General features: G+C 69.6%; 52 protein-coding genes (2 of these 52 cut by a window edge). 21 read left to right on the top strand and 31 right to left on the bottom strand.

The annotated features are described in order from the left end of the window. The 5 genes from ACSQ2F_RS20045 to recG form a co-directional block, all read right to left on the bottom strand. Positions 1–411: the 5' portion of a glutathione S-transferase family protein gene (locus ACSQ2F_RS20045; RefSeq protein WP_436026008.1), read on the bottom strand. The gene continues 234 nt to the left of window position 1, outside the view; only the first 411 of its 645 coding nucleotides appear in the window; it begins with the start codon at positions 409–411; its stop codon lies off the left edge, out of view. A gap of 158 nt (positions 412–569) precedes the next feature. After that, entirely contained in the window at positions 570–1187 is a 618-nt protein-coding gene (locus tag ACSQ2F_RS20040; protein ID WP_436026007.1) for a DJ-1/PfpI family protein, read from the bottom strand. 10 nt (positions 1188–1197) lie between these two features. After that, a complete protein-coding gene (locus tag ACSQ2F_RS20035; protein ID WP_436026878.1) occupies positions 1198–1695 on the bottom strand; it encodes a Dps family protein in 498 nt (165 codons plus the stop codon). Between the two features lie 149 nt (positions 1696–1844). After that, a complete protein-coding gene (locus ACSQ2F_RS20030) occupies positions 1845–2765 on the bottom strand; it encodes a LysR substrate-binding domain-containing protein (RefSeq protein WP_436026006.1) in 921 nt (306 codons plus the stop codon). Positions 2766–2798: 33 nt separating this feature from the next. Next, positions 2799–4856 (bottom strand): ATP-dependent DNA helicase RecG, encoded by a 2058-nt coding sequence (recG, locus tag ACSQ2F_RS20025; protein ID WP_436026005.1) that lies wholly within the window; start codon positions 4854–4856, stop codon positions 2799–2801. A 98-nt stretch (positions 4857–4954) separates the two neighbouring features. Here recG and ACSQ2F_RS20020 point away from each other — a divergent pair, with 98 nt between their 5' ends. The 6 genes from ACSQ2F_RS20020 (at position 4955) to ACSQ2F_RS19995 (ending at position 10736) form a co-directional block, all read left to right on the top strand. Further along, positions 4955–5455 carry a hypothetical protein gene (locus ACSQ2F_RS20020; protein ID WP_436026004.1) on the top strand — a complete coding sequence of 167 codons (501 nt, stop codon included), beginning with the start codon at positions 4955–4957 and terminating at the stop codon, positions 5453–5455. A 10-nt stretch (positions 5456–5465) separates the two neighbouring features. Beyond that, positions 5466–6533 (top strand): tRNA preQ1(34) S-adenosylmethionine ribosyltransferase-isomerase QueA, encoded by a 1068-nt coding sequence (queA, locus tag ACSQ2F_RS20015; protein WP_436026003.1) that lies wholly within the window; start codon positions 5466–5468, stop codon positions 6531–6533. Beyond that, the gene (locus ACSQ2F_RS20010; RefSeq protein ID WP_436026002.1) at positions 6530–7708 is read left to right on the top strand and encodes a PQQ-dependent sugar dehydrogenase; all 1179 of its coding nucleotides are present in this window, start codon (positions 6530–6532) and stop codon (positions 7706–7708) included. Before queA ends, ACSQ2F_RS20010 begins: the two co-directional genes overlap by 4 nt. A gap of 118 nt (positions 7709–7826) precedes the next feature. After that, a complete protein-coding gene (gene tgt, locus ACSQ2F_RS20005) occupies positions 7827–8954 on the top strand; it encodes a tRNA guanosine(34) transglycosylase Tgt (RefSeq protein ID WP_436026001.1) in 1128 nt (375 codons plus the stop codon). A gap of 259 nt (positions 8955–9213) precedes the next feature. Beyond that, positions 9214–9894 carry an FxDxF family PEP-CTERM protein gene (locus ACSQ2F_RS20000; RefSeq protein ID WP_436026000.1) on the top strand — a complete coding sequence of 227 codons (681 nt, stop codon included), beginning with the start codon at positions 9214–9216 and terminating at the stop codon, positions 9892–9894. Between the two features lie 152 nt (positions 9895–10046). After that, positions 10047–10736, top strand: coding sequence for a PEP-CTERM sorting domain-containing protein (locus ACSQ2F_RS19995; RefSeq protein WP_436025999.1), 690 nt, complete (start codon positions 10047–10049; stop codon positions 10734–10736). A gap of 110 nt (positions 10737–10846) precedes the next feature. Here the strand turns inward: ACSQ2F_RS19995 and ACSQ2F_RS19990 are convergent, their stop codons facing one another. Then, positions 10847–11761: an alpha/beta fold hydrolase gene (locus ACSQ2F_RS19990; protein WP_436025998.1), complete on the bottom strand. Its 915-nt coding sequence runs from the start codon at positions 11759–11761 to the stop codon at positions 10847–10849. Positions 11762–12188: 427 nt separating this feature from the next. On the opposite strand from ACSQ2F_RS19990, the gene rnk reads away from it, so the two are divergent. The 4 genes from rnk (at position 12189) to ACSQ2F_RS19970 (ending at position 16837) form a co-directional block, all read left to right on the top strand. Beyond that, positions 12189–12596 carry a nucleoside diphosphate kinase regulator gene (rnk, locus tag ACSQ2F_RS19985; RefSeq protein WP_436025997.1) on the top strand — a complete coding sequence of 136 codons (408 nt, stop codon included), beginning with the start codon at positions 12189–12191 and terminating at the stop codon, positions 12594–12596. Between the two features lie 81 nt (positions 12597–12677). Then, positions 12678–14294 (top strand): GMC family oxidoreductase, encoded by a 1617-nt coding sequence (locus ACSQ2F_RS19980; protein WP_436025996.1) that lies wholly within the window; start codon positions 12678–12680, stop codon positions 14292–14294. Positions 14295–14319: 25 nt separating this feature from the next. After that, a complete protein-coding gene (locus tag ACSQ2F_RS19975) occupies positions 14320–15054 on the top strand; it encodes a glutathione S-transferase (protein WP_436025995.1) in 735 nt (244 codons plus the stop codon). 214 nt (positions 15055–15268) lie between these two features. Continuing rightward, the gene (locus ACSQ2F_RS19970; protein ID WP_436025994.1) at positions 15269–16837 is read left to right on the top strand and encodes a capsule assembly Wzi family protein; all 1569 of its coding nucleotides are present in this window, start codon (positions 15269–15271) and stop codon (positions 16835–16837) included. Here ACSQ2F_RS19970 and ACSQ2F_RS19965 read toward each other — a convergent pair. From ACSQ2F_RS19965 to ACSQ2F_RS19955, 3 genes are all read right to left on the bottom strand, one after another. After that, positions 16829–17266, bottom strand: coding sequence for a response regulator (locus tag ACSQ2F_RS19965; protein ID WP_436025993.1), 438 nt, complete (start codon positions 17264–17266; stop codon positions 16829–16831). The genes ACSQ2F_RS19970 and ACSQ2F_RS19965 overlap by 9 nt on opposite strands. A gap of 146 nt (positions 17267–17412) precedes the next feature. Continuing rightward, on the bottom strand, positions 17413–18465 hold the full coding sequence (locus tag ACSQ2F_RS19960) for a hypothetical protein (RefSeq protein ID WP_436025992.1): 1053 nt from the start codon (positions 18463–18465) through the stop codon (positions 17413–17415). Between the two features lie 479 nt (positions 18466–18944). After that, the gene (locus ACSQ2F_RS19955; protein ID WP_436025991.1) at positions 18945–20900 is read right to left on the bottom strand and encodes a phosphatase PAP2 family protein; all 1956 of its coding nucleotides are present in this window, start codon (positions 20898–20900) and stop codon (positions 18945–18947) included. 306 nt (positions 20901–21206) lie between these two features. On the opposite strand from ACSQ2F_RS19955, the gene ACSQ2F_RS19950 reads away from it, so the two are divergent. Then, positions 21207–22652 carry an IS1182 family transposase gene (locus ACSQ2F_RS19950; protein WP_436021821.1) on the top strand — a complete coding sequence of 482 codons (1446 nt, stop codon included), beginning with the start codon at positions 21207–21209 and terminating at the stop codon, positions 22650–22652. Positions 22653–22834: 182 nt separating this feature from the next. Here the strand turns inward: ACSQ2F_RS19950 and ACSQ2F_RS19945 are convergent, their stop codons facing one another. The 4 genes from ACSQ2F_RS19945 to ACSQ2F_RS19930 all read right to left on the bottom strand — a co-directional run bounded on the left by ACSQ2F_RS19945 (position 22835) and on the right by ACSQ2F_RS19930 (position 26595). Beyond that, a complete protein-coding gene (locus tag ACSQ2F_RS19945; RefSeq protein WP_436025990.1) occupies positions 22835–22978 on the bottom strand; it encodes a hypothetical protein in 144 nt (47 codons plus the stop codon). 367 nt (positions 22979–23345) lie between these two features. Next, entirely contained in the window at positions 23346–23780 is a 435-nt protein-coding gene (locus tag ACSQ2F_RS19940; RefSeq protein ID WP_436025989.1) for a hypothetical protein, read from the bottom strand. 858 nt (positions 23781–24638) lie between these two features. Then, on the bottom strand, positions 24639–24950 hold the full coding sequence (locus ACSQ2F_RS19935; protein ID WP_436025988.1) for a hypothetical protein: 312 nt from the start codon (positions 24948–24950) through the stop codon (positions 24639–24641). A gap of 199 nt (positions 24951–25149) precedes the next feature. Then, positions 25150–26595: an IS1182 family transposase gene (locus ACSQ2F_RS19930; protein ID WP_436019861.1), complete on the bottom strand. Its 1446-nt coding sequence runs from the start codon at positions 26593–26595 to the stop codon at positions 25150–25152. Between the two features lie 304 nt (positions 26596–26899). On the opposite strand from ACSQ2F_RS19930, the gene ACSQ2F_RS19925 reads away from it, so the two are divergent. Both ACSQ2F_RS19925 and ACSQ2F_RS19920 read left to right on the top strand, forming a co-directional pair. Then, positions 26900–27460: a CinA family protein gene (locus ACSQ2F_RS19925; protein ID WP_436025987.1), complete on the top strand. Its 561-nt coding sequence runs from the start codon at positions 26900–26902 to the stop codon at positions 27458–27460. 197 nt (positions 27461–27657) lie between these two features. Then, on the top strand, positions 27658–28332 hold the full coding sequence (locus ACSQ2F_RS19920; protein ID WP_436025986.1) for a PEP-CTERM sorting domain-containing protein: 675 nt from the start codon (positions 27658–27660) through the stop codon (positions 28330–28332). A gap of 187 nt (positions 28333–28519) precedes the next feature. Here the strand turns inward: ACSQ2F_RS19920 and ACSQ2F_RS19915 are convergent, their stop codons facing one another. Further along, positions 28520–32836, bottom strand: a complete 4317-nt coding sequence (locus ACSQ2F_RS19915) for a DEAD/DEAH box helicase (protein ID WP_436025985.1) — start codon at positions 32834–32836, stop codon at positions 28520–28522. 181 nt (positions 32837–33017) lie between these two features. On the opposite strand from ACSQ2F_RS19915, the gene ACSQ2F_RS19910 reads away from it, so the two are divergent. Then, positions 33018–33692, top strand: coding sequence for a response regulator (locus tag ACSQ2F_RS19910; RefSeq protein ID WP_436025984.1), 675 nt, complete (start codon positions 33018–33020; stop codon positions 33690–33692). Then, positions 33689–35065 (top strand): histidine kinase dimerization/phospho-acceptor domain-containing protein, encoded by a 1377-nt coding sequence (locus ACSQ2F_RS19905; RefSeq protein WP_436025983.1) that lies wholly within the window; start codon positions 33689–33691, stop codon positions 35063–35065. The genes ACSQ2F_RS19910 and ACSQ2F_RS19905 overlap by 4 nt, the downstream gene beginning before the upstream one ends. Before the next feature lie 76 nt (positions 35066–35141). On the opposite strand, the gene ACSQ2F_RS19900 is transcribed toward ACSQ2F_RS19905, so the two are convergent. The 10 genes from ACSQ2F_RS19900 to ACSQ2F_RS19855 form a co-directional block, all read right to left on the bottom strand. Beyond that, positions 35142–35837, bottom strand: a complete 696-nt coding sequence (locus ACSQ2F_RS19900) for a hypothetical protein (RefSeq protein ID WP_436025982.1) — start codon at positions 35835–35837, stop codon at positions 35142–35144. A 21-nt stretch (positions 35838–35858) separates the two neighbouring features. Next, the gene (locus tag ACSQ2F_RS19895) at positions 35859–36668 is read right to left on the bottom strand and encodes an SDR family oxidoreductase (protein ID WP_436025981.1); all 810 of its coding nucleotides are present in this window, start codon (positions 36666–36668) and stop codon (positions 35859–35861) included. After that, positions 36665–37372 carry a TenA family transcriptional regulator gene (locus ACSQ2F_RS19890; RefSeq protein WP_436025980.1) on the bottom strand — a complete coding sequence of 236 codons (708 nt, stop codon included), beginning with the start codon at positions 37370–37372 and terminating at the stop codon, positions 36665–36667. The genes ACSQ2F_RS19895 and ACSQ2F_RS19890 overlap by 4 nt, the downstream gene beginning before the upstream one ends. Continuing rightward, a complete protein-coding gene (locus tag ACSQ2F_RS19885; protein ID WP_436025979.1) occupies positions 37369–38829 on the bottom strand; it encodes an AMP-binding protein in 1461 nt (486 codons plus the stop codon). Before ACSQ2F_RS19885 ends, ACSQ2F_RS19890 begins: the two co-directional genes overlap by 4 nt. Then, positions 38826–39461 (bottom strand): thermostable hemolysin, encoded by a 636-nt coding sequence (locus tag ACSQ2F_RS19880; protein ID WP_436025978.1) that lies wholly within the window; start codon positions 39459–39461, stop codon positions 38826–38828. Before ACSQ2F_RS19880 ends, ACSQ2F_RS19885 begins: the two co-directional genes overlap by 4 nt. A 92-nt stretch (positions 39462–39553) precedes the next feature. After that, a complete protein-coding gene (locus tag ACSQ2F_RS19875; protein ID WP_436025977.1) occupies positions 39554–40414 on the bottom strand; it encodes an SDR family NAD(P)-dependent oxidoreductase in 861 nt (286 codons plus the stop codon). Positions 40415–40443: 29 nt separating this feature from the next. After that, entirely contained in the window at positions 40444–42348 is a 1905-nt protein-coding gene (locus tag ACSQ2F_RS19870) for an MFS transporter (protein ID WP_436025976.1), read from the bottom strand. A 49-nt stretch (positions 42349–42397) separates the two neighbouring features. Then, positions 42398–43180 (bottom strand): DUF2145 domain-containing protein, encoded by a 783-nt coding sequence (locus ACSQ2F_RS19865; RefSeq protein ID WP_436025975.1) that lies wholly within the window; start codon positions 43178–43180, stop codon positions 42398–42400. Next, the gene (locus tag ACSQ2F_RS19860; protein ID WP_436025974.1) at positions 43177–43602 is read right to left on the bottom strand and encodes a hypothetical protein; all 426 of its coding nucleotides are present in this window, start codon (positions 43600–43602) and stop codon (positions 43177–43179) included. The genes ACSQ2F_RS19865 and ACSQ2F_RS19860 overlap by 4 nt, the downstream gene beginning before the upstream one ends. A 20-nt stretch (positions 43603–43622) precedes the next feature. Then, complete coding sequence (locus ACSQ2F_RS19855) at positions 43623–44087, bottom strand: YiaA/YiaB family inner membrane protein (protein ID WP_436025973.1); 465 nt, start codon at positions 44085–44087, stop codon at positions 43623–43625. Positions 44088–44202: 115 nt separating this feature from the next. On the opposite strand from ACSQ2F_RS19855, the gene ACSQ2F_RS19850 reads away from it, so the two are divergent. Continuing rightward, positions 44203–44943 carry a helix-turn-helix domain-containing protein gene (locus ACSQ2F_RS19850; RefSeq protein ID WP_436025972.1) on the top strand — a complete coding sequence of 247 codons (741 nt, stop codon included), beginning with the start codon at positions 44203–44205 and terminating at the stop codon, positions 44941–44943. A gap of 18 nt (positions 44944–44961) precedes the next feature. Here ACSQ2F_RS19850 and ACSQ2F_RS19845 read toward each other — a convergent pair whose 3' ends face one another. Genes ACSQ2F_RS19845 through ACSQ2F_RS19835 form a run of 3 tightly spaced genes read right to left on the bottom strand, consistent with a single transcriptional unit; the run spans position 44962 to position 48014 of the window. Next, positions 44962–46158 carry a CaiB/BaiF CoA transferase family protein gene (locus ACSQ2F_RS19845; protein WP_436025971.1) on the bottom strand — a complete coding sequence of 399 codons (1197 nt, stop codon included), beginning with the start codon at positions 46156–46158 and terminating at the stop codon, positions 44962–44964. A gap of 26 nt (positions 46159–46184) precedes the next feature. Continuing rightward, positions 46185–47027, bottom strand: a complete 843-nt coding sequence (locus ACSQ2F_RS19840) for a 23S rRNA (adenine(2030)-N(6))-methyltransferase RlmJ (protein ID WP_436025970.1) — start codon at positions 47025–47027, stop codon at positions 46185–46187. Positions 47028–47036: 9 nt separating this feature from the next. Next, a complete protein-coding gene (locus ACSQ2F_RS19835; RefSeq protein WP_436025969.1) occupies positions 47037–48014 on the bottom strand; it encodes a LysR family transcriptional regulator in 978 nt (325 codons plus the stop codon). A 93-nt stretch (positions 48015–48107) separates the two neighbouring features. Between ACSQ2F_RS19835 and ACSQ2F_RS19830 the strand changes: the two genes are divergently transcribed. Both ACSQ2F_RS19830 and ACSQ2F_RS19825 read left to right on the top strand, forming a co-directional pair. Further along, positions 48108–49115, top strand: coding sequence for a zinc-binding alcohol dehydrogenase family protein (locus tag ACSQ2F_RS19830; RefSeq protein ID WP_436025968.1), 1008 nt, complete (start codon positions 48108–48110; stop codon positions 49113–49115). A gap of 122 nt (positions 49116–49237) precedes the next feature. Further along, positions 49238–50326, top strand: a complete 1089-nt coding sequence (locus tag ACSQ2F_RS19825; protein WP_436025967.1) for an alkene reductase — start codon at positions 49238–49240, stop codon at positions 50324–50326. 57 nt (positions 50327–50383) lie between these two features. On the opposite strand, the gene ACSQ2F_RS19820 is transcribed toward ACSQ2F_RS19825, so the two are convergent. Both ACSQ2F_RS19820 and ACSQ2F_RS19815 read right to left on the bottom strand, forming a co-directional pair. Then, positions 50384–50965, bottom strand: coding sequence for an MOSC domain-containing protein (locus tag ACSQ2F_RS19820; RefSeq protein ID WP_436025966.1), 582 nt, complete (start codon positions 50963–50965; stop codon positions 50384–50386). After that, positions 50962–51762: a substrate-binding domain-containing protein gene (locus ACSQ2F_RS19815; protein ID WP_436025965.1), complete on the bottom strand. Its 801-nt coding sequence runs from the start codon at positions 51760–51762 to the stop codon at positions 50962–50964. Before ACSQ2F_RS19815 ends, ACSQ2F_RS19820 begins: the two co-directional genes overlap by 4 nt. Positions 51763–51872: 110 nt before the next feature. On the opposite strand from ACSQ2F_RS19815, the gene ACSQ2F_RS19810 reads away from it, so the two are divergent. After that, complete coding sequence (locus tag ACSQ2F_RS19810) at positions 51873–52091, top strand: hypothetical protein (RefSeq protein ID WP_436025964.1); 219 nt, start codon at positions 51873–51875, stop codon at positions 52089–52091. A gap of 3 nt (positions 52092–52094) precedes the next feature. Here ACSQ2F_RS19810 and ACSQ2F_RS19805 read toward each other — a convergent pair whose 3' ends face one another. Next, positions 52095–53039 (bottom strand): 2-hydroxyacid dehydrogenase, encoded by a 945-nt coding sequence (locus ACSQ2F_RS19805; RefSeq protein WP_436025963.1) that lies wholly within the window; start codon positions 53037–53039, stop codon positions 52095–52097. A gap of 6 nt (positions 53040–53045) precedes the next feature. Next, positions 53046–54029 carry a Bug family tripartite tricarboxylate transporter substrate binding protein gene (locus ACSQ2F_RS19800; protein WP_436025962.1) on the bottom strand — a complete coding sequence of 328 codons (984 nt, stop codon included), beginning with the start codon at positions 54027–54029 and terminating at the stop codon, positions 53046–53048. Between the two features lie 227 nt (positions 54030–54256). On the opposite strand from ACSQ2F_RS19800, the gene kdgD reads away from it, so the two are divergent. Together kdgD and ACSQ2F_RS19790 are read left to right on the top strand one after the other, a co-directional pair. Further along, positions 54257–55168 (top strand): 5-dehydro-4-deoxyglucarate dehydratase, encoded by a 912-nt coding sequence (gene kdgD, locus ACSQ2F_RS19795; protein WP_436025961.1) that lies wholly within the window; start codon positions 54257–54259, stop codon positions 55166–55168. Positions 55169–55186: 18 nt separating this feature from the next. Continuing rightward, positions 55187–55709, top strand: the beginning of a protein-coding gene (locus ACSQ2F_RS19790; protein ID WP_436025960.1) for an aldehyde dehydrogenase family protein. It continues 917 nt past the right edge of the window; 523 of the gene's 1440 nt are visible here — the first part of the coding sequence; it begins with the start codon at positions 55187–55189; the stop codon falls past the right edge of the window.

Raw genomic sequence — 55709 nt, 5'->3', positions numbered from 1 at the left:
CGCCTGGAACGTGGCAAGGCCGTCGGCAAGAGCGGCCTCGTCGAGGGGGCCCAGGCCGTAGCGCGGCTTGGTTCCACGCTCGAAATGCACGATGTCGCAGGCGCGCATGAAGTGGTCGCGTGACCAGCTGATCCAGCGAATCATGTCGGGTTCGTCGTCGCCTTGTCGCCAGAAGTCCGACCCTTGCATGCGGGAGAGGCGGCAGGCGATGGCGTCCGCTTCCCACAATGAACGCCCCGCTTCGCCCAGGATGGGCAGGCGCAGCGAGGGGTTCAGGTGCCGGTACTTCTCGGCCTCGCCCGGGGCCAGGGGCTCGGCGAACTGGAAGTCCACCGGTGCGTCCAGGTGACGGGCCACCGCCACGGCCAACCGAGGATTGGGGTTGCGCGAGAAATAGAGGGTGCAAGCCATGTCGTCTGCCGAGGCGCATGCCGCGGACTGCGGCGGGCACCGCCAGTATTGGCACGCACGGCGTTGCCGTCAACGCAACGCAAAGCAACGCGTCGGTCCGGCCGTCCTGTGCCTCGCGGCCACCGGGGCTGCGCGACGCGCTGACAGGTGGCCTGCCCTCAGCCCGTGAAGGGCCGCACCACCGCCAAGAGGCGATCGGTCCAGGCCTTCTCCTCGCCCACCGGGGCGGCGTGCTGCAAGGCTTGCGTGGTGAGGTCGACGCCGACCGCTCGCCACATCAGCCAGGTCGCCAGGTAGTGCGCCGCGAGTGCGCCACCGGCGGTGGCCACCGGGCCGCGGGCCTGGAACGGCAGGTCGTCGATCACCCGCACGCCGGCCTGCACCATCCACGGCTTGCTGGTGGCGTCCGTGCTGGCCGGCATGTCGGCCAGCAGGCCCAGCCGGGCGAGCATCAGCGTGCCCGAGCACTGGCCGCCGATCAACTGGCGCACGGGATCGAGCGCCAGCCGGTCGATCACCGCGGAGTTCTCGGCGATGGCGCGGGCGTAGAGCCCGCCCGGAAATACCACCGCGTCCGCCTCGTTCGCGAACTCCAGCGGCTGGGCGACGTCGACGGTGACGCCGCTCATGGAACTGACCCGTGCCGTCGGCGCCGCAAGCTCGGCCTTCCAGCCGGACGCATTCAGCCGGTTGAGCAGGCCGAAGGTGATGAAGGTGTCGAGTTCGCTGAAGCCATCGAACACGACCAGGGCCACCCGCCGCGTTTCCGCCGTCACGGTCAGGCCCTCATTCCTCGAGCAGGCTGCGCAGCATCCAGGCAGCCTGTTCGTGCACCGCGATGCGCTGGGTCAGCAGGTCGGCCGTCGGTTCGTCGCCCGCCTTGTCGGCGAGCGGGAACACGCTGCGGGCCGTGCGGGCCACCGCCTCGTGGCCGGTCACCAGCAGGCGCACCATCTCGAGCGCCTTCGGCGGCATCGCCGGCGCGTCAGGCACCGAGGCCAATGCACCGAACTGGGCATAGGAGCCCGGGGCCTTGTGGCCGAGGGACCGGATGCGCTCGGCGATCGGGTCCACCGCGTTCCAGAGCTCGGTGTACTGGGTCATGAACATCGCATGCAGCGTGTTGAACATCGGCCCGGTGACGTTCCAGTGAAAGTTGTGGGTCGTCAGGTAGAGCGTGTAGGTGTCGGCGAGCAGGCGGCTCAGCGCCGCGGCAATCGCCGCCCGATCCTTGTCACCGATGCCGATCTGGATGGCCATCGCGCTCGTGTCGGCGCTCGGCATCGGGGTGGATTCAGCGGTGATCTTGGATTTCTTGGCCATGGAGACTCCGGGGAGAAAGGGTTCCGGAACAGTCTAACGACTCCACCCGTGGTTGATAAGTCCGCAGGGGCGTGCCCTTGATCTCCGGCAGACTTCCCCCCGGCTGGCCCTCAGGACAGCCGTTGCACCCCGGGCAGCTCGCAGGCGTAGATGGCGTTGCGCAGTGCGGCGATGGCCTCGTAGCGGGTGAACGTGCGCCGCCAGGCAAGCACCACCCGGCGGGTGGGCACCGGGGCGCTGAAGGGGACGTAGCGAACGTGCGCCTGGGTCTCCTTGGGCACGCTCAGCTGCGGCACCACGGTCACCCCCATGCCGGAGGCCACCATGTACTTGATGGTCTCGAGCGACGACCCTTCGAAGCTCTTGCGGATGCCCTCGGCATCGCTCGAGAAGCGGGCATATTCGGGGCAGACCTCCAGCACGTGGTCGCGGAAGCAGTGGCCGGTGCCGAGCAGCAGCATGGTTTCCTGCTTGAGCTCCTCGGCGCTGATCTGCTTGCGTTTGGCGAGCGCATGCGTCTTGGGCACGGCCACCATGAACGGCTCGTCGTAGAGCGGCGCCACGGCGAGTCCGGTGTCCGGGAAGGGCTCCGCCATGATGGCGCAGTCGAGTTCGCCGGTGCGCAGCATGTCGAGCAGCCGGGCCGTGAAGTTCTCCTGCAGCATCAGCGGCATCTGCGGCACGCGCTCGATGGCGTTGCGCACCAGGTCAGGCAGCAGGTAGGGGCCGATCGTGTAGATGACGCCCAGGCGCAGCGGACCGGAGACCGGGTCCTTGCCACGCTTGGCGGTTTCCTTGATGCCGGCGGCCCCTTCGATCACGGTCTGGGCCTGACGCACGATCTCCTCGCCCAGCGGGGTGACGGTGATCTCGTTCGCGCCGCGCTCGAACAGCTTGACCTCGAGCTCGTCCTCGAGCTTCTTGATCGCCACGCTGAGCGTCGGCTGGGACACGAAGCAGGCTTCGGCAGCCCGGCCGAAGTGCTTCTCCCGGGCGACGGCGACGATGTAGCGCAGTTCTGTGAGCGTCATGGACGGAGATTATCCGACCGCGGCCCGTCGGCGTCAGGCCTTGAGGTAGTCGGAGCGGGCGCCGAGCCAACGCGCCACGTGCTGCTCGGCGGCCTCGGGGTGGCGGTCCAGCATCGCCTCGGCCGCGCCACGCGCCAGCTGAACCAGCGGCTCGTCGAGCGCCATGTCGGCGAAGCGCAGCAGCGGCGCGCCCGACTGCCGGGCGCCCATGAACTCGCCGGGGCCCCGGATCTCGAGATCGCGGCGAGCGATCTCGAAGCCGTCCTGCGTTTCCACCATCGCCCGCAGGCGTGACTTGCCGGTGTCCGACAGGGGTGGGCTGTAGAGCAGCACGCAGACACTCGCCACCGACCCTCGCCCCACCCGGCCGCGCAACTGGTGAAGCTGGCTGAGGCCGAAGCGTTCGGCATGCTCGATCACCATCAGCGAGGCGTTGGGCACGTCCACGCCCACCTCGATGACCGTCGTGCTGACCAGCACGTGGGTACGGCCTGCGGTGAACTCCGCCATCACGGCGGCCTTTTCCGCCGCCGGCATGCGGCCGTGAAGCAGTGCCACCTGCTGGTTGGGGAGCGCCGCGACGAGCTGCTGGTGCGTCTCGGTGGCGTTCTGCAGGTCGAGCGACTCCGATTCCTCGATCAGCGGGCACACCCAGTACACCTGGCGGCCGCGCTCGGCTTCGGTGGCGATGGTGTGGATCACGTCGTGGCGCCGCGCGTCGCTGAACACCTTGGTCACGATCGGCGTGCGGCCCGGGGGGAGCTCGTCGATGGTGCTGACGTCCAGGTCCGCGAAGAGCGTCATCGCGAGCGTGCGCGGAATGGGCGTGGCCGACATCATCAGCAGGTGCGGCTCCAGCCCCTCGGCCTCGTCCACCAGCTTCTCGCGCAAAGCCAAGCGCTGCGCCACACCGAAGCGGTGCTGTTCGTCGATGATGGCCAGGCCCAGGCGCTTGAAGGCCACGTCCTGCTGGATGACCGCGTGCGTGCCCACCACCAGCGCGGCCTCGCCGGAGGCCACGGCCTCCAGCATCTCGCGGCGCCCGCGGCCCTTGCGGCTGCCGGTCAGCCAGGCGATGCGGATGCCGAGCGGTTCCAGCCAGCCGATCAACTTGCGAAAGTGCTGCTCGGCGAGGATCTCGGTGGGCGCCATCAGGGCGCACTGCCAGCCTTCGTTCATCGCGACCGCCGCCGCCATGGCGGCCACCACCGTCTTGCCCGAGCCGACGTCGCCCTGCAGCAGCCGGTGCATCGGCACCTCCCGCTGCAGGTCGAGCGCGATCTCCTCGACCACCCGGCGCTGAGCGCTGGTGAGCGAGAACGGCAGCGCGCCCAGCAGGCGCTCCTGCAGGCCGCCGGCACGCACCGCGAAACGCGGCGCGCGCTGGTGCTCGCGTTCGCGCTTGGCCTGCAGCTGCGAGAGCTGCTGCGCCAGCAACTCCTCGAACTTGAGGCGCTGCCATGCGGGATGGCTGTGGTCTTCCAGCTCGGCGAGGCTCACGTCGGGCGCCGGTTCATGAAGGAAGCGCAAGGCCTCGCGCAGACCCCACATGCCACGCGGCACCAAGGCCTGCGGAATGATCTCGGACAGGTCGGCGCGGCGAAGCCCGGCAGCCACCGCCTTGCGCAGGTAGGCCTGCGGCAGCGCCGCGGTCGTCGGGTACACCGGCGTCAGCGCGGTGGCGAGCGGCGTGGCTTCGCCCACCGCCCGAAACGACGGGTGGACCATCTCGATGCCGAAGAAGCCCCCACGCGCCTCGCCGCGCACCCGCACCCGCTGGCCGGCCGCCAGCGTCTTCTGGTGGCTGGGATAGAAATGGATGAAGCGCATGACGAGCGTGCCGGTGCCGTCGTCGAGCCGGGCGACCAGCTGCCGCCGCGGCCGGAACTGGATCTCGCACTGCGTGACCTCGCCCTCGACCTGGGCGGTGTCGCCGTCGCGCAGGGCGCTCACCGGCGTGATGCGTGTCTCGTCCTCGTAGCGCAACGGCAGGTGCAGCGCGAGGTCGATGTCGCGGCGCAGGTTGAGCTTGTCCAGGGCCTTCTGCGGGCCGGACTTCTCCTTCTTCTGCGGGGGTGTGACCTCGGTCATGGGGGCGATTCTGCCCGTGACGGCGCTGATAGCATGGCGGCGCCCGCCGTCGTATCGCGCGCGGCCCGATCCACCGCCCGAGCCTCACTGGAATCTCCATGCCCCGACTTCCCTTTGCCGGCCTCGTGCCGCCTGCCGCCCTGGCCCTTGCCGCGCTGCTGGGCGGCTGCGCGCAAAGCCCCGCCCTGCCCTCGTCGCAGTCCACCACCGACAACTTCCAGAAGGCCCGGGCCGCCGGCATCCGTCCCGTGGCCGTGGGCGACTTCAGCGCCAGGGCCGACGACCGCGCCGTCGAGGCCCGCTACTTGCGCGACACCCTCGTCACCGAACTGCAGGGTGCCGGCGTCTTCGATGCCGCCTCCGGCGCGGTGGTGCAGGGGCAGCTGGTGGACGCCAGTTTCCAGCGACAGGCCGGCAGCGTCGCGGCGCGCTTCACGGTGACGGTGGCTGGCGGCCGCGTGGTGTATGACCGCGAACTCCGGGCCAACGCCACCTGGGATGCCGGCGCAGACGCCGCGCGCGAGCGCAGCGCCGTGTACAGCAAGCTGGTCGGCCTGCTCTTCACCGACCCTGGATTCCGCAACGCCGTCCCCCGCTGAAACGCCTTCCATGTCCCGTTCGTACTCGCTGAGCGACTTCGATTTCGACCTGCCGCCCGAGCTGATCGCCCAGCATCCCGCTGCCGAGCGCAGCGCCTCCCGGCTGCTTGACGGCACAGCCTCGCCGCCGGCCGACCGCATCTTCCGCGACCTGCCCTCGTTGCTCCAGCCGGGCGACCTGCTGGTGTTCAACGACACCCGGGTGATCAAGGCGCGCCTGCTCGGCGCCAAGACCACCGGGGGCGCGGTCGAGGCGCTGGTGGAACGGGTGCTGCCCGGCCATGAGGTGCTGATGCACCTGAGGGCCAGCAAGTCGCCCAAGGCCGGCGGCCGGGTGCGCTTCACGAGCGGCGATGGCACCAGCCACTTTGAGGCCGAGGTGCTGGGCCGTGCCGGCCCGGAGGACTCGCTCTTTCACCTGCGCTTTCCTTCCGAGCCGTTCGCGCTGCTGGAGCGCCACGGCCACGTGCCCCTGCCGCCCTACATCTCGCATGCGGACAGCGCGGAGGATGAACGCCGCTACCAGACGGTGTTTGCCGCGCGCCCCGGCGCGGCGGCTGCCCCCACCGCCGCCCTGCACTTCGACGAACCCTTGCTCGCCGCGCTGGCCGAGCGCGGTGTGCAGCGGGCCGCGGTCACCTTGCACGTGGGCGCCGGCACCTTCCAGCCGGTGCGCACCGAGAACATCGCCGAGCACCGCATGCACAGCGAGTGGTTCGAGGTGCCGCAGTCCACGGTCGACGCCATCGCTGCCACCCGTGCGGCCGGCGGGCGCATCGTGTCGGTCGGCACCACCACCTTGCGCGCACTGGAGTCGGCCGCCGTCTCCGGCACGCTGGAAGCCGGCAGCCGCGACACGGCGATCTTCATCACGCCGGGCTTTCGCTTCCAGGTGGTGGACCTGCTCGTCACCAACTTCCACCTGCCCAAGAGCACCCTGCTCATGCTGGTGAGTGCACTTGCCGAGCATGCCCACGTGATGGCCCTGTACCGCCATGCCATTGCGGAGCGCTACCGCTTCTTCAGCTATGGCGACGCCATGCTGCTGGCGCGCATTCCGCTCGAAGCCGCTGCATGAAGCGCCTGTTCGCCTGTGCGTTGGGTCTTTGCTGGATGGGCGTCGTGCAGGCCGCGCCCTATGCGCCTGACGGCACTTGCGGCGGTTTTCCGAGGCTGAAGATCGCCGCGCCCACCGGCCAGTGCGTGGCGCTGGTGGCCGACGCCACCCGGGGCCTCCGCTTCCCGCGCCGCATCGTCGAGGTGTCGGCCAACCGCTACTGGCTCATCGACATGGGCAGCTGGGAGCCGCGGCAGGGTCGCCTGCTCGAGATGACGCTCAACGAGGCGGCCAAGGACCCGGCCGAGCGCGTGCGCATCACCACGCTTGCCAACCGGCTCGACCGGCCGCTCGGCCTCGTCATCGGCCCGGACGGCAAGGCGTATGTCGGCGAAGCGGGACGCATCTGGCGCACCGCCACCACCGGTCCCGTCGTGCAGGAGGTGGTGGTGGACCAGCTGCCGGCCGACGGCGCTCACCCGCTGAAGGAAATCGCCTTCGGGCCGAAGGGCCAGCTCTTCATCAATGTCGGCTCGCACTCGGACGCGTGCCGGGATGCCTCCGGCCAGGTGCCGGCCCGCTGCCCCGAAGCCGAAGGCCCCCGGCCGCGCGGCGCCGTCTATGAGGCCGTCCTCGGGCGGGACGGGCAGGTGGCCCTTCGTCCCTATGCCACCGGCCTGCGCAATGCCGTGGCGCTCGCCTTCGTGGGCGACACCCTGCTGCAGGGCGAGAACTCCATCGACTATCCGGACGCGAACGAACCGCCCGAAGAGCTCAACCTGCTGCGCGAAGGCGGCCACTACGGATGGCCGCATTGCGTGGGCGCCCGCAAGCCGGCGCGTGCCTTGCGCGAGCCCGTGGACTGCCGCGCGACCGACGCCCCCGCTCAGGTGTGGCCGGCGCACGCAGCGCCGCTGCATTTCCTGGCGGTGCCAACCAGCAGTCCCAGCCCCTGGGCCGGCCAGTTGCTCGTCGCCTGGCACGGCCATCGCGCCACGGGGCAGCGCGTGATGAGCTTGAATCTCGACGCTCGCGGACGACCCGTTGGCCGACCGATGGAGGTGTTAGGGGGTTGGGACGCGGTGGCGGGCGTGCGGCCCAAGGGCGCACCGACCGGCCTGGCCGTCGACCGCGCCGGGCGGCTCTGGATGGTGGAAGACCGCAACAAGACCGTGCTGATGGTGCGAGCCGAGTGAGGCCGGCCGCAGCGGGTGCGAGCCTGGGTCGGCACTGAACGTGAATTCCGCCGATGGCCGCCCCGGATCCCGCCCACTGATCCCCGGCGGGCGCGGCCTTCGCTGCGACAATCGCGGAATGCTCCAGTTCGAACTGCTCCACACCGACGGCCTCGCCCGTCGCGGCCGCCTGACCCTGAACCACGGTGTCGTCGAGACACCTGTCTTCATGCCGGTCGGCACCTATGGCACCGTCAAGGGCGTGCTGCCCTCCTCGCTCGAGGCGATGGGCGCCCAGATCATCCTCGGCAACACCTTCCACCTGTGGTTGCGCCCGGGCGTCGACATCCTCAACCAGTTCGGCGGCCTGCACCGTTTCGAAAACTGGAAGCGGCCCATCCTGACCGACAGCGGCGGCTTCCAGGTCTGGAGCCTTGGCGAGATGCGCAAGATCAGCGAGGAGGGCGTGCGCTTCGCCTCGCCCGTCAACGGCGACAAGCTCTTCCTGACGCCCGAGATCAGCATGCAGATCCAGCGCGCGCTCAACAGCGACATCGTCATGCAGTTCGACGAGTGCACGCCGTACGAGACCAAGGGCCACCTCACCACCGAGCGCGAGGCGCGCTCGTCGATGGAGCTCAGCCTGCGTTGGGCGCGCCGGTGCCTCGCCGAGTTCAACCGCAACGAGAACCCGAACGCCTTGTTCGGCATCGTGCAGGGCGGGATGTTCGAGAACCTGCGCGAGGAGTCGCTGGCCTCGCTGGTCGAACTCGACCTGCCGGGCTATGCCATCGGCGGCGTGAGTGTGGGTGAGCCCAAGGCCGAGATGCAGCGCATCATGGCCCACACGCCGCATCGGCTGCCGGCGCACAAGCCGCGCTACCTCATGGGCGTGGGCACACCGGAAGACCTCGTCGAGGGCGTCGCGGCCGGCGTCGACATGTTCGACTGCGTCATGCCGACGCGCAATGCGCGCAACGCGCACCTCTTCACCCGCTTCGGCGACGTGCGGCTGCGCAACAGCCGGTTCCGCACCGACGAAGGCCCGATCGACCCGACGTGCAGCTGCCACACCTGCCAGAACTTCAGCCGCGCCTACCTGCACCACTTGGAGCGCTGCGGCGAGATGCTCGCCCCCATGCTGGCCAGCATCCACAACCTGCACTACTACGTGAACCTGATGCGCGAGATGCGTGAAGCGCTGGAGGCCGGCACCTTCCCCGCGTTCGTCGCGCAGTTCAAGGCGGACCGCGCCCGAGGCGCCTAGCGTCCGGTTCATCCCGAGCCAAATGGGCGTTGTGGTTGATGGGCTCCCGGCGGTGGGATGGGCTGTCCGTGGGGGACGCAGCCCCGAGCGTCACTCGACGAACTGAGTCGCGACGTGCGCTGGCAAGCCCGCAGCCTGGTCAGGCACCCAAGGGCGTGACCCCTTTGCGGGGTCCAGCGGCTGGTGCCTAGGGGAGTAAGGCTCGGTTCGGATGAGCACCCGTTCAAGGGGTGGTCGCGATGCCGGAACGGGCCTTCAATTGCTGGGCCGTTCGGGCCGCAGCCCGACCGCGTTCTCCAAGGAGAAGCCCATGTGCCGAAATGCCTTGATGACGGCGGCCTTGCTGGCCGCAGCGCAAGTGGTGTCTGCTGCCACGTGTGCAACGAGCCCCCTGTCGCTTGGCACCTTGGGGCATTCGCCATGGCCCGGGACTGGCGCCGACTTCGGCGCATGGTGCACCGCCTCGGCGCCTGCGGACCCGCCGACCGGCGATGAATGGACGTTCTCGCAGACGTTTCACTTCACGCTGGCCGGGCCGGCAACGCTTCTCATCGCTGACCTCGACCTCAACTTCACCCGTGACAGCGTGGCCAACGGTGGCCAAGCCCTTTACATGATCGGCATTGGTTCGATCTGGCTGATCCGTGACGGGGTCGTGGTCGACACTGGCGGGGAGCTTCCGGGCTTGTACGAGCGGGCGTTTCTCACCGCCCAGGATCTCGACGCAGGCGCTTATTCCCTGGTGGTCCTGGGGCGTGTCTTCAACACACCGACGCGCAGCGGCTGGTACGACGGCACCTTGAATGTCAGCTACGTGGATCCATCGGTGGCCGCACCCGTACCCGAGCCGGCGACCTGGGCCGCGCTGCTGACGGCGGTTCCGATCGTCGGGGCCATGACCGGGCAAGGGCGACGTCGGCGCGTCGCGCCGAAGCCCTGATGGGCCGAGAGCCCCGATGGCGACGGGCCTCTGCGGCGATGACGCGCAGCGGCAACTGCCTGCGACGCATAGCGGATGTGCACCTGATCGAGGGGTTGTCGATGCTTGACACGCGGGCTCCAATGCGCCTTCTGCCAAGTTCGGAGCACTCGATGATCCAGCCCAAAATCCTCTGCGCCGGCGCCCTGCTCGCCTGTGCCAACCTCGCGTTCGGCGCGGCCACCTGCATGACCAGCGGCCGCAACCTCGGTACCCTGCAGCCCGACGCGCCCGGGAGCACGGCCGGCGTCACCTTCGGCGGTGCATGCACGGCGTTCGGCAATCCCGACCCGAACGATCCGTCCGCTTGGTCGTTCACCAACTACTTCAAGTTCTCCCTGGCCAGCGCGGCCAGCGCCGTCTTCGGCGGGATCGACCTCAATTTCACGCGCACCGGCGAGCTGTTCCCCAACAGCCCCACGCGCGGTGATCCGTTTTTCATGATCACCACCGACTTCATTGCCTTCGATCGCAACGGCGAGCGCACCTACGTGGGCATGGAAGGTCCGGGCCACAACGAGTTCGCGCGCATCAACGGCTTCAACCTCGAGGCCGGCGACTACACCATGGTCATCCAGGGGCGCGTGTTCGACACCCCCACCAACAGCGGTTGGTACAACGGCTCGCTGCACGTGACCTATGCGGACGCATCGACCGCCGCCCTGACGAGTCTCTCCGCGGTCGCCGCGCCGGTGCCGGAGCCGGAATCCCTCGCCCTGTTGCTGATGGGCTTCCCGGCGGTGGCCTGGGCCGCGCGCCGCAGCAAGTCGACGAAGGCAGCGTCGCTCGCCACGGCGGGCTGAAGGGTCGCGGGCCGGCAGCCCGCGGGCCGCGGGAGCCGACGCGGCAAGCGGTCGCCTCCGGCGGGTCGGCCCCGCGAAGGCAGTTCGCGGGCCGTGGTACCGCGAGGCACTCAGGCCGTGGCCACGCCTTCGGTCGCGGTGGGCCGTTCGCCGGCACGCGCAGCCAGCCGCGACTGGTACGCGAGGTAGTCGTCCACGCAGCGCTGCGGTGCCTCGACCATGGGCAGGTGGCCCACCTCGGGCAGCACGATGCTCTCCATGAGCGGCAGCAGGCCCTGCAGCACGCCCACGGTTTCGACCGAGATCACGCGGTCCTCGCGACCCCATACGACGCAGGCCGGCACGGGCAGGCCGCGCACCCGCTCCTCCACGGAGTCGGCCGCGCATTGCGCGAAGATGCGGCGCTCGACCGCCAGGTTGGCCATGCGCTGTTCGGCCAGCACCCGCATCACCGCGCGCGGCACGCGCGGCGGTCGGTGCATCACGAAGGCGAAGAGCCGTTCGAATTCCTCGACTGAACTGGCGAGCAGCAGGTTCTCGCCCGTGGCGGCCGCGTGCCGGTGCATTTCCCCTTTCGGCGCCGACCACACGCCCGCCGTGTCGATCAGCCACAGGCTGCGTACGTCGTCGGGGTACAGCGAGGCGTAGGTCATCGCGATGTGGCCACCCATGGAACTGCCGCCCAGGTCGAGGCGACCGAGCCCGAGCGTTGCAGCGAAGGCCCGCAGCCGTCGGGCCTGCGCCGGGGGGCTGTAGTCGCCCTCCAGGGGACGGTCGGATTCTCCGAAGCCGAAGTGGTCGGGCACGATCACGCGCCACCGACGGGTGAGTGCCGCCGCCACGCCGTTGAAGTTGTCCTTGTTGGCGCCGAAGCCGTGAAGCAGCAGCAAGGGCGGGCCGTTCCCGCCCTCAAGGTAGACGTAGGTCTCGCCGCTGGGCAGCGTGCAGCGGCGCCGCGTCAGGCCGGCCCGCCGACGGGCGCGGCGAACGAAGAGACCCATCAGGGCCTTGTGGATGAATGTCATTTGCTTGTAGTGGCGTGCCGCGCGCCATGCCGTCGGCCGCTGTTGTTTTCCCCGGGACCGCCACGAAAGTGGACGACCGTGCACTATTTTGACCTGACATCCCCATCGCCGTCACCCCCTTTCGGCAGAACCGTGCCGTTCCGCCACGCATGGGTATGATGGGCCGATGCACCCGAGCCTCACGCTTCCCAGTGAACCGACCGCCCTTGCGGCCGTCGGTCGCGAGCGGGTGCCCGCCTCTCCGGCGGACCAGCCCTCCCGAGGGCTCCAGCCAGCCGCACATTCCTGAGCCCGGCGATCCTCCCTACCCGTTTCCTGTTGCGCATGCACTGATCGCCGGGCCTCAGCCTCAACCCCTTCGGTTGACCTGCCCGCGCTCATCCCTCACGGGGCCGTCCGCCCCGTGCCCGACCTGATCGGAACCGCCATGAACATCACCCTCGCGCCGGAGCGCACCCTCTCCGAACTCGACCATGTCCGCCTGAGCGCACTGGCCCGCCGCAGTGCCGGCGCGCATGCGCTCCTGGAGGCCGTGCTGGAGGCCGCCACCACCTTGCCGCCGCGCGAGGTGCCGCCCGACGTGGTCACCATGCATTCGCGCATCTGCCTGGCCGACGCGTCAGACGGCGCGCGTTCGGAGATCACCCTCGTCTATCCGCAGGAAGCCGATCCGGCCGCCGGCCGGGTGTCGGTGCTGTCGCCTGTCGGCGCTGCACTCATCGGCCAGCAGGTGGGCGCGGTTGCGCGCTGGTCGACCCCGGGCGGGCAGGACCATGCCGCCGAGATCCTGTCCCTGAGCTTTCAGCCCGAGGCGAGTGGCGACTACACCTCCTGACAGCAGGGCAAACGCCGTTGACAGGCTGCGGGCCGCCCGGGAGGATCGCGCCGCCGACATTCCCGACGGCCCGGAGCCCGCGTGCCTGATTCCATCCTCGAGACCCAGACCTTCGACTATGTCATTGCCGGCGGAGGCTCCGCCGGCTGCGTGCTGGCCAACCGGCTGAGTGCCGACCCGCAGGTGCGCGTGGCGCTGGTGGAAGCCGGTGGCGACGGCACGAGCCTGCTCCAGCGGGTGCCCATCGGCGCGGTGGCCATGGTGCCCACCGGCTGGAACAACTGGCAGTTCGAAAGCGTGCCGCAGCCCGGACTCAACGGCCGGTGTGCCTACCAGCCGCGAGGCAAGACGCTCGGCGGATCGTCCTCGATCAACGCCATGATCTACACCCGCGGGCACCGGGCCGACTACGACCACTGGGCCGCGCTGGGCAACCCCGGATGGTCGTATGACGAAGTGCTGCCCTACTTCCGGCGCGCCGAGCACAACGAGCGCCTGCACGACGGCTTCCACGGCCAGGGCGGCCCGCTCAACGTGGCCGACCTGCGCACCGACAACCCCTGGCAGCAGATCTTCCTGCAGGCGGCGCGCGAGACCGGCTTGCCCATCAACGACGACTTCAATGGCGCCGAGCAGGAAGGCGCAGGCCTGTACCAGGTGACGCAGAAGAACGGCGAGCGCTGGAGCGCCGCGCGGGCCTATGTGCACCCGGTGCTGACCGACCGGCCCAACCTTTGCGTCTTCACCCACACCCACGCCCTGAAGGTGCGGCTCGACGGCAAGCGCGCCACGGGGCTGGAGGTCTGGCACCGCGGTGAGGCCTTCGTGCTCGAGGCGCGGCGCGAGGTGATCCTGAGCTGCGGGGCGCTGCAGTCGCCGCAGCTGCTGCAGGTCTCGGGCATCGGCGACGGCGCGGCATTGGCTCGCGCGGGCATCCGGCTGCGCCACCACCTGCCCGGGGTTGGGCAGAACCTGCAGGACCACCTCGACTTCACCTTCGGCCACGAGGTGGCCGACGCCGCGCTCTTCGGGCTGTCGCCGCGCGGCTGGTGGCCGGCGCTCCAGGCGCTGGAGCGGTATCGGCGCGAACGGCGCGGCAAGCTCACCAGCAACTTCGCCGAGGCCGGCGCCTTCCTCAAGCTGACGCCGACGTCGCAGGTGCCGGAAGTGCAGCTGCACTTCGTCGTCGCGCTCGTGGAAAACCACGCCCGCACGTTGCACCTGCGTCACGGCCTGTCGTGCCACGTGTGCGTGTTGCGGCCCAAGAGCCGCGGCACGGTCGAGGCCGCGGGCCCGGACATGCGTGATCCGCCCCGAATCGACCCGCGCTACTTCGAGCATCCCGACGACCTGGAGGACATGGTCGGCGGCTACCACCTCACCCGGCGCCTGCTCCACGCCCCCGCCATTGCGTCGCGCCTCGGCCGCGATCTCTTCACCCCCGGCGTTCGGACGGACGCCGCGGTGCGCGAGGTGATCCACGCGCGCGCCGAGACGATCTACCACCCGGCCGGCACCTGCAAGATGGGGCACGATCCGCTGGCCGTGGTCGATGCCTCGCTGCGAGTGCACGGCATCGATGGCCTGCGCGTGGCCGACGTCTCCATCATGCCGACGCTGGTCGGCGGCAACACCAATGCACCGGCCATCATGATCGGGGAGAAGGCGGCCGACCTCATCCTTGCCGCTGCAGGCTGATCCCCGCGCGCGCTACAGTGGGTCCATGGCCGCCTACGAACTTCACTACTGGCCGACGATCCAGGGCCGCGGCGAGTTCGTCCGCCTCGCCCTGGAAGCCGCCGGTGCTCCCTACATCGACGTCTGCCGCGCCGGCGACGACCCTGCCGACGCGGAGGCCGCGTTGCTGCAGACGATGGCCGACCCGGGCCTCGCCCATCCACCCTTCGCCCCGCCCTTTCTCCGGGACGGCCCGGTACTGGTCGGGCAGACAGCGGCCATCCTCCACTACCTTGCGCCGACCTTGAAACTGGTCCCCCGCAGCGAGCCCCTGCGGGCCTGGACGCAGCAGATCCAGCTCACCATTGCCGATGCGGTGGCGGAGGCTCACGACACCCATCACCCGCTCGGCGTCGGCCTCTACTACGAAGACCAGAAACCCGAGGCCCTTCGGCGCGCCCGCGAGTTCTGCGCCAGCCGCATGCCGAAGTTCCTGCAGTGGTTCGAGCGCATCCTGGTGAGCAACCCGGCCGGGCTGCGCCACCTGGTCGGCGGCAAGCTGAGCTATGCCGACCTGTCCCTGTTCCAACTTGTCGAGGGATTGCGCTACGCCTTTCCGCAGGCAGCCGACAAGGTACTGGCCGACACGCCGCAGGTCGTCGCGCTGCACGCCCGCGTGGCCGCCATTCCGCGCGTCGCGGCCTACCTTGGCAGTGACCGCCGCATTCCGTTCAACGAGCAAGGCATCTTCCGCCGCTATCCCGAGCTGGACCTGCCCTAGGTCCGCGGGCCGCAGAGACAAGGGCGAACCGTGGCTGCGCCGCACGCCGGCGTTCCCTTGCCGCAAAGCGGAGTGCCTCAGGTCGCGCCCGGACGCTGCACCAACTCGCGTGGGTCCGGGCAACGCCGGCGGGTCACCCAGTCGATCCCCAGGGAATTGACCGCGCGCGTCGCACCAGGCCTACAGTCGGCGGCTCCACCTTCCTGAAGCCGCCATGCGCCTGTCCCGTGTCCGTCGGTCAGCGTTCTCACCCCTGACCCTGCTGCCATGCCTCGCGGCGTTGCTGCCAGCTGCCGCGCACCTGCAGGGCCGCGCGGCCACCGATCCCGATGCCGAGGCGCAGCAGCGGGCGCCGTGTCTGGTGCTGCTGGCGCCGGGTGATCGAGGCCTGCGGTCGGACCTGGCGTGGCTCGTCGATCGCCGCGTCCTCGACCTGCCGCTGTCCACCTGGCCGTTGCCTTCACCGCTGCTGCGAGCGGCGCTGTCGCGTGTGGACGCGTCGCGGCTCGCCGCGGTCGACTCAGATGCGCTCGCGCGCGTTCAGCGGGCGTTGGACCGGAGTGCTTCACCGGCTCGGCTGACCGGCCGGCTCAACACCGGGGCTCATCCGTCGCTCGATGGCAGCGACGCCGCCAAGGGATCGGCGGCGGCACGCCTGGGCGCCTACGCCGGGGGCCCGGATTGGGGCGGCCAGTTCACCGTGGCTGCCACGGCCGACCGGCTGTGGGCCGGGGACGGGGGCCCGGTGAACCTCGACGGCAGCTACCTGGCGCTCGGTACCCGCTGGGCGGTCGTGTCGGCCGGTGTCAGCGACCGCTGGTGGGGACCGGGGCAGTACGCCAGTCCCATCCTGTCGAATGCGGCGCGGCCGATCGCCAGCGTGATCGTGCGACGCGCCGAAGACACGGCGCCCAGCACGCCGCTCCTGTCCTGGGTGGGCGCGTGGGGCTATGAGCTGTCGGCCGGCCGCCTGTCCGGCTACGATCCCGCCGGCACGCGAACCATCGGCATGCGCTTCTACACGCGGCCCTGGCCCAACGTGGAACTGGGCTTTTCGCGGTCCATCCTGTGGGGTGGCCACGGCCGGCCGCGCGACACGGGGGCACTGTGGCGCGCCCTGCGCGGCGACAGCAACATCGACGACCCTGCGCGACGGGGCGAGGACCCGAGCGACGAGGTCGCCGGCTTCGACCTTCGGGTGTCCGGCCAATGGCCCGATGACAGCACCTGGGCCGCCTACCTGCACATCGTGGGTGAAGACGAGGCCGGCGGCCTGCCAGCCAAGCGCTTCGGCACCGTGGGGCTGCAGGCGCGCACCCTGGTCGGCAACCAGCGCGTCGAGGCGGTGGTGGAGGCTACCGACACCGTGACCTCACGCCTGTTCGGGCTGTCGTCCGGACCGTCCACCGGCCCCGCCGCCATCCATGGCACATACGTCGACGGGTACTACCAGGGCGGCTTGCCGATCGGCGCCCACATCGGCGGCGGCGGCGACCTGCTGAGCTTCGGCTTCGGCTGGATCCCCATCGACCATCCGGCGGCGCTGAGGATCAACACCACCGTCTTCCATGGCGACGTGAATGGGTCCGGCCCGCAGCCGATCAACGCCGCCTTCTCCGAGCCCGGATCGCTCAGCGGGTTCACGTTCATGGTGGAAGGCGAAGCCCTGCAACGGCGGAGCACCTGGCAGGTCGGCCTGTCGGCACAGCGGTACGCCGGCAGCAGCCGTCCGACCTTCGGCCTGCTGGCCGGCTTCAGCGTGCCGCTCTTTCAGTCACCTTGACGTCGTGCCGGCGTCCCGGTGCTCGTGTGCACCGCAGGCCGCCGTGACGATGGCGGTCAGGTGGGAAATGTTTCCCGGCTTCAGCAGGAAATGGTCGAACCCGGCCGCTCGCGCACGACGTTCCATGTCGACGCTGCCGGTCAGCGCGATGAGACAGACGTCGCGCCCCTCCGGCATGGACCGCAAGGCACGCGCCTCGTCGAGACCATCCATGTGGGGCATGTCCAGATCGGTGACCACCGCGGCGGGGCGGTGGCGGCGGACCAGCATCAGGCCGTCCGAGGCGCTGTAGGCGACGCGGACGTCAATGCCCCCGAGCTCGAGGACCATGGCAACGGTGTCGGCTGAATCCTTGTCATCATCGACAACGACCGCACAGGGGGTGAGGTACTGCATGAGGAAGGCATCGGTTTCCTCCTTGCGTGGCAAGGGCTGTACCTGCCGCCTCGCGCCGTCCCCCGGACGGCTGCCATCTCGGCGGCCCAAGGCTCCGGACCCCGGTCTGTCGGCGAGCACCGCCTCACCAGCGTCTCGGCGCCCGGGGCATGTCCCCGACGCCTCGGCGCCCGGTCAAATCAGATCTTCAACGCCGCCGCGATGCTGTCATGGGCCGCCTTGTTGAGCCGCACCTGGTAAGGCAGGAAGGTCAGCCGATCCAGGGCAGTCGCCCCGTCCGGATTGGAAACGCAGTAGCTGGAACTCAGCACCGCACCGTGGCGCGTGAGTGAACCGGTGTAGACATTGCCGCCTCGCTCGAAATAGATGCGGTACTGCGGGGTGAGGCTGAGCGTCGCCTCCACCGGACGCGCCTGGCTGGCGATCCACATCGACACCCCCGCCGCACTGACGAAGCTGCCGTCGGTCGGGCCGTACGTGCGGCCATCGCTGTTGGATCGGATGCCCGAAACCAGCGCCAGCTCCAGCGTGGTCCCCGAGGCGCAGGGCGACACGTTGGCGCTCGTGGTCACGGTGGTGCAGTCGAAGACGGCATAGCGATCACCGACGTTCGTCGCGGTGTACGTCACATAGGCCGCCCCCGGCAGGAACGACCGTGTGGCGTCCAGGATCAGCGTGTTCGACCAGAACGAGTTGTACCAGTGGGCCAGTTCCCCAGGCGCCGCACGCACGAGCCCGGCGAGGGCCACGGTCGAGAAGCCGCTGCGACGCTGGGTGTGCGCCACCGTGCGGCCATCGCTCGCCAGCGTGTCGACGAGCACGTCGGCGCCGACGTAGCGGGTGACGTGGGACAGTTCGGCGTCCGGCACGACCAGCACCACGCCGTCCTTCAGGAAGCGCGACGGTGCGGCGGGCGGCATGGCCAGCGTCCTCGCAAGGTTCACGCGCGGCGCCTGCGTGGTCTTCTGCGCGCCGCCTGCCGGCGAGGCGGGAAGCGAGGCGAAATCGGAAACCGCGTGATGGGTCCCTGACACCGGGGTGCCCGAATAGGGCAGGTTCCAGGACAGGCCGTAGCTGGCGCCGGGCGCGACGATCAGCGCCTCGAAGGCCTTCTGGTCCGCGCTCGGCTCCGCCGTTTCGTTCTCGCCGCTCCCACCGCACCCCGAGGCCAGCGCGGCGACCGTCAACGCCATCGCGGCGCGGATGACCGCCTTCTCGTTCTTCTTCGACATGACTCTCTCCCTGATGATCGTCCGGTGCAACGCCTCGCGCGTGCGGGCGTCGTCTGTGGCCGCGGATCATATGGAAACGGTACCCCTTGTCTATCGCAGGGTCCCGGTCGCCGACGGTGTTCGCGACATGAATCACGAACCCGAAGGCCAGTGACGTGTTTCGCCCTCGCGGGCCCGTTCAGCATGGCTTCCTCCGCCGGTGCCGATGTCGGCTTGGCCGGCATGGGCGACTACGAACGGGCCCGGCGATTGAGCGGACCTGCGCCGGTCGCATCAGCGCGAATCGTCGCGTCGACGGGCTGCGGTTCCGCCGACGACCGGGAACGGTCCCGGGGCCGCCGGCTTTGCCGCTCACCTCGTGAAGCCAGTGGAGGTCAATGACCTCCTGAGGTCGCCGGATCCGGCGCATCGGGGCGCCGCCCGATCCGCGTGCGCCCCACGGCCGCCGTTCCATGGCGGCGTGCCGGACCCGGCATCGCTCACCCGTCCATGCGCACCGACAGGCCGCTCGGCGAGTAGATGGGCGTGACCTTGCGGCCCTCCACGATGACGCTCGTGAACGTGCCGGCAAGGCGCGTGGCGCTCAACAGCGGGACCACCGCACCCACGGCCGGCACCTGTGCGGCAGGGAACCGCACGACGAGCGTGCCGCCCGCCAGCGTGGCCGTGCCGTTCACGGTCAGGCCGGGCGCTGTGGTGCTGCTGGCCGTCAGTTCCAGGGTAGATCCTGGCAACTGGGTGTAGGCACCGGTCACCGTCACGCCGGTCGGGGCCTCGATCGCGAGCTTGCCGCCCGAGATGTGCACCGGGCCCTTGCCCAGGGCCGTCATGGAGGCGGCCTGGAGGGTGCCGGCCGACACCACCGTGCCGCCGCTGTAGTGGTTCGCACCCGCCAGTCGCAGTGCGCCGCTGCCCGCCTTGGTCAGCAGCCCGCCGCCGCCGATGTCGTTGCGCCAGGTGTCCTGGGCGTGGAAGGCACCGGCCGTCGCGTCCATCGTCACCGTCACGTCGCCATCGAAGCGACCGTAGCCGTCTGCTGCATCGAAGAGGTTCAGGCGCCCCCATCCCTCGGCGTCGTCCATGACGGGGTAGCCGGACGGCAGTGCGGTCGTCTTCAGCACCACGCGGCGTTGGTCGTCGCTCAGATAGGGCAGCCGCGTTTCCAGCAGCACTTCCGCGCCCTTGGGCACCGTGGCCGGCCGGGTGGTCGAACCGATCGGCTGGAAGCCGATCGTCATCAGGCGCCGGTGGGTCGCCTTGTTCGCCGCGTGGTCGGCGTAGGCGTCGTTGGCCGTCGTGCCGGACAGGGCGAACGCGCGGAAGGCGGCGTCGTCGGTGGCGCCTACGGCGGCCATCAGGGTGGTGCGGGCCTGTTCACGGGCGGCGGCGCGCCGGTCCTTGTTCGCGCCGGTCGACAGGCTGGCGGCTGCGACAGCCAGGCCCTGGATGCGCCCGCCGATCACGTCCAGCGGCGAGTGCATGCCCGAGAGGATGCGGTTCTCGCCCATCACGAGGGAACGCGTCATCATCTCCTGGTAGCGCTCCGGCACCAGGTAGGCGATGGCGATCGACTTGCGGATGCCCTCGGCGGTATGTCCGCTGATGAACCCGCCGTCGGTGGCGGGCGTGGCGCTCTTGGCCGGAACGAGGGCCGGAACCACCTGCACGTCGCTGCTCCAGCGCCATGGGCGCGCGTACTTGTAGAAGCGCTTGGCCGGTTCGGTGGAACCGTTCTCCCCGATGTTGGCGATCAGGTCCACCACGGTGCCGAAGTTGTGGGTGTTGACGCCCGTGCCCGTGCCGTTCTCGTTGCCCTTCTCGTCGTAGCGGACGGTCGTGGCATCGGCGGGAATGCCGGTGATCGTGGTGGTCTGCTCGCTCGCCGTTCGCCACGCGGACGTGAGCGGGCCCAGCCCGTCGGCGATGCTATAGGTCTTGCCGCGCCGGTCGTCCAGGTAGGCGGCCAAGGCCTGCGCCTCGGTGCGGGCGCGCGTCGCCTCGACGACATAGCCGATGTTGGCGGCATGGACCTGCGCGTTCACCACCCGCCCGTCCGTGGCATCGCCAGGTACGCCGCTCCACGTGGAAGCCGGCACGGCCGGATAGCCGTCCAACGCCGGCGCGCTCACCCCGGCGTCGACCCGCAGGGAACTCGGCTGCCAGATGTCGAGGAAGCCGGACACCACCCGCACGCCGGCGTTGGTCTCGAGCGTGGCGTAGCGGGCGTCGCCGCGCTGGTTGCTGGCCACGTGATCGACGAACGCAGGGACTTGCGCTGCAGAAGGTGCGGGTGCGGTGTCGACGAAGCCGACGCCCTGCGGGGCGCTCGGAATGGCAACGGCCGGGCTGTCATCGCTGCCGCCGCAGGCGGCGAGCGCGAGGGTGGTGGCAAGCGCGAGCGTCAAGGGTCGGCGGGCGAGAAGGGATGGGGACATCGGAATCCGGAAGAAGAGGCGAGCGGCCAAGGAGAAGGAAGACGACGCCACCGGCTTGAGCGTGGCGAAGCCGCGCACTCTAGAGTCGTCACATGTCAGCGGCGTGAACGATGCAGGGCGGTCACGGCGCCCGTCGTGCCGCGCGACGGGAGGTGTTGTCGTCCAAAGTTGCTGAGCCTTGTCCGAAGTTGTCGGTTCGGACCAGTCCGCGAGAGGCTGCTTCAGGCTGAGGCTGTGTGAAAACCCGCTCACGGCCCAAGCGGCAGGGTACTAGAGTCGGGACCCAGGTCAAGCCTGGGAGGCGACATGCCGCGATTCGTGGAAGGTCTGGATCGACATCAAGTCACGTTGCTGCCTGAATGCCTCGATGACTTTGTGGCCGAGGACAATCCGGTCCGGGTGATCGAGGCCTTCATCGATGAACTGGACTTGGCCGCACTCGGCTTCGACGGAACGCGGGCTGCCGCGACGGGGCGACCCGGCTATCACCCGTCGGTTCTGATGAAGATCTATCTCTACGGCTACATCAACCGCATTCAAAGCAGTCGCCGGTTGGAACGCGAGACCCAGCGGAACATCGAACTGATGTGGCTGACCGGCCGCCTGGCGCCGGACTTCAAGACCCTCGCGGACTTCCGACGCGACAACGGGCCCGGCATCCGCAACACCTGCCGCCGGTTCATCGAACTCTGCCGGCAGCTCAAGCTGTTTACGCAGGCGGTTGTCGCTGTCGACGGCAGCAAGTTCAAGGCGGTCAACTCGCGGGACCAGAACTTCACGGTCACGAAGATCCAAAGGCGGCGGGAGCAGCTTGAACAGCACATCGAGCGTTACCTCAGTGCGCTCGACACCGCCGATCGCGTGCAGGAGCCGGAGCTGGTGGCCAAGACGAAGCGCCTGAACGAAAAGATCGCGTACTTGCGCCAGCAGATGCGTGAGCTCGACGCCATGGAGGTGCAAGTGAAGGCCCAGCCGGATGGGCAGATTTCAAAGACGGATCCCGATGCTCGGGCGATGAGCACCCACAGCAAGGTGACAGGCGTTGTTGGCTACAACGTGCAGGCCGCGGTCGATGCCGAGCACCACCTGATCGTCGCGCATGAGGTAACTAACGTCGGCAACGATCGAACACAACTGCATCCCATGGCAATGGCGGCCAAGCAGGCAATGGGGCTGCAAACAGTCGAGGCCCTCGGCGATCGTGGCTACTTCAACAGCGTGCAGATCAAGGCGTGCGACGACGATGGAATCGCCGCCACGGTGCCGAAGCCGATGACGTCAAACGCGAAGGCCGAGGGACGATTCCACAAGGGGGACTTCATCTACATCGCGAGTGACGACGAATACGTGTGCCCCGCTGGACAACGGGCAACATATCGCTTCACGCGGGACGAAGATGGCCTGAACATCCGCCGCTACTGGAGCGGCGCTTGCGCGGGTTGCCCCATCAAGCCGCAGTGCACGCCCAGCCCATACCGACGAATCAGTCGATGGGAACATGAGCACGTGGTCGAGGCGGTACAGCGCCGGATCGATCAGAACCCGATGGCGATGCGGGTTCGCAGGCAGACGGTAGAACACGTCTTCGGCACGCTCAAGCACTGGATGGGCTCGACCCACTTCCTGACGCGAACGCTGCGCAACGTGGGGACCGAGATGAGCCTGCACGTGCTGGCCTACAACTTCAAACGCGTGCTCAGCATCCTCGGTATGACGAAGATGATGGCAGGGCTGCGCGCGGCCTCAGCATGAGGCTATAGACAGGTCTCCACGCTTTACCAAAGCTCAACGAGCCTGCGATTCCTTCGGAGCCGTCAGTCCGCGGAAGCGACGTCCAGGACCTCGGCACAGCGCGACCACTCCCCATACGCCACGGCCGAAGGGATACGCAGCGTTTTCACACGGCCTCGGCTGAGAGCGGCCGTTCAAGCAATCTACTTCGGGTTGACGAAGCTGTGCTGCACTTCGCCGTCGTGTCCGACATGGATGTAAACCTGCCCACCGAGCTGCGCCTGACAAGCCCCGACGATCCAATGCGTCGGCGTGCATTCGAGGTTGAACGACGGCTTCCAAGACATGCCATGCTCCACTGCATAGTCCCTCGCCCGCACGAGCGCCGTCATTGGTTCAAGGGCGGTCCCGTGTGATGCTGGCTCCACGGAGGCTTCGCCAGACTCCACGTCGACACGCACGGAAAGTTCGGCCTCCGATTACACCTCCCAGTGTCCTTTTTCAAGGTAAATCACGAAGGGCGGATGCCATTGCCACTCGCGTTCAACGGCGGTCGCCGATGCAATTCGGAAGGCGTCGAGTTCGTCGGTCGGCATGTCGGCTTCTCAAGGGCGTTTCCGCGTGGAGTTGTTCGAATCTGCCATGCCGCGGACACCACCAGCGCTCGGCACTGTCATCGCCCGCATCAGGCTGAAAGCGGTCTCTCAATGGGCCTCAGGTAGACCCGTTCAACCACGGCGCGAGTTGAGCGTTGGAGAGCTGAAGGTCTCGAAGTATTTCGACGGCCCGCTCGGATACGACAAGCCTGCCGTCCGCGGCAGTGCCGAAATCATCAACGCCGGCCGCTCCAGTCGGCTGGAGCCAGGCGAAGCTCGGTAGCTCAACGACGGGTTGGAAGTCCATGAACTCGGGCGACTTCGAAATCTGCACTTCGCCGAACCTCGCTCCGGTCGCGCCCATCCTTGTAAGCCGGCCTTGTGCACTTGCGGTGACAACGAAACAGGGAAAGCTCTCGATGAGGACGTCGCCTAGCCAGCCTTCGAATTCGTAGTGCAGTCGACTGACCACTGGCGGGTGGACCGACGTGTCCATCACCGTCTCACCTCCAAGGCCCCCTGCGACCTCAGGCTCCACAACAAAGTAGTTCATCGTTGCACCGGTTAAGCGTGGCACGACTGCCGACTGCAGTCTCTGGGCTCAGGTCCGCTTCTGCTGTGCCGCGGGGCTGGCTGCTTAAGGCTGGAAGCGGTCCTTCAAGCGTCCGTCTTGGGATCTATCCACCCGGGTCGAAGCCCTCGCGCAAACTCGTCGCGGACCTGGGCCAAAGACTCAGCGTGTCCACCGTCGGCCTCTGCTTCACCGACGCAACCCCAGCAGTCACCGCCGCAATCGGCCGACAACGGGTCACTGGGTTCATCTAAGAGGCGTCGGCAGATCCCGCATTTTCTTAAGCGCGCGAGATCGTCGGCCGACTGCGCTGCATTCGGGCCGATCCCCGCCGTCGACAGTTTTCCGGCTGCATTCATGGCGTGCATTATCGACGCCGACCGTGGCCGCTTCCGCTGCCCTGCGGCCGGCCGCTTCAGGCACAAAGCGGGCGTCGAGAAGAACCAGTACTGTCACGCTCCAGCCTCGTCCGCAAGATCTGTCTCCTGGACCCACAAGGAGCGGGCTACGGGGTTGTGGCAGTGCAAACCTAACGCGGCCGGATCGACGTCGAATTGGACGAGGACACGAGGCCCGCTGGCCAGGCGTCCGACAGGCGAATCATCGGAATCGACCACAGTACCGGAGTAGCCAATCAGCTGCCAATAGTCTTCTCCGAGGCGCTGCTCTTTAGGCGCGCACTTGGCGCCTTGGAACGAGCGCAATGTGACGCGGCGGAGTTCGTTGTTCGACATTGGCGTATATGGTGGGGAGTTGAAGCGACGGCTATCAAAGGTAACTGCCGCTCGAAACGAGGGGCAGCATCAGGCTGAAAGTAGGCGACGGGCCGGGCCTGCCCGTTCAGGTTGAACGGCTATTCTCAAGGCGCCGCAGCATGATTTCACCCATCATCGACCGGCCCCTCGCGAGAGAGGACCTTAGCGCAGCCTCATAGTCGAACGGCAACGCTTCGATCCCATGAACGATGCCCCAGAGAACCCCGGCGCCGTCGTCTTCCGGAAACCTCTCGAACAAGTCGAACAGCAGCGGTAGTTGCTCCTCCCGAACGCCGGCCTCCCACAGCTTGGACAGGAGGGCATCAAGGGGTCGCCAGTCCTCGTCCACTGGGGAGAAAGAACGCAGTTCTTGAAGGATGGGGTCGAGCGGTCTCATGACGTCGATTCTGCCCTCTTGCGATGTCCGCTTCCGCTGGAGGCCGTGTGAAAACTCCGCGGATCCCCTCGGCAATGGCTTGCGGACTGTCGGAGCGCCGTTTCGATGGCCGGTGATGTCGCTCCCGCGGATTGAAGGTCTCGTGTGAACGCTGAGGACCAGTGAGCTCTGGTGGAGGCGCAGAGAGCCTCTAAAAACCTCATGCAGAGGCTTCGCGCAGCCCCTGCATCAGCTTCGAGATTCCGAGGATGCTGAGCACTCGCTTGAAGTTGTAGGCCAGCACGTGCAGGTTCATCTCGGTGCCGACGTTGCGCAGCGTGCGCGTCAGGAAGTGCGTGGAGCCCATCCAGTGCTTGAGCGTGCCGAAGACGTGCTCGACCGTCTGCCTTCGCACCCGCATCGCCATTGGGTTCCGGTCAATTCGGCGCTGCGCCGCTTCAACCACGTGTTCGTGTTCCCATCGACTGATTCGTCGGTATGGGCTGGGCGTGCACTGCGCCTTGATCGGGCAGCCCGCGCAGGCGCTGCTCCAGTAGCGGCGGATGTTCAGGCCATCTTCGTCCCGCGTGAAGCGATACGTTGCACGCTGTCCAGCGGGGCACACGTATTCGTCGTCACTGGCGATGTAGATGAAGTCCCCCTTGTGGAATCGCCCCTCGGCCTTCGCATTGGACGTCATCGGCTTGGGCACCGTGGCGGCGATTCCGTCGTCGTCGCACGCCTTGATCTGCACGCTGTTGAAGTAGCCGCGATCACCAAGGGCCTCGACGGCTTCGAGCCCCATCGCCTGCTTGGCCGCTTTGGCCATCGGATGCAGTTGCGTTCGATCGTTGCCAACGTTGGTCACCTCGTGCGCGACGATCAGGTGATGCTCGGCATCGACCGCGGCCTGCACGTTGTAGCCGACAACGCCAGTCACTTTGCTGTGGGTGCTCATCGCGCGAGCATCGGGATCCGTCTTTGAGATTTGCGCGTCCGGCTGGGCCTTCACTTGCACCTCCATGGCGTCGAGCTCACGCATCTGCTGGCGCAGGTACTTGATCTTGTCGTTCAGGCGCTTCGTCTTGGCCACCAGCTCCGGCTCCTGGACGCGATCGGCGGTGTCCAACGCACTGAGGTAACGCTCGATGTGCTGTTCAAGCTGCTCCCGCCGCCTTTGGATCTTCGTGACCGTGAAGTTCTGGTCCCGCGAGTTGACCGCCTTGAACTTGCTGCCGTCGACAGCGACAACCGCCTGCGTAAACAGCTTGAGCTGCCGGCAGAGTTCGATGAATCGGCGGCAGGTGTTGCGGATGCCGGGACCGTTGTCGCGTCGGAAGTCCGCGATGGTCTTGAAGTCCGGCGCCAGGCGGCCGGTCAGCCACATCAGTTCGATGTTCCGCTGGGCCTCGCGTTCCAACCGGCGACTGCTCTGAATGCGGTTGATGTAGCCGTAGAGGTAGATCTTCAGCAGAACCGACGGGTGATAGCCGGGTCGCCCCGTCGCGGCAGCCCGCGTTCCGTCGAAGCCGAGTGCGGCCAAGTCCAGTTCATCGATGAAGGCCTCGATCACCCGGACCGGATTGTCCTCGGCCACAAAGTCATCGAGGCATTCAGGCAGCAACGTGACTTGATGTCGATCCAGACCTTCCACGAATCGCGGCATGTCGCCTCCCAGGCTTGACCTGGGTCTCGACTCTAGTACCCTGCCGCTTGGGCCGTGAGCGGGTTTTCACACAGCCTCGCTGCATAGCCGCCCTTCAGATCAGCAAATGCGAACCGGCCTGGTCGTAAGTTCAAGAACCCCGAACGGCACGCCCAGACAGCCGTTCGCAGTTGCTGCGCAAACCGGTGCCTGCGCAATCATCTGGGCTCAAGAACTGTGGACGGCGACGGGAGGCGGTCGTCGACTCAGGCAAGATCGGCGCATCACGCCGCGCACACCCATCACGCCAATGCAGCCCTTGCCGATGCCCGAGACCGCCGCCACGGGTTTTTCCGCGCTGTTCGCCCTGGGCGTGCGCGTCGGCGATGCGCTTGCCGCTCGTGGCGAGACGGTGGCAGTGGCCGAATCCTCGGCCGGCGGCCTGGTGTCGGCAGCACTGCTTGCACGCCCGGGCGCCTCGGCCTACTACCTCGGTGGCGCCGTCGTCTACACCCGGCGCGCCGTGCGCCGCCTCACGGCGTTGACGCCGGCGGATTCCGTTGGCATCCGCTCCTCCAGCCTGCCCTGGGCGCGCCTGCTGGCACGCCACCAACGGCAGCGCTTCCGCGCCACCTGGGCCATCGCCGAGACGGGGGCGGCCGGCCCGGACGGCAATCCCTATGGCGACCCACCCGGCCACACCTGCCTCGCCGTGGCCGGGCCGGTCGAAGCGGACCGCCTGCTGCAAACCGGCGAATGCGGCCGCGCGGCCAACATGCTTGCCTTTGCCTGCGCTGCGCTTGCCCTGCTCGAAGAGGCGTTGACGGCCGCGCCGCCCGCGAATCCAGCGGAGGCCTCCGAAGGCCTTGCCGATCCACGGCGCTGACTTCCGCTCGCGGCCGGTGATGTCTGCGAGACCGAACCCGCTCGCGGAGTGAGCCGATTCCATCGCCCGCCCCCCGGCCGCTTCGAAGCCACAAAGGGACAAATCGGAACCACGGCTTCCGTTCGACACGAGCCGCCATTGAAAAGCCCCCGCGGACGGCCTACTGTCGTGATTCCCCTTGCCCTCGGAGAACGCGCATGAACTCCTTCCGCACCACCGCCATCGCGGCCCTCGCTCTCGTCCTGCCGATGCTGCCCACTGCGGCCGCTGCGGAGGAGTGGGCGGAGCTCAGCTGGAACGCCTCCCGGTACGGGCCGGGATCGATCATCTACCGCCGGGACCTGCTGGGCGCCACGCCGAACGAAGACGGCGGCGTCACCCTGGCGAACAGCATTGCCTCGTTTGAAATCACCGCCTGGTACCAGCTTTCCGACCGCTACCAGTTCAACGGCACGGGCGGCTCGGTCACGACGCGGATGGGCCCCTGTGAATTGACGCCGTCGCCTGAGTGCTCCGCGGCCCATGTCACGTTCGAGCTCGGGCACCTGTCCAACGGGGACACGCGGCCGTGGCAGGTGGAGATCTCGCTGCCTTGGCACGTGGACCTGCAGCCGGACGGTCGCCTGCCGCTCGAGACGATCCTGCCGGAGTTCCCTGAAGGCGGATGGAGCGAGGCGATGGGCCGCGTGGTCAACCCGCAGGACGGCACCAGCTACCTGACCCTGGACATCCGCAACACCGTCTTCCACCGTGCAGTCGCCGCCCCGGTGCCCGAGCCGGAGACGGCCCTGTTGGCGGCACTGGGAGTCGTCGCAGTGGCGGTTCGAACGGCACGGCGGCGCGCTGCCGCGTCTCCGGCACACACCGCCTGAGAGCGCGCTGCGGTGCGCGCGCGGCGACCGCGGGCCGGGCTGCATGACTCATCCGCGACCGATCCCGGCAGGCCTTGGCACGGCCCGCCGCGACATCGACCCATCCCCGTTCCCGCTCGCCTTGGCCGGGACGTGGCTGGCCATCGCGTTCATCCTGCGGGCTGGTCGCGCCTGACGCTGCCGCGGTTCACCCGGTGAGCTGCGCCGCCCCATAGCGAAGTCCGGGGTCGAGGCGGAGCACGCGGGCTGCAGCTTCTCGCTCGGGCGGTGGAAGCGGCACCAGGTCCGTCATGGCGCCCCCGAGGCTCGTGGCGATCGGCACGCCGTCGCGGTACACCACCCGGGCCCCCGCGACGCGTGGCAACCGCGGCCCGGGCACCAGGGTGCCGAGGAGGTTGGCGGGGTCGCTGGCAGCGAGGCACACGAGCGCGCCATCGGCGGGACGCCGGCGCACGTCGCGCATCAGGGCCACGGCCTCGGGCAGCGCGAACTGCTCGCCGGTCAGGCCCGCGATGAAGCGCCCGCCGCGCAGCTCGCCCCGTGCCTCCAGGCGGCGGCAGGTGCGCACCAGCTCCCGCCATGGCGGGAGCCAGGGCGCCTCACGCTCCAGCAGGCGCCACGCAATGATCCCGTGGCGGCGCAGCACGGTGCGCACCACCTGCTCCACGGCATCGGCATCCGGCGCGGCCGCCTCGGCGGTTGGGCGGCGGATGGGCGACCACCGCCCGGCGTCGGCCACGCTGCCGAGGCCGGGTCCCCGGCGATGGCGCGAGCGGGCCGGCGCTCGGCGCGAGGCCGGCACCATCAGCGCCCTGAGGCCGGCAAAGCTGTCGCTGTGGGCGCGTCCCCGCACCACCAGTTCGGCCAGCGCCTCCTCCACCTCGGTCGGCAGGAGGCGGGTGGCATGCTGGATGTCGTCGAAGAACGAGGCGCCCTGCGATTCGAGGTGTTCGGCCACCCGCTGTGCGCGGTGGCCCAGGGGCTGCTCATCCGGCGCCGCAGGCGCCAACCCGGACCACAGCACGGCATGGCGCCGCGGCAGCAGCACGACCGGTGTCGCGCGCAGCGAACCGCTCACACCGCCCGTGCCGGCTGCCACGTGGGGGCGCAGGCGCGTCCACAGTGTGCGGCCCGCGGTGCACAGCTCGTCGAGCCAGGTGCCGGCGTAGTCCTTGATGCGCGCAGGCAGGATCTCGCTTTCCCACGCCGCGGCGGGTGCCTCGAAGGCTTCCAGCTGCGACAGCACCGCGGCCAGGGCCTCGGGCCCTTCCAGCCGGCTCGACGGGGCGACGTGCTGCCACTCGAAGAGGAAGCGCATGAAGTCGCGCGGCTCGACCGGTTCGATCTCCTGGCGAAGGCGCTTCAGGGTATAGCGGTGAATGCGGGCCAGCAGGTGGCGCTCGCACCACTCGAGCGACGGTGCATGCGGCGTGAAGCGCCCCTGCAGGACCACACCTTCGGTCTGCAGCGCCAGCAGGGCGCGGTCGACCTCCTCCGGCACCAGTCGAAGCGGCGTCGCCAGGCCGGCGACAGACACGGGACCCAGAGCCCCGAGACGCGAGCGCAGCAGGTCGAGCAAGGCCGTCTCGCGGCTCTCGGGCGCCAGTGCATGGTCGGCCGGAGGCTGGATGGACGGCACCCCGACGCTGCCCGGGTAGACGGCCTGCACGGGCACCAGCCGCTCGGCGGCCACCCAGAAGCCGGCGTCGAGACGGGTGGCTCGCCCGTCGCGGGCCAGGCTGTCGAGCCATCCGGACCAGTTCGGTGTCGATGCCTCCGCATCGGTCACGACGCCGAGCGTGACCAGGGTCTCGTGCATCTCCTCGATGCTGCGCGGTGCGGGCCAGGCCTCGGCCCGCACGGCGGCGATGGCGTCGGCGTCCAGCTGGCCGAGGTCGTCGGCGTGATCCGGGTCGGCATAGCGACGGTTCAGCACGGCCTGCGTGCGCCGCTCCTCGATCGGCGCGTCGTCCAGGAAGGCGTAGGGTCGTGCGCCGAGTGCTTCGGCCGCGAGCGGCGAAGGGGCCGGCAGGTCGCGGCCCAGCACGCGAACCGCTCCGGACTCGATCCGGCGCAGCAGCGCCAGCCATCCATCGGCGTCCATGGCCTCGTGCAGGCAGTCGTCCAGCGTCTGGGCGACCAGCGGATGGTCCGGGATCTCGCGGGCGCCCGCGATGTTCTCCAGGCAGGCCACCTGATCGGGAAACACCGCGGCCAGCAGGTCTTCCGAGCGCATGCGCTGCAACTGCGGTGGCACCTTGCGGCCGCCGCGCATGCGCGGCAGCGCGAGCGCCGTGGTGGCATTCCAGCGCCAACGAACGCCGAACAGCGGCGCGTCGAGGAGCGCCTGCACCAGCACGTCGAGCGCGGTGTTGGAGTGCAGGTAGTGCGCCACATCGTCCAGCGGGAAGCTGTGGCTCGTCGACAGCGAGAGCACGATCGCATCCTCGGTGGCGGCCGCCTGCAGCTCGAAGTTGAACTGCCGGCAGAAGCGCTTGCGCAGGGCCAGGCCCCAGGCGCGATTCAGCCGGCTGCCGAAGGGTGCATGGATGACGAGCTGCATGCCGCCGGACTCATCGAAGAAGCGCTCGACGACGATGCAGGTCTGCGTGGGCAGGGTGCCAAGTGCCGCGGCACTGCGCGCCAGGTAGTCCACCAGCTGCTGCGCCGCCGCCACGTCGAGCCGGTAGTGGGCTTGTGCCCATGACGTCGTGGCAGCCGCGTCATGGTGTTCGAGCCGGCCCGCAACCTCGCCGCGCAGGCGCGACACGGCTGCCGACAGCTCCGCGGTGCGGCCCGGCGCCTCGCCCAGCCAGAAGGGAATGCTCGGCGGCGCGCCGTGGGCGTCCTCCACTCGCACCGTTCCCGGTTCGATCCGGAGGATGCGGTAGCTCGTGTTGCCGAGCTGGAAGATGTCGCCGGCGATGCTCTCCACCGCGAAGTCCTCATTGACCGTGCCGACCTTGTCGGCCTGCGGCTCCAGGGTCACGGTGTAGTCCCCGGTGTCCGGAATGGTGCCGCCCGAGGTCAGCGCCGTGAGGCGCGCGCCACGGCGCTCGCGCAAGCGGCCATGCACGGCGTCCCGGTGCAGATAGGCCCCGCGCTGACCTTGTCGCGTGCTGAAACCCTGCGACAGCATGCGCACCACCGCGGCGAACTGCTCGCGCGACAGGCCGGCATAGGGCCAGGCGCCGCGCACCAGGTCGAACAGGGCGTCCTCGTCCCACTCCCGGCAGCCGACCTCGGCCACGATGTGCTGGGCCAGCACGTCCAGCGGCGCACCCGGCAGGCGCAGGGCATCGAGCTCGCCGCGTTGCACGCTGTCGAGGAGCGCGACGCACTCCACCAGTTCGTCGCGCGATTGCGGAAAGAGCCGCGCCTTCGGTGTGCCGCCCACGGCGTGGCCGGAGCGGCCGGCGCGTTGGAGGAAGGTGGCGATGGAGCGCGGCGAGCCGATCTGGCAGACCAGGTCCACATCGCCGATGTCCAGGCCGAGTTCGAGCGAGGCCGTGGCCACCAGCACGCGCAAGGCACCGCCCTTGAGCCGCTGCTCAGCCAGCAGGCGAGCCTCCTTCGACAGGCTGCCGTGGTGGGCCGCCACCGCCTCGCGGCCGAGCCGCTCCGCCAGGTGGCGAGCCGCGCGCTCGGCCATGCGGCGGGTGTTGACGAACACCAGCGTCGTGCGGTGCATCAGCACCAGTTCGGCCACCCGCCCGTACACCTGCTCCCACTGGTCGTTCGACATGACCGCGGCGAGCGGCGTGGGTGGCAGCTCCAGCGCCAGGTCCCGGGCGCGCGTGTAGCCGATGTCGACGATGGCGCAGTCCGCCACGCCGTCGTGCACCTGGGCCGTGCCCACCAGGAAGCGCGCCACTTCCTCGATCGGCTTCTGCGTGGCCGACAGGCCGATGCGCAGCGGAGGCCGGCTGCACAGCGCCTGCAGGCGTTCCAGGGTGAGCGCCAGGTGGCTGCCCCGCTTGCTCGCCGCCACCGCATGGATCTCGTCCACGATGACGGTGCGCACGGTCGACAGCATGCGCCGGCCCGAGGCCGAACTGGTCAGCACGTAGAGGGATTCGGGGGTCGTCACCAGCACGTGGGGCGGCTTCTTCAGCGCCTGCTGGCGCTCGCGTGCCGGGGTGTCGCCGGTGCGCACGGCAGTGCGGATCTCTACGTCGGGCAGCCCCATCCCTTGCAGCTCGGCCCGGATGCCGGCCAGCGGCGCCTCGAGGTTGAGCCGGATGTCGTTCGACAGGGCCTTGAGGGGCGAGACGTAGACGACCACCGTTTCGTCGGCAAGTCCGCCGGCCACGCCTTCGCACACCAGCGCGTCGAGGGCGGCGAGGAAGGCGGTGAGCGTCTTGCCGGACCCGGTCGGCGCGGCCACCAGCACATGTCGACCGGCGCGAATGGCCGGCCAGGCCGCCGCCTGGGCAGCGGTCGGCTCCGGAAAGGCTCGGCTGAACCAGGCCTGGACGGCGGGGTGGAAGGAATGCAGCGGCAAGGGGGCTCCTGCGCGTGGGTCGTCGGATGTGATGGTGCGCGTTGCTGCGCCGCACCAGCTTGGCATGGACGGGTGCAGCACGGCAAGCGGTGCTCGTTGCGGCTGCTCTGGCGCAATGGCGGGGGCGTGCCGCGCCGGATAATCGGGCTTGCACGCCGCCTTGCAAGGCGTGGAGGCAGTCATGCGCATTCTCGTGGTCGAAGACGACCCCTTGCTCGGCGAGGCCTTGTCGGCGGGACTGCGCCAGCGCGGTCACGCGGTCGACTGGTTTCGCGACGGCCCCCAGGCCGATGCCGCCCTGGTCGCCGCCCCTTACGACGCCGCCGTGCTCGACCTGGGCTTGCCCGGGCGTGACGGCATGACCTGGCTGCGCCACTGGCGCGCCCGGGCCTTGAGCCTCCCGGTGCTGATCCTCACCGCGCGCGACGCGGTCGACCAGCGCATTGCCGGCCTCGATGCCGGAGCGGACGACTACCTGGTCAAGCCCATCACCCTTGACGAGATCGCAGCCCGGTTGCGGGCCATGGTCCGTCGCTCGGCCGGGCGCGCTGAGTCGGTCTGGCGCCATGGCGCGCTCGAATATGACCCGGCGGCCAAGCGGGTCGCCTGGCGCGGGCAACCGGTGGAGCTCACCGCGCGGGAGCTCGCGCTGCTGGAGGCGCTGCTCAAGCATCCCGAGCGGGTGCTGTCCAAGGCCCACCTGCAGGAACGGCTGTACGACTGGCACGGGGCCGAGCCCGAGAGCAACACGCTCGAAGTGCATGTGCACCACCTGCGGCGCAAGATCCATCCCGGGATCGTGCGCACCGTGCGGGGCGTGGGCTACGCGCTCGGCTCCGGTGAGGCCGCGGCATGAGCCTGCAACGCCGCCTGCTGCTGTACCTCCTCGTCTCGGCGCCGCTCGTCTGGGCGGCCGCGCTGTTCGTCTCCATCGACCGGGCGCGCGACGAGGTGAACGAACTCTTCGACTCCGAGATGATTCGCCTGGCGCGCCAGGTGCAGGCCACGCTGCCCGAGGCGCCGTCACCGGAGGCGCGGCCGCGACCGGCACCCCTCCCCGCGGGGCCCGCGGCCTCGGACCCCGCGCTCGGCGACGCCGACGTGCAGGACCTCGCCATTGCCGTGTGGGACCGGCACGGCGCGCTGCTCATGTCCGACCGCGAAGGCCAGCAGCTGCCGCGGCGGTTGCAGACCTCCGGCTTTGCCGATGAGTTGCTGGACGGTGAATCCTGGCGCATCTACTACCTTCAATCGCCCGAGGGTGACTGGCTGGTGGCGGCCGGCCAGAAAGCCTACGAGCGTGAGGAGCTCGTCTTCAGCCTGACGTCGAGCCAGGTGCTCCCCTGGCTGCTGGTGCTGCCGGTGCTGCTGGCCGCGATGGCCTGGGCCGTGCGGCGGGCCCTCGCGCCGGTGCGGCAACTCACCGTCGAGCTCGGCGCCCGCGACGCCGGCGACCTGCGCCCTGTGCCACCTGAACGCGCGCCAGAGGAACTCAAGCCGCTGCTGGGCGCGATGAACGGCCTCTTCCAGCGCATCGACGACACCCTCGCGCGCGAGCGCCGCTTCACCGCCGATGCGGCGCACGAACTGCGCACGCCGCTTGCGGCCCTGCGGGCTCAGTGGGATGTGTTGCAGCACGCGGACACCGGGGCCGAGCGCCGGCAGGCGGCCTCGCGCGTGGACGTCGGCCTCGATCGCATGGACCGGCTGGTCACGCAGATGCTCGCCCTGTCGCGGGTGGAGACGGCCGCGGCGCTGCCCCGGCCCGTGCCCGTGGACTGGCACGCCATCGTGGAGCAGGTGGTGAACGATTGCCTGGCACTCGCCCGCCGGCGGGACATCGAGCTTGCCTGCGAATGGCCGCCCTCCCCCGCCGACGCCTTTCCGTTGCTCGGCGACCCCGACCTGCTCACGGTGCTGCTGCGCAACCTGCTCGACAACGCCGTGCGCTATGCCCCGGTGGGCAGCGTCGTGAGCCTGCGCTTCGGTCGCGACCACCTCACCGTCGACAACGAGGGTGAGCCGCTGTCCGCGGCGCAGCTGGCCCACCTCGGCGAGCGCTTCCACCGGCCAGACGGCCAAGCCGAGATCGGCAGCGGTCTCGGGGTGTCCATCGCCCAGCGCATCGCCACCTTGCATGGCCTGGTGCTGAACCATGGGGCATGCGCGGACGGACGCGGCGTGCGGGCCACGCTCGGTTTCGCTGCGCCGGACAAGTCAGCTGGCTGACCGGCGTTGCGGTGCTTCGGCTGATCGTGGTGCCCTGACGCCGGGACGTCCGACCGCCCGAGGCAGGGACGAACGGTCAACGTCCCCGCGCTTTTTCCAGCAAGGCGCGAGCCTCCTCACGCCGCCCGCTGTCGGCGACCGCCCGCCCGGGACGCGCCGGCGCACGCAGTGCGCGCTCCAGGTACGGAATGGCCTCCTCCGCATGGCGCGACTCCACGAGGAACTCGCCGTAGAAGAAGTTCGGATCGATGCCGTCGGGATTGAGGGCCAGGGCCTTCTGCAGCAGCGTCTTGGCGCGCTCCTTGTCGCCGAAGCCGATGGGCCAGCCCGGCACCTTGTAGTACAGGACGCCGAGGCTGTTGTAGGCGGAGCCGTCGAGGGCGCGGCCGTCAAGGTCGATGGCCTGCTCGTACAGGGTGCGCGCCTGCTTGGCCAGGCCCAGCGCCCCGAGCCCGCCCCTCTCTGCGGCCAGCGAGCTCACGATGATGCCCTCCCAGACCAGCGGTTCGCTGCGCCCGGGAAAGCCCTGGCTCACCTTGTGAGCCCGCTCGGCAAGCGCCTCATAGCGCTTTTCGCGTTCGGCCGCGGGGGCCTGGTAGCGGGCCACTTCCCAACCGCGCTGCAGTTCGGTGACGGCGTCGTCGACCGGCGCGGCCACGGCGGTCCAGGTCACGGCCGAGGCCAGGCAGGCGACGAGGGCGGTGCGCAGCACGCTGCTCTTGAGCGGGATCGGGCGCGACGTTGGAATCGAGCAGGGTGAACGAGAGGACATGGTGGGTCTCCGGCGGTACGGTCAGGTGAGCGAAGGCGTGGCGGGGGGAAGGTGACGGCCTTGCGCCGACAGGCTGCGGTCCAGCCAGGTGGGCGTGAGACCGTTGAGGCGGACGGCCAGCTTCTCGGGGTAGCCGACGAAGCGCTCCGCCGCCTCGTCCTCGATGAAGCGGACCAGGGCCGCGGCCACGGTCTCGGGGGTGTCCATGGCGGAGCCGGTGGCGTCGGTGAAGGCTTGCGCGCGCGCGTCGTTGAAGCCGGTGCGGGTGCTGCGTGGGCCGAAGTACTGCACCCGCACCGGGCCGCCGGCGAGTTCGCGGCGCAGTGCCTCGGCGAAACCGCGCAGGCCGAACTTGCTGGCACTGTACGCCGCGTAGCCCGGCAGGCCGATGCGGCCGAGCGCGGAGCCCACGCACACCACCTGGGCATGGGGCAGACGCGACAGGTGCGGCAGCAGCGCCTGCGTGAGCAGCATGGGCGCGAGCAGGTTGGTGTCGAGCAGTCGGCGCAGGTCGGCCGGGGCCAGGTCGTCAAAGCGACCGAAGGCCGGCAGGCCCGCGTTGTGAATGACGACGTTGCAGCCCCAGTCCCTGGCCTGACGTGCCAGGGTGCCGGGCCCGTCCGCCGTGGCGAGGTCGGCGGCTCGCCAGTCCACCCGCTCGGGCGTCAGGCCGAAGCGGCGCTCCAGCGCGCGCGCCTGGGTGGCCAGCCGCGCGGGCGAGCGGCCGGTGAGCAGCACGGCCGCACCGGCCTGCAGCAAGGCCGTGGCCGCGGCTTGTCCGATGCCGCCCGCCGCACCCGTGAGCAGTACCCGGCATTCAGCGAGCTTCATGCCGGCACCCCCTGTCGTGCGGCAGCGTGCGAGTGGGGCAGCGGCAGGCCTCGGAACACATCGCCATAGAGACGGAAGAAGGCACGCGCCGCGTGGATGATCGCGTCCTGATCCACGGGGTCGTCGATGGCGTCCATCAGCAGCGCGAAGTGTGCGGTGTGCTCCTGGTCGAGCGTGCCGTGCGAGCGCAGGTAGCTGAAGGCCGCGTCGGGCAGGCCCAGGGGCGACTGGATGCTGTCGGCAGCGAGCAGCGCCAGCGAGACGCTCGTGCCTTCCAGCACGTGCACCATGCCGAAGAAGCCGAGCGGGTTGCCACGTGCGATGGTGTCGTAGGCATAGGCCACCATCACCTCGGTGGCGTGTGCGGGCCGGCCCCGGCGCACCGCCTCGGCATCCGCGCCGCAGGCACGCAGGTCGTCGAGGATCCATTCGTCATGGCCCTGCTCCTCCGCCACGTACTCGTCCATGGCCTCGTCCAGCCAGCGGTGCCGGTCCGGCAGCGCCGCCTTGCAGGCTCTCAGCAGCGGCACCGTGTGCCGGACATGGTGGAACGCCTCGGTGAGGAAGGCGATGTAGCTCTCAAGGGACACCTCGCCCTGCAGGCAGCCCTGGATGATGGGCGTGTGCAGCAGGTCGGCGCGCGAGGCCTCGGTGGCGGCCAGCAGGCGGGCGTGAAAGCCGGTGGACGGGGCGTGAACGGTCATTGCAACTCCGGGAACATGGGTTCGGAATGGGCCGCCAGCGCGGCGGCGTGGCGCTGCTGGATGGCGGCCCGCAGCGGGCGGCCGTTGGGTGTGGCGAGCCCGGCTTCCGGCGTGAAATCGCCCTGGGCTCGCACCCAGTGGCGCACCTGGGCGTAGTCCGGCAAGCTGGCATTCGCGGCCCGCACCGCAGCGTCCAGTGCATGTGCCGCCACGTCTTGCGCGGCGGGCCACAGCACCGCGCTCAACGCCGGTTGCCCATCGCCGAAGACGACGGCCTGGCCGATCGCGGGCTCGCTGCGCATGGCGGTCTCCACCCACTCGGGCGACACGTTGCGACCGAAGGCCGTGACGAGCACCTGCTTGCGCCTTCCGTGGATGTGCACGAACCCGTCGTCGTCGATGCGGCCGAGGTCCCCGGTCGGCCACCAGGCCGGGACTGCGGTCGGGTCCCCCAGGTAGCCGGCGAACAGGCTGCCCGCGACTTCGATGTCGCCCTCCGGCCCCACCCGCAGCTGGGCATGCGGCAGCGGGCGACCGGCGCTGCCGGGCCGATCGTCGCCGGGCAGGTTCAGCGTCTGCACCGAGGCGCCCTCGGACAGCCCGTACCCCTCGAAGGCCGGGATGCCCAGTGCCCGTGCGGCCCTCAGCACAGGCAGGCCGACCGCGGCACCGCCGACCGCCACGAACTTGAGGCTGGCCGGCGCCGCCTGTCGCCAGGTGGTGAGATGGCTGACCCACGCGCGCAGCATCTGCGGCAAGAGAATGAGACTGTCGGGCTGGTGCTGGCGCACGGCGGCGTCGAACACCGCCGCATTGAAGCCCGAGGAGCCACTCAGGCCGACGCTCGAGAGCGGCAACACGGTGCAGGCGGCGCCGCGGGCGAGCGGTGCGTCCAGGCCGGCGATGTTCTCGAGCAGCACGGCCAACGGCAGCGCGCACAGGTGATGCCGGATGCCCAGGGGCTCCAGGGCCTCGATCAAGCCGGCGGCAACCGCTTGCATGGCATCGGCGCGCAGGCAGACGCCCTTCGGCGCGCCGGTGGTGCCCGACGTGAAGGTCACCTTGCCGGTTCCGACCGGCATGTGGACGGGCGCCGCCGGCAGGCGAATGCAGGCGACGGTGTCGTCCGCGAGCGGCCAGGGCGTGGAGGTCGCGGGCGCGAAGCGAGGGGCCGCCTGCGTCGGCGCGAGCAGCGTGTCCACGCCGGCGGCGTGCAGCGCGTGCGCCACCTGCGGGGGCGTGAAGAACAGCGGCAGCGGGACGTGCACGAGGCCCGCCCGGGCAGCGGCCCGGTCCGCGACGACCCAGGCCGGCCCGTTGTCCAGCAAGGTGGCCAGGACCCGGGTGCCCGCCTCGACCAGTCGGAAGGCGGTTCGGGATACCTCCGCCTCGAGTTCGGCCGCTGTCCAGCGCCGTCCGGCGCCGATCAGCGCGATGGGGTCGCCGGTTGCGCTCATGCCTGACCTCCGGTCGTCCACTGGCGGAGCACCCGCGGCAGGTGGCCGGCCACCACCACGGGTTGGTGGGTGTAGTAGGTGCCCCACTGCCCGGCCTCGGGACCGAGGGCCGCCGGGTCTGCCGCGGCCAGCACGACGGGCGTCACGCCGATGCGCACGAACAGTTGGCGCAGCTCGGCGGTCAGCGTGCTGGCGACCCACTGCACGCCGAGGGACGCGAGATGCGGCGCCAGCAGGAAGATGAGCCGGCGCCCCTCACCGGCCCGTTCGGCGGCGAGGTGGCCGACCTCCACCACACCGGCCCGGGGGACGGGGAGCGGCGTGCGGGCGGCTAGCAGCACCTGCACCGGCGCCGACAGATAGCGTTCCAGGAAGAGAGGCGCCGTGCCGGCCGGCGTGTAGCCTGCCGCGGCGATGATGGACGCGCCGTGGCGCAGTGCCACCAGCGTCTCGGCGAAGTGCTGCACCTGCGCGCCATGGCGCGATGCATACACCCCGGCGATGAAGGTCTCCACCTCTGCCCGCGACGGGTCGTCCCGACCATGGACGGTGAGGCGCTGCGGCGTGAGGCCGCCTGGAACCGCAGGCCCCGCCGCGGCCGCGCGTGCCGAGGGTTGGGGTGACAAGGCCATGAACATTCGCTCTCCCATGAGCCGGCGTGGTTCGCCGGCCTTCGATGAGCGATGTTCCGTGCCGCGGATTAATGGCGGCTTAAGTCAAGGGTCTAGCCGGAGGCCTGGCGCGCCCGGTCACGGCGCATGCCTCGCACCAGCAGGCCCTGGTAGGCCGATCCGAACAGGCGCACCAGCTTGTCGAGCCACCAGGCGTCCGGGCCGACCAGCACGCGGCGTTCGTTGCGTTCGACGCCGCGCAGGATGCGGCGTGCGGCGGCTTCGGCCGAGGTGGTGTTGAGCAGCTTGTCGAAGCGCTTGCGCGAGACCTCCACGGGCTCGCCGGTCCAGGCCTCGGTGGCCGGGTCGACGCGGGCGCTGCGCGCGATCTGCGTGCGCACGCCGCCCGGGTGCACACAGGTGGCGCTCACGCCCTCGTTGGCCAGGTCGAGCTCCATGCGCAGGGCCTCGGTGTAGCCGCGCACCGCGAACTTGCTGGCGTTGTAGGGGCCGTTCATGGGGACCGACAGCAGGCCGAACAGGCTGGAGGTGTTGACGATGTGTCCGTCACGGGCCGCCCGCAGGTGGGGCAGGAATGCTTCCGTGCCCCAGACCACGCCCCAGAAGTTGATGCCCATGATCCACTCGAAGTCGGCGCGCTGCACCGCGCTGAGCGGGGCACCCAGGCTGACACCCGCGTTGTTGAACACGAAGTTCACACGGCCGTGCTCGGCGGCCACCGCGTCGGCCCACGCCACCATCGCGTCACGGTCTGCCGTGTCGACGCGGGCCTGCGTCACGCGAAGGCCGTCCCGCGCGGCCAGGCGGGCCGTCTCGGCGAGGCCGGGCACATCGACGTCCGACAGCGCCAGATGGCAGCCGCGGGAGGCGAGCGCCACGGCGAGCGCCCGTCCCATGCCGGAGGCGGCGCCGGTGATGGCCGCCACGCGGCCCGCGAAACGGTCGGTGCTCATGCGGCGGCCCTTCCAGTTGAGTCAAGTGGTCATTGCGGGTACGGCGGGCTGGCGAGCAGGCCGCGCACCGTGCTGCGCAGGCCGTCGGGCGTGACCTGCGTCGGCGGCACCGGCTCGCCGACCACCAGACCGACCCGACTCCAGAAGCCGCGTCGGAACGGCCTGACCATCGCTGCGCCCTTCTCCACCCGCGAGAAGAACGACCCCCACAGGTTCTGCAAGGCCATGGGGATCACCGGCACCGGGTTGCGCTCGAGCAGCTTCATCACGCCTGCCTTGAACTCGCCCAGTTCACCGTTCTTGGTGATGGCGCCCTCGGGGAAGATGCAGACCAGGTCGCCGTCGTCGAGCGCCGCGGCGGCGCGGGCGAAGGCCTGCTCGTACACCGCCGGGTTTTCGCGCTGCGGTGCGATGGGGATGGCCTTCAGCAAGCGGAACATCGTGCCCAGCACCGGTGTGTTGAAGATGCGATGGTCCATGATGAAGACGATGGGCCGGGGGCTTGCGCCCATCAGCAGCACCGCGTCGACGAAGCTCACGTGGTTGCACACCAGGATGGCGGCGCCCTCCGTCGGCAGCGCCTCGTCGCCCCGCACCTTGAAGCGGTAGATGACGCGCGTGGCCACGAACGCGACGAAGCGCAGCAGGTATTCGGGCAGCAGCAGGAAGATGTGGGTCGCCACGATCGCGTTGGCAATGCCCACGATGAGGAACACCTGCGGGATGCTGGCACCCAGCTTGAGCAGCAGGCCCACGGCCACCGAACTCACGATCATGAACAGCGCGTTCAGGATGTTGTTGGCCGCGATGATGCGGGCGCGGTGTGTCGGCGCGGAGCGCAGCTGGATGAGCGCGTACATCGGCACGCTGTAGAGGCCGGCGAAGAGGGCCAGCAGCGCCAGGTCGGCCATCACGCGCCAGTGGGCGGGCTGGGACACGAAGGCCGACAAGCCGAGCGGTGCCGAAGCCGGCAGGCCGCGGGAGGCGAAATAGAGGTCGATGGCGAACACGCTCATGCCGATGGCGCCGAGGGGCACGAGGCCGATCTCCACATGCCGGCGCGACAGCACCTCGCACAGCAGCGAACCGATGCCGATGCCGACCGAGAACACCACCAGCAGCAGCGAGGCCACCTGCTCGTCGCCGTGCAGCACGTCCTTGGCGAAGGACGGGAATTGCGACAGGAACACTGCGCCGAAGAACCACATCCACGAGATGCCGAGCAGCGAGCGGAACACGACCCGGTTGCCGTGTGCCAGCCTGAGGTTGCGCCAGGTCTCGGTGAACGGGTTCCAGTTGATGCGCAGGGCGGGATCGGTGGCCGGCGATACCGGCACGGCATGCGCCAGCACACGGCCGGCGATGGCCAGCGCCAGGCAGGTGAAGGCGACCCACTGCGCGCCCACCTCGGGAACGGCGATCAGCAGGCCGCCGGCCACGTTGCCGAGCAGGATGGACACGAAGGTGCCCATCTCGACCATGCCGTTGCCACCGGTGAGCTCGCGCTCGTTCAGGTGCTGCGGCAGGTAGGCGAACTTGACGGGCCCGAACAGCGTGGAGTGCACGCCCATGAGGAACACGCAGCCAAGCAGCACCGGCACGTCGTGCCGAGCGAAGCCCCACGCGGCCACGCCCATCACCACGATCTCGAAGGACTTCACGAAGCGGATGAGGCGTGCCTTGTCGTACTTGTCGGCCAACTGGCCGCTCGTGGCCGAGAAGAGCAGGAAGGGCAGGATGAAGAGCGCGCCGATCGCCAGCCCTGCCATGGCCGGGGGCAGCCAGCCGATCTGCAGCTGGTAGGTCACCATGACTGTGAGCGCGAACTTGAACAGGTTGTCGTTGCCGGCGCCGAGGAACTGTGTCCAGAAGAAGGGGCCGAAGCGGCGCTGTGTCAGCAGCGAGAACTGGTTGGAGTGCGGCGCGGAGCTCAAGCGGGGATCCTCGGCGGTTGGGCAGATGCGGCTGGGTTGTAGCACCGAATCAGCGGATGGTGATGGGGCGAGACCCGTGGCCGCTGCGCGCAAGCCACACGAACACTGAATCGGCCGTGACGGTTTCGATGCGGCCGGCGAATCGCTGTGCGTCCGGATGATCGTCGAAGGCGACGTTCGCGCTCGTCAACCGGGCGCCCAGCCGCTGCGTGGCCGACAGGCGCAGCACCGCCGGCCGGTAGCCCTGGAGCTGCAGCCACGCCTGGGCACGCCGGCGGTCTGATGCAGCCGGCTCGTAGGCCATTGCCAAGGTCTCGATTGCCCACTGGTTGGATTGCTGATAGGTCTGCGCCCAGGGATGGGCCACCATGCTGTAGCGGCGCTCGTTCAGCCGCGCAAGGCGCGTGTTGTCGCGCAGCACGGGCAGCAGCCGGGCCTGCAGCTCGGGCGACAGCACCACGATGCCGGCTTCGTAGTCGTGCAGGTCGTCGAGGAAGAACTCGCCGAGGCCCTGCCGGTACACGGCGGACACCGCCGTACCGCAGGCGTTGAGCTTGTGCACCACGCGCCAGCGCGTGCCCTCCCGATACGCAAGGCCCAGGTGCGAGTAGCGCTGGCCGTAGGCGCTCAGGTCCTGGCCCACGCGGGCGATGCCGACCACCTGGTCGGGCCCGGCCGACAGGTGCTCGGCGACGCGCTGGGCCAGCGAGAGGGCTCGCTGCACGGCCACCGCCGTCGGAGGGCGGGCTTCGCAGGTGCGGCCAGCCCGCGCCGGCGCAGCGCCCAGACCCAGCAGGCCCACCAGCAGCGTCGCCGTGAGGAGGCGCGTCATCGCGTCACCTGCTCGTTGTGCAGCAGCGCCCGGCCGATCTCGTTCGGGATGTAGGCGATCGCCTGACCCGCCGCCGAGATGACCCAGCCGGCGCTGAAGGCGGTGGTCACCACGACCGTGCCCACCGCCACGGACACGCCGCCCACCGCCTGGCCGCTGAGCCGGACGCTGGCGCGCGCGCCGTCGGAGGCCCGCTCCAGCACCCAGACGGCACCGTCGGCCGAGGCTTCCACGGCCACCACGGTGAAGAGGGCTCCGGCGGAGAGGAACATCGCGGGCGCCGCCACCGACACGGCCACCGGCAGGGCGGACAGCGCACTCGCTTCAGAGGCGCGGTCGTGGGCTCGAGCCGGCACGGTCACGAGGGGCAGCGCCAGGAGGGCCGCCAGCAGCAGCGGCGTCAAGGATCGAACGGTTTTCATGTCGGGGCTCCTGGGTGCGGTCATTCACCGCGGCGGGCATGGGCCCGGGCGTCGGCCAGATGGGCTTCGTGGGCGTCGCGCAGCGTCTTGGCCAGCGTGAACACCGTCGAGATGAGGAACAGCCAGCTCACCCCGAGGAAGGCCTTGTAGGTCGGGTTGATCTGCATGCGGTACAGACCCCAGGCGGTCAACGCCATCGCGAGGCCGAAGCCGCCCCACACCACCAGGCTCCACATCGGTGTGTCGCTGCGCTCGCGCTCGTTGTCGCGGATGAACTTCGACAGGGCGAAGGCGGTGGAAAGGCAGAAGACGTAGCCCATCACCATGAACGCGCGGTGCAGGTCCTCGCCTGGAAGGTAGGCGAGGCCGGTGCCGCACAGCGTGACGGCGAGGCCGAAGGAGACCCAGACCTGCAGTTTCCAGGCGCGGGTGTCGTGGCGGACGGTGGAAGTGTTCATCGAGTGGACCGGGGACGGGTTGGACATGGACGCATCCTCTGCCCTCGGGCCTTCGGTATCAATCCACCGCAGGTGGGACGCGTTTCAATGGCTGTCTGGTATCGTTTGGCGATACTTCGGATCCACTTGCCCCAGGCCTGCCATGAGCACCACCCTCGACCTCGTCACCGCCCTCAAGTCGGAGCTCAAGGCCGAGGGCGTGACCTATGCCGACCTGGCCGGGCACCTCGGCATGTCGGAGTCCAGCATCAAGCGCATCTTTGCCAAGGGCGACATGCCGCTCTCGCGCATCGACGACGTGTTGCGGGTGTTGAAGATGGATTTCGCCGACCTCGCGCGCCGGGTGGCCGATGCGCAGCCGCTTCGCCGCGAACTCACGCTGGAGCAGGAGCGAGCGGTGGTGGCCGACCGGCGCCTGCTGCTGCTGGCCATCTGCTGCCTGAGCCAGTGGACGGTGGAGCAGATCACGAGCACGTATACCCTCGAGGCGCCGCAGTGCCTCGTCTACCTCAAGGTGCTCGACCGCCTGGGGGTCATCGAGCTGCGACCGCTCAACCGCTATCGCCTCAAGGTGGCGAAGACCTTCCGCTGGCGACCGCACGGGCCGGTGATGCGCTACTTCCGCGAGCAGGTGGCCGACGACTACTTCAGCGGCGGCTTCGACGGGGCGGGCGAGATGATGATGCTGGTGCACGGGCAGGTGGGGCGCCGCTCCGCGGAGACGCTGGTCGAGCGGCTGCAGCGGGTGGGCCAGGACTTCGCGCAGCAGCACCTCGCGGACCAGCGCCTGCCGGCGGAGCAGCGCGAGGCCTACACGCTGGTGATCGGCATGCGCTCGTGGCTGTTCGCCGCCTTCAAGGACCTGAAGCGGGCCACAAGCTGAGTGCCAGGGCCCGGCCGGTCAGAGGATGCCGCGCTCGCGCAGCGCCTGCAGCTGGGCGTCGCTCACGCCCACCTCCCGCAGCACGGCCTCGGTGTCCTCGCCGAGGGTGGGCGCACGCCGCGTGATGGCGCCCGGCGTGGCGCTCAGCTTGGGAACGATGCCGGGCACGTCCAGCGTGAGGCCGTCGGCGGTGGTGATCGATTCGATCATGCCGCGGGCGCGGTAGTGCGGGTCTTCGGCGATGTCCCGTGCGGTGTAGATGCGCCCGGCCGGGACCTGGGCCGACTTCAGCGCATCCAGCACGTCGCTGACGGTGCGACGGGCCGTCCAGGCGCCGATCGCGTCGTCGATCTCGGCCACCCGTGCCACGCGGGCCGCGTTGCCGACGAGCGCGGGATCGCGCGCGAGGTCGCCGCGGCCGATGGCGTCCATGAGCCGGGTGAAGATGCTGTCGCCGTTGCCTGCCACCAGCACCCAGCCGTCGGCGCACGCATAGGCGTTGCTGGGTGCGATGCCCGGCAGCGCGGAGCCGGCCGCTTCGCGCACCACGCCGAAGGCGCTGTACTCGGGCAGCAGGCTCTCCATGCAGTTGAACACCGCCTCGTAGAGGGCCACGTCCACCACCTGGCCCTGCCCGGTGGCGTGGCGGTGGTGCAGCGCCATCAGCACGCCGATCACTCCGTGCAGGGATGCCAGGGTGTCGCCAATGCTCACGCCGACGCGAACGGGCACGCGGCCCGGTTCGCCGCTCAGGTGGCGCAGCCCGCCCATGGCCTCGGCCACCACGCCGAAGCCGGGCAGGTCACGGTTCGGCCCGGTCTGCCCGTAGCCGCTGATGCGCAGCATCACGAGGCCCGGGTTGCTGCGCGCGAGCGTGGCGTGGTCGAAGCCCCAGGCCTCCATCACGCCCGGCTTGAAGTTCTCGATCAGCACATCGCATTCGTCGATCAGCCGGCGCACCAGTTCGCGTGCCTCCGGCTGCCGCAGGTCGAGTGCCACGCTGCGCTTGTTGCGTGACTGCACCTGCCACCACACGCTGGTGCCCTCGTGCAGCAGCCGCCATTGCCGCAGCGGGTCGCCGCTGCCGGGCGGCTCGATCTTGATGACGTCGGCGCCGAAGTCGGCCAGCGTCTTGGCGGCGAAGGGGCCGGCGATGAGCTGGCCCATCTCCAGCACCTTGATGCCGCGCAGCGGCCCGGAGGGTGGCGTGTCCATGCGCGCTGGCTCCATGCGCGGGCGGGTCAGGCCGCCTTCTGTTCGATGAGGTAGGAGGCGTCGTCGTACTGGCCGAGCACGTCCACCAGCCAGGGCATGAGCTCGACGAGCTCGTCGTGCAAGGTGTAGGGCGGGTTGAGGATGAACATGCCGCTGCCGGCCAGGCCGAAGCCCTGGGCATCGGGCACCTGAACCGTGAGCCGCACGTGCAGCCAGCCCTTGGGGGCCAGCGTTTCCAGCCGGCGCGGCAGCTGCGCCGCCTCCAGCTTGCTGACCTGCGGGTACCAGACCATGTAGACGCCTTCCACGAAGCGCTCCAGCGCCTCGCGCAACGAGACGATCACGCGGCCGTAGTCGCCATGGCCTTCGTACGACGGGTCCATCAGGGTGACGGCACGGCGGCTTGACGGCGGCACCTGGCCCTTGAGGCCGTCGAAGCCGTCGCTGTCGCGCACTTCCACGCCTTTCGTCTCGGCAAGGAAGGAGGTGAGGATGCGGTGGTCGGTCGGGTGGCGCTCGAAGAGGCGCATCTGGTCGCCCGGGCGCAGCAGCATCTGGGCGAAGGCCGGCGAGCCGGGGTACTGCTCCATGCGGCCATCGGGGTTGAATCGCTTGACGAGCTGTACGTAGTCGGCGGCCAGCTCAGGCAGGTCGTCGCGATCCCACAGGCGGGCGATGCCCTGCAGGTACTCGCCCTTCTTCTGCGCGTACTGCCCTTCGAGCGAGTAGCCGCCGGCGCCCGCATGGGTGTCGATGTAGCGGTACGGCTTGTCCTTCTGGTTCATGTAGCGCAGCACGCGCGTCAGCACGATGTGCTTGAGGACGTCGGCGTGGTTGCCCGCGTGGAAGGCATGGCGGTAGGCGAGCATGGGCGGATCTCAATCGAAAGGAGCGGACGCCGTATTGTCGTTGCTTGCGTCCGCGGGCGGGATACCCGCGGGGTCGTCCAACCGGGAGAACTGCATCACGAGGGCATCCAGCAGCCGGCGTACCCGCAGCGGGAGGTGGCGCTGCGCCGGCAGGATGGCCTGCAGGGGAAAGCTGTCGCCCTGCCAGCCGGGCATCACCTCCACCAGGCGTCCGGCCGCCAGGTCGGCCCGCACGTCGATGCCGGCCTTGAACGCCAGGCCCAGGCCGGCTACCGCCCATTGGCGGACGAGGCCGCCGTCGTCGGCCACGCGGTTGCCTTCGACCTTCACCTTGAGCGACTCCGTGCCGCGGTGGAATGACCAGCGCAGCTCCGGGCGCCCGGCCACGTTGAGGGCAAGGCAGTTGTGGCGAGCGAGTTCGCTCGGGTGCGCCGGATGCCCGTGGAGCGCGAGGTAGGCCGGGGCACCGACCAGCGTGCGGCGGGTGTGGGCCAGCGGCCGGACCACGAGGGAGGAGTCGCGCAGGATGCCGTAGCGCACGGCCACGTCGACGCGGTCGCGCAGCAGGTCGTGGACCGAGTCGGACAGGTGGAGCACCACGCGCAGCCGGGGGTGCCGGGCCTGGAAGGTGTCGAGGAGCGGGCTCAGCACGGTGCGGCCCAGGTCCAGCGGCGCGGCCAGGTGGATCTCGCCGGACAGCTCCTCGCGCTGGGCGCTCAGCAGCGAGCGGGCGTCGTCGAGCACGCCGAGCGCGCGCACGGCATGCTCGCGGAGCAGCTCGCCCTCCGGCGTGAGGCGCATGGAACGGGTGGAGCGCTCGACCAGTCGCACGGCGAGCGCCGCCTCGAGCCGCTTGAGCGAGGCGCTCGCTGCGGCCGGGGTGAGTTCCAGCTGGCGCGCAGCGGCGCTCAGCGAGCCGGCCTCGGCCAGTCGCACGAAGAGTTGCAGCTGCGACAGCTGCAGGTCGGCGGGCCAGTTGGTCTTCAATTGACGTTTGAAAGTGTTGTCGCTCGGGTGGTGATTATCAAACGCCAGCCGGCTCCGTACAGTCCGGACATCCGAACATTGTGGAGAGAGCCCATGAAAGCCGTCGTTGCCTACGAGCCCCGCGCTGCCGACCATCCCGAAGCCCTGGTCGACACCACCCTGCCCGACCCCACGCCCGGGCCGCGCGACTTGCTGGTGCGGGTGGAGGCGGTGTCGGTCAACCCGGTGGACACGAAGGTGCGGCGCCGCGGTGGCTGGGCCGCCGGTGAAGCGAAGGTGCTGGGCTACGACGCGGCTGGCACGGTGGTGGCGGTCGGGGCGGCGGTGAGCCTGTTCAAGCCAGGGGACCGCGTCTACTACGCAGGCGACATCACCCGAGCCGGCAGCAACGCCGAACTCCAGGTCGTCGATGAGCGCATCGTCGGGCCGATGCCGACCAGTCTGGGCTTTGCCGAGGCGGCGGCCCTGCCGCTCACCGCCATCACGGCCTGGGAGCTGCTGTTCGACCGCTTCGGGGTGACGCAAGACAGCGACGGCACGCTGCTGGTGGTGGGGGCCGCCGGTGGCGTGGGCTCCATCCTGGTCCAGCTCGCCCGACAGATGTCGGGCATGAGGGTGGTGGGCACGGCGTCGCGGCCGGAGACCCGGGAGTGGGTGCTTTCGCTGGGCGCCCACGCCGTGATCGACCACGCCGCGCCGCTGGGCGACGGCTTGCGCCAGGCCGGCATCGGTCCAGTGGCGATGGTGGCCAGCCTGACGCACACCGACCGGCACTACGCCGCGCTCGTCGAGGCCCTGGCGCCGCAGGGCCGCCTCGGCCTGATCGACGATCCGGAGACGCCGCTCGACGTCATGGCCCTCAAGCGCAAGTCGCTGTCCCTGCACTGGGAGATGATGTTCGCCCGCTCCATGTTCCAGACACCGGACATGCAGGCACAACACGAACTGCTGGCCCGGGTGGCCGGCATGGTCGACGCGGGCACCCTCCGCACGACGGTGGGCGAACACTTCGGCACCATCAACGCGAGCAACCTGCGCCGGGCGCATCAGCTCGTCGAGAGCGGCCGCGCGCGCGGCAAGGTCGTGCTCGCCAGCTTCTGAGCGGCAGTCGACACGCCCGCGTCGCTTGCACGAAAGGCCTTGCACCTGCGCGACAGCAGGCCTTTCCGAGATTTCGTACGATCGTCCGTTTTCCAGCTTTCCTTTCCAAGACAGGATCCACCATGAGCTCATTGTTCGACCCCGCCCGCGTCGGTGACATCCCCGTGGCCAACCGCATCGTGATGGCGCCGCTGACCCGCAATCGCGCGGGCGCCGGCTATACGCCGACCGACCTGACGGTCGAGTACTACGCCCAGCGTGCGAGCGCCGGCCTCATCGTCACCGAGGCGGCGCAGATCATGCCGGAGGGCCAGGGCTACCTCGACACCCCGGGGATCTACTCGCCCGAGCAGGTGGCTGCCTGGAAGAAGGTCACCGACGCCGTGCACGCCAGGGGCGGACGCATCGTGATCCAGCTCTGGCACGTGGGCCGCATCTCGCACGTGTCCCTGCAGCCGGGGGGCGTGCCACCGGTGTCGTCGACCGACCGCGTGGCGGTGGGCAAGGTGTTCACCAAGGAAGGCTTCGTCGAAACCTCGAAGCCGCGCGCACTGCGCACGGACGAACTGCCCGGCATCGTGGCGGCCTACCGCCACGCCGCCCGCTGCGCCATCGATGCGGGCTTCGACGGTGTGGAGGTGCACGGCGCCAACGGCTACCTGATCGACCAGTTCCTGCGCGACAGCATCAACGACCGCACGGACGAGTACGGCGGCAGCATCGAGAACCGCACGCGGCTGCTGGTCGACGTCATGACCGCAGTGGTCGAGGAGATCGGTACCGGCCGCACGGGCGTGCGACTGAGCCCGGTGACGCCGGTCAACGACGCGGGCCAGGACAGCAATCCGCAAGCGCTCTTCAATCGCGCCGTGGAGCGGCTGGCGCCGCTGAAGCTCGCCTTCCTGCACGTCATCGAAGGCCAGACCGGCGGCGCCCGTGACGTGGCCCCGTTCGACTACGAGGCGCTGCGCACGCTGTACAAGGCCGGCCACGAGGCCGGCGCCTGGATGGTGAACAACGGGTACAACCGCCAGATGGCGATGGACGTGGTGGCGTCGGGTGCAGCCGACCTGGTTGCCTTCGGCCGGCCGTTCATCTCCAACCCGGACCTGGTGCGGCGCCTGAAGGAAGACAAGCCTTTCGCCCCCATGAATCCGAAGCTGCTGTACGGCGGCGGTGCCGCGGGCTACACCGACTACCCGACGCTCTGACGCGGTCGCGGGAGGGGTGAAGCGCAGGCGCCTCACGGCGCCTGCCCGTCGGCACGTTCAGCGCTTGTGCGCGGCGAGCTTGCCGCGGAACAGCTCGGCGATGCCGACCTCGCGGGGGCCGGGGATCAGCTCGAAGCTGTCTCCGGCCGACAGCGTGCCGGGCTCGCGCACCGCCAGGTAGAAGCCGCACCAGCCGTTGGCCACCATCAGCTTGGTGGCCTGGTTGAAGCCCATGACGGCATTGAACTTGAAGCACGGGAAACGCGGCTCGCTCACGGCCAGCGTGCAACCGGGAAAGCGCAGCAGGTCGCCGATCCAGGCGCCTGACTCCAGCAGGCCGCTCAAGGTGAGGTTCTCGCCGAGCGCCCCCGGTGCGAGCGGTTCACCCCAACCCGACACCTTGGCCTGCGCGCGCACGGTCTGCCAGAACGGATAGTGCTCGGACGGGTAGGCGTACACCGCCTTGGAAAGCCCGCCGTGGACCGACAAGTCGGCCTGTTCATCGCCTTCCAGCCCGAGCGGGCGCACCGCCACCGGCCCCTCGACCGGTCGCTTGCGGATGCCGGTGAGGACGGGTCGCCCGCCGATGTCCATCTCGGCGGCGAGGGCCCGATTGACGCTCAGCAAGCGGCCGGTCATTTCGGACCCCGCCAGCCACGGGTCGCAGCCGCAGCCCGGGCGCCCTGCGCCCCGCCGACCCATTGACCGAACAGCTTGGCGGCGGGATGGCTCACCCGAAAGGCCCGCATCACGTGCACGGGGCTCACCATCCGGGCATCGCCCTCCACGACGATGGCCAGCGGCTTGCGATCCCGCTGAAGCCACATGGCACGTTCCACCACCGTGTACGCGCCCTCCGAGGCGGCGAGCGCGAGCGCGTTGCCGCCGGCCGGGGTGCTGCTGTACCAGGGCGCGGCGGGGGCCACCCGGGCGGCGCGCCAGAGCGCGATCTCGCCCAGGTTGGCGCCGGAGCCGGCGGCGGGCGCGATGAAGCGGGCGCCCGACTGGGAGAGCCGCACCAGCGCGGCCGCGATGTCGCGCTCGCCGAGCAGGCCGGCCGGGTCCGCCGCCTTCTTCCCCTTGCCCGTCACCGGACCGACCAGCAGCAGGTCGCCCGAGGCGACGTGACGGCGATCGTGGGCCAGGCCCTGCTTCTCCAGCTTGAGTTCGATCTCGGGCGCGTTGGTCATCGAGGCGTCGACCTCCCCTTGCTCGAGCGCTGCCAGTACCGAGGCACTGCTGCCCGGCACCAGCTTGACGACCAGGCCCGTGTCGCGGCCGAAGGCGCGCTGCAGGGACGACGCCAGGCCGGAGTCGACGAGCGACTGCTCGACGCCGAGCAACAGCGGATCGGCCATGGATTTCTTCTGGATGGCCTGGGCGGCCGAGGGCAAGGCGGCGGCCAGGAGCGAGATCAGCAGGGGGCGGCGGTTCATGGGGCGTGATCTTACGATCCCGACGGGCGGCAAGCTGTAAGCCTTGGCAGGTGCGGCGGGCCGCGACGGCCGCTAGATTCCGGCCCTCTCGGCATTACTTTGGAGACACCATGAAACGAGCGCGCGGCGTGCCTGAATCACCTGCCGGCTGGGCCTGGTGCGAGGCCTGCAGCGACCGGCTGCAGGAGATCGAACCCCGCCTCACGACGGCGGACTGCGACGAATTCGCCGCGGTGCTGTGGAACGCCGACGCGGCCGGCGGCATGCCCCCGGAGCTGGCGGCCGAGCGCTTCATGGGCGGCCGGCCGGAGGCGCCGGGCCTTGCCTGAGCGTCAGGCCGGGGGCGTCAACACCCGGCCGTCGCTGTAGAACGCGCGCAGGTTCTCCAGCACCAGCTCGGCCATGGCCCGGCGCGTCTGCACCGTGCCGCTGGCGATGTGCGGCAGCAGCACCACGTTGTCGAGTTCGAACAGTTCGGGCGGTACGTGCGGCTCCGCCTCGAACACATCCAGCCCGGCGCCCGCAATGCGCCCGGCCTGCAAGGCGGCCACCAGCGCCGCCTCGTCGATGACGCTGCCGCGGGCCACGTTGATCAGAAAGCCCTCGGGTCCCAGGGCGTCGAGCACGCGCGCGTCGACGAGGTGCCGCGTGCCGGCGCCGCCCGCGACGATCACCACCAGGAAGTCGGCCCATTCGGCCAGCGCGACCAGCTCGGGCTCATGCCGCCAGGCGACGTCGGCCACCGGCCGGCGTGCGTGGTAGCGGATGTCCATGTCGAAGCCGCCGGCTCGGCGGGCGATCGTCCGGCCGATGCGTCCGAGACCCACGATCCCGAGGCGACGGCCACTGACGCGGTGGCCGAGCGGGTAGCGCGCCTTGAGCCACCCTCCCTGACGGACGTAGCGGTCGGCTGCGCTGATGCCGCGAGCCGCGTCCAGCATCAGGCCCATGGCGAGGTCGGCCACGCAGTCGTTGAGCACGTCCGGCGTGCAGCTGACCTGGATGCCGCCCGCGGCGGCCGCATCGAGGTCGACCAGGTCCACGCCGACGCCGAAGCTCGCGATGACCTGCAGTCGCGGCAATGCAGCGATCAGTGCGGCGTCCGCGCCGACGCCGGCGGAGGTGACGAGGCCGGTGAAGTGCTGCCCCTGCGCCGCCAGAAAGGCGGCCGGGTCGGCTTCTTCAGCGAGGCGGTGGACGTCGAACTCGGCCGCGAGGGCGGTCTCGAGCTCGGGCAGCAGGCGGCCGTGCTGCAGCAGGCGGGGCGTGGGGCTCATGGTCGTTCAGTCCAGGCGCACGTTGCCGTCCTTGGCCACCTTGGCCCACTTGGCCTGTTCGGCCGCCTGGAACTCGGCGAACTGCTTGGGCGAGTTGGGGCTGTACTCGAGGCCGAGCGTCTCCATGCGGGCCTTCGTTTCCGGCTGAGCGATCACCTTCTGCAGTTCGCTGTTCAGCCGGTTCACGATGGCAGGCGGCGTGCCGGCGGGAGCGAAGATGCCCTGCCAGCTGGCCACGTCGAAGCCGGGCACGCCCGACTCCTGCAACGTCGGCACGTCGGGCAGCGCGCGGCTGCGCTGGGCGGAGGTCACCGCGAGCGCCCGCACCTTGCCGGCCTGGATGTGCGGCAGGGCCACCGTCACGGTCTCGAAGCTCATGGGCACCTGGCCGGCGATCACGTCCTGGATGGCCGGGCCGCTGCCCTTGTAGGGCACATGCAGCAGATCGATGCCGGCCAGCAGCTTGAGGGTCTCGCCCGACATGTGCTGGGACGTGCCCTGCCCGGCCGAGGCGAACGCGTAGGACCCCGGCTTCGCCTTGGCCTTGCCGATGAGTTCGCGGGCCGTCTTGGCCGATTCGCTCGAGGTGACCAGCAACACGTTGGAAATGCTGCCGAGCAACATGACCGGGCTGAAGTCGCGCGCCGCGTCGTAGGGCATCTTCGGCGACAGCGCCGGGTTGATGGCGTGCGTGGCGATGGTCCCGAGCAACAGCGTGTAGCCGTCGTTGGGAGCCTTGGCCACGCTGTCGGCGCCGATCACGCCGCCGGCGCCAGCCTTGTTCTCGACGATGACGGTCTGCTTGAGCGAGATCTGCAACTGCGCCGCCAGGTGGCGGGCGAGGATGTCGGAGGTGCCGCCGGCCGCGAACGGCACGACCAGTTTGACGGTCTTGGCGGGCCAGCCGTCTTGCGCAACCGCGGCGGGGCTGATGCTCAGTGTGGTGGCGAGGGCGCTCAGGCCCAGGAGGAAGGTGCGGCGTGCAGACATGGCGGGTACTCCGGATAAGGCGGCGACGGGCCCAGCGCCCGCGTTGGACTCGACACGTCAGTTGTCTGACAACGTCGATGCGGAGTCATCATGTCAGCCTGAGCGGCGCCCGGGCATGGGGGTAAACCAGCACGAAAAGCGCTTGCAATCCGCCCCTCTAGTTGTACGATGACATACAACGTGCGGTTGTCGCACGGCCTGCCCGTTCGGGCCATCTCGGAGCCACCATGAATCCCCAAGAGCTGCAAAAAGCGTTGTCGTCCGGCCTGCTGTCGTTCCCGCTCACCGACTTCGATGCCGACCTGAAATTCAATCCGACGGCCTATGCCAAGCGCCTGGAGTGGCTGATGCCCTACGGGGCTACCGTGCTGTTCGCCGCCGGCGGCACCGGCGAGTTCTTCTCGCTGGCCCCGGACGAGTTCACCGACGTCGTGAAGGTGGCGGCCGAGACCTGCCGCGGGCAAGTGCCCATCGTGGCCGGCGCCGGCGGCGGCACGACCCTGGCCATTCAGTACGCCCAGGCCGCGGAGAAGGCGGGCGCCCAAGGCATCCTGCTGCTGCCCCATTACCTGACCGAAGCATCCCAGGAGGGGCTGGTCGCCCACGTCAAGGCCGTCTGCGACAGCGTCCGCATCGGCGTGATCGTCTACAACCGCGCCGGCATGCGCCTCACCCCTGCGTCACTGGAGCAACTGGCCCAGGCGTGCCCGAACCTCATCGGCTACAAGGACGGCGTGGGTGACATCGAGTTGATGGTGTCCGTGCGTCAGCGCCTGGGTGATCGCTTCTCCTACCTGGGCGGCCTGCCCACGGCAGAAGTCTTCGCCCACGCCTACCGTGCGCTCGGCGTGCCGGTGTACTCCTCGGCGGTCTTCAACTTCATCCCGCGCACGGCGATGGAGTTCTACAACGCGTACGCCGCCGGCGACCAGGCGACCACCAGCCGTCTGATCAACGACTTCTTCCTGCCGTACCTCGAGATCCGCAACCGCGGTCAGGGCTATGCCGTGAGCATCGTCAAGGCCGGCGCCACGCTCGTGGGCCACAGTGCCGGCCCCGTGCGGCCGCCGCTGTCGGACCTGAAGCCGCGCGAAGTCGAAGACCTGCAAGCCCTCATCGCCCGCCTCGGCCCGCAATAAACCACGCAGGACCCGACGATGAAACAGAACCTGATCGGTGGCGCCTGGGTCGACGGCCCGCGCGCCACGCGCAACATCAATCCCTCGGACACCCGCGACCTGATCGGTGAGTACGCGCTTGCCGATGCGGCCCAGACGCGCACCGCCATCGCCGCGGCCCAGGACGCAGCGCCGGCATGGGGACTGAGCACGCCTCAACAGCGCTTCGACGTCCTCGACGCCATCGGCAGCGAGATCCTGGCACGCCGCACCGAATTGGGCGACCTGCTCGCCCGCGAGGAAGGCAAGCGCATGCCCGAGGCCGTGGGTGAGGTCACCCGCGCGGGCAACATCTTCAAGTTCTTCGCTGGCGAGGCACTGCGCCAGGCCGGTGAGGTGCTGGGTTCGGTGCGCCCCGGCGTGGGCGTGGAAGTGACGCGTGAGCCCGTCGGTGTGGTCGGGTTGATCACGCCCTGGAACTTCCCCATCGCGATCCCGGCCTGGAAGATCGCCCCGGCCCTCGCTTTCGGCAACACCGTGGTCTTCAAGCCGGCCGAACTGG

Origin of the sequence: Rhizobacter sp. LjRoot28 (assembly GCF_964253025.1) — a bacterium.
GTDB lineage: Bacteria > Pseudomonadota > Gammaproteobacteria > Burkholderiales > Burkholderiaceae_C > Rhizobacter.
The sequence above is the reverse complement of the archived record's forward strand: the minus strand, read 5'-3'. Positions and strand labels throughout refer to the sequence as shown.

Coding starts and splice junctions, on each gene's coding strand:
- ACSQ2F_RS20035 (WP_436026878.1), bottom strand. CDS start 1,695: ATGCCGAGCGCCGACACGAGCGCGATGGCCATCCAGATCGGCATCGGT.
- ACSQ2F_RS20030 (WP_436026006.1), bottom strand. CDS start 2,765: ATGACGCTCACAGAACTGCGCTACATCGTCGCCGTCGCCCGGGAGAAG.
- recG (WP_436026005.1), bottom strand. CDS start 4,856: ATGACCGAGGTCACACCCCCGCAGAAGAAGGAGAAGTCCGGCCCGCAG.
- ACSQ2F_RS20020 (WP_436026004.1), top strand. CDS start 4,955: ATGCCCCGACTTCCCTTTGCCGGCCTCGTGCCGCCTGCCGCCCTGGCC.
- queA (WP_436026003.1), top strand. CDS start 5,466: ATGTCCCGTTCGTACTCGCTGAGCGACTTCGATTTCGACCTGCCGCCC.
- ACSQ2F_RS20010 (WP_436026002.1), top strand. CDS start 6,530: ATGAAGCGCCTGTTCGCCTGTGCGTTGGGTCTTTGCTGGATGGGCGTC.
- tgt (WP_436026001.1), top strand. CDS start 7,827: ATGCTCCAGTTCGAACTGCTCCACACCGACGGCCTCGCCCGTCGCGGC.
- ACSQ2F_RS19995 (WP_436025999.1), top strand. CDS start 10,047: ATGATCCAGCCCAAAATCCTCTGCGCCGGCGCCCTGCTCGCCTGTGCC.
- ACSQ2F_RS19990 (WP_436025998.1), bottom strand. CDS start 11,761: ATGACATTCATCCACAAGGCCCTGATGGGTCTCTTCGTTCGCCGCGCC.
- rnk (WP_436025997.1), top strand. CDS start 12,189: ATGAACATCACCCTCGCGCCGGAGCGCACCCTCTCCGAACTCGACCAT.
- ACSQ2F_RS19975 (WP_436025995.1), top strand. CDS start 14,320: ATGGCCGCCTACGAACTTCACTACTGGCCGACGATCCAGGGCCGCGGC.
- ACSQ2F_RS19970 (WP_436025994.1), top strand. CDS start 15,269: ATGCGCCTGTCCCGTGTCCGTCGGTCAGCGTTCTCACCCCTGACCCTG.
- ACSQ2F_RS19960 (WP_436025992.1), bottom strand. CDS start 18,465: ATGTCGAAGAAGAACGAGAAGGCGGTCATCCGCGCCGCGATGGCGTTG.
- ACSQ2F_RS19955 (WP_436025991.1), bottom strand. CDS start 20,900: ATGTCCCCATCCCTTCTCGCCCGCCGACCCTTGACGCTCGCGCTTGCC.
- ACSQ2F_RS19950 (WP_436021821.1), top strand. CDS start 21,207: ATGCCGCGATTCGTGGAAGGTCTGGATCGACATCAAGTCACGTTGCTG.
- ACSQ2F_RS19945 (WP_436025990.1), bottom strand. CDS start 22,978: ATGTCTTGGAAGCCGTCGTTCAACCTCGAATGCACGCCGACGCATTGG.
- ACSQ2F_RS19940 (WP_436025989.1), bottom strand. CDS start 23,780: ATGAACTACTTTGTTGTGGAGCCTGAGGTCGCAGGGGGCCTTGGAGGT.
- ACSQ2F_RS19935 (WP_436025988.1), bottom strand. CDS start 24,950: ATGAGACCGCTCGACCCCATCCTTCAAGAACTGCGTTCTTTCTCCCCA.
- ACSQ2F_RS19930 (WP_436019861.1), bottom strand. CDS start 26,595: ATGCCGCGATTCGTGGAAGGTCTGGATCGACATCAAGTCACGTTGCTG.
- ACSQ2F_RS19925 (WP_436025987.1), top strand. CDS start 26,900: ATGCCCGAGACCGCCGCCACGGGTTTTTCCGCGCTGTTCGCCCTGGGC.
- ACSQ2F_RS19920 (WP_436025986.1), top strand. CDS start 27,658: ATGAACTCCTTCCGCACCACCGCCATCGCGGCCCTCGCTCTCGTCCTG.
- ACSQ2F_RS19910 (WP_436025984.1), top strand. CDS start 33,018: ATGCGCATTCTCGTGGTCGAAGACGACCCCTTGCTCGGCGAGGCCTTG.
- ACSQ2F_RS19905 (WP_436025983.1), top strand. CDS start 33,689: ATGAGCCTGCAACGCCGCCTGCTGCTGTACCTCCTCGTCTCGGCGCCG.
- ACSQ2F_RS19900 (WP_436025982.1), bottom strand. CDS start 35,837: ATGTCCTCTCGTTCACCCTGCTCGATTCCAACGTCGCGCCCGATCCCG.
- ACSQ2F_RS19895 (WP_436025981.1), bottom strand. CDS start 36,668: ATGAAGCTCGCTGAATGCCGGGTACTGCTCACGGGTGCGGCGGGCGGC.
- ACSQ2F_RS19890 (WP_436025980.1), bottom strand. CDS start 37,372: ATGACCGTTCACGCCCCGTCCACCGGCTTTCACGCCCGCCTGCTGGCC.
- ACSQ2F_RS19885 (WP_436025979.1), bottom strand. CDS start 38,829: ATGAGCGCAACCGGCGACCCCATCGCGCTGATCGGCGCCGGACGGCGC.
- ACSQ2F_RS19880 (WP_436025978.1), bottom strand. CDS start 39,461: ATGGCCTTGTCACCCCAACCCTCGGCACGCGCGGCCGCGGCGGGGCCT.
- ACSQ2F_RS19875 (WP_436025977.1), bottom strand. CDS start 40,414: ATGAGCACCGACCGTTTCGCGGGCCGCGTGGCGGCCATCACCGGCGCC.
- ACSQ2F_RS19865 (WP_436025975.1), bottom strand. CDS start 43,180: ATGACGCGCCTCCTCACGGCGACGCTGCTGGTGGGCCTGCTGGGTCTG.
- ACSQ2F_RS19860 (WP_436025974.1), bottom strand. CDS start 43,602: ATGAAAACCGTTCGATCCTTGACGCCGCTGCTGCTGGCGGCCCTCCTG.
- ACSQ2F_RS19855 (WP_436025973.1), bottom strand. CDS start 44,087: ATGTCCAACCCGTCCCCGGTCCACTCGATGAACACTTCCACCGTCCGC.
- ACSQ2F_RS19850 (WP_436025972.1), top strand. CDS start 44,203: ATGAGCACCACCCTCGACCTCGTCACCGCCCTCAAGTCGGAGCTCAAG.
- ACSQ2F_RS19845 (WP_436025971.1), bottom strand. CDS start 46,158: ATGGACACGCCACCCTCCGGGCCGCTGCGCGGCATCAAGGTGCTGGAG.
- ACSQ2F_RS19840 (WP_436025970.1), bottom strand. CDS start 47,027: ATGCTCGCCTACCGCCATGCCTTCCACGCGGGCAACCACGCCGACGTC.
- ACSQ2F_RS19830 (WP_436025968.1), top strand. CDS start 48,108: ATGAAAGCCGTCGTTGCCTACGAGCCCCGCGCTGCCGACCATCCCGAA.
- ACSQ2F_RS19825 (WP_436025967.1), top strand. CDS start 49,238: ATGAGCTCATTGTTCGACCCCGCCCGCGTCGGTGACATCCCCGTGGCC.
- ACSQ2F_RS19820 (WP_436025966.1), bottom strand. CDS start 50,965: ATGACCGGCCGCTTGCTGAGCGTCAATCGGGCCCTCGCCGCCGAGATG.
- ACSQ2F_RS19815 (WP_436025965.1), bottom strand. CDS start 51,762: ATGAACCGCCGCCCCCTGCTGATCTCGCTCCTGGCCGCCGCCTTGCCC.
- ACSQ2F_RS19810 (WP_436025964.1), top strand. CDS start 51,873: ATGAAACGAGCGCGCGGCGTGCCTGAATCACCTGCCGGCTGGGCCTGG.
- ACSQ2F_RS19805 (WP_436025963.1), bottom strand. CDS start 53,039: ATGAGCCCCACGCCCCGCCTGCTGCAGCACGGCCGCCTGCTGCCCGAG.
- ACSQ2F_RS19800 (WP_436025962.1), bottom strand. CDS start 54,029: ATGTCTGCACGCCGCACCTTCCTCCTGGGCCTGAGCGCCCTCGCCACC.
- kdgD (WP_436025961.1), top strand. CDS start 54,257: ATGAATCCCCAAGAGCTGCAAAAAGCGTTGTCGTCCGGCCTGCTGTCG.